50 protein-coding genes (2 of these 50 cut by a window edge) are annotated in these 56,418 nt (G+C 70.9%); 20 read left to right on the forward strand and 30 right to left on the reverse strand.

Going from position 1 to position 56,418, the window contains the following annotated elements; all coding sequences use genetic code 11:
- A protein-coding gene (locus FHY03_RS11495) for an LL-diaminopimelate aminotransferase (RefSeq protein ID WP_183922152.1) crosses the window boundary here: on the reverse strand, positions 1-454 show its beginning. Its footprint begins 755 nt before the window's first position; only the first 454 of its 1,209 coding nucleotides appear in the window; it begins with the start codon at positions 452-454; its stop codon lies beyond the left edge, outside the window.
- A 138-nt stretch (positions 455-592) separates the two neighbouring features.
- Here FHY03_RS11495 and FHY03_RS11500 point away from each other — a divergent pair, with 138 nt between their 5' ends.
- A complete protein-coding gene (locus tag FHY03_RS11500; RefSeq protein ID WP_311721401.1) occupies positions 593-2,272 on the forward strand; it encodes a class I poly(R)-hydroxyalkanoic acid synthase in 1,680 nt (559 codons plus the stop codon).
- A gap of 33 nt (positions 2,273-2,305) precedes the next feature.
- Here the strand turns inward: FHY03_RS11500 and FHY03_RS11505 are convergent, their stop codons facing one another.
- Positions 2,306-3,607: a PQQ-dependent sugar dehydrogenase gene (locus FHY03_RS11505; RefSeq protein WP_183930861.1), complete on the reverse strand. Its 1,302-nt coding sequence runs from the start codon at positions 3,605-3,607 to the stop codon at positions 2,306-2,308.
- Between the two features lie 120 nt (positions 3,608-3,727).
- Here FHY03_RS11505 and FHY03_RS11510 point away from each other — a divergent pair, with 120 nt between their 5' ends.
- Complete coding sequence (locus FHY03_RS11510) at positions 3,728-5,233, forward strand: PAS domain-containing protein (protein ID WP_183930863.1); 1,506 nt, start codon at positions 3,728-3,730, stop codon at positions 5,231-5,233.
- A gap of 239 nt (positions 5,234-5,472) precedes the next feature.
- Here the strand turns inward: FHY03_RS11510 and FHY03_RS11515 are convergent, their stop codons facing one another.
- The 5 genes from FHY03_RS11515 to coxB all read right to left on the reverse strand — a co-directional run bounded on the left by FHY03_RS11515 (position 5,473) and on the right by coxB (position 11,427).
- On the reverse strand, positions 5,473-6,363 hold the full coding sequence (locus tag FHY03_RS11515; protein WP_183922145.1) for a PEP-CTERM sorting domain-containing protein: 891 nt from the start codon (positions 6,361-6,363) through the stop codon (positions 5,473-5,475).
- A 91-nt stretch (positions 6,364-6,454) separates the two neighbouring features.
- Entirely contained in the window at positions 6,455-7,756 is a 1,302-nt protein-coding gene (locus FHY03_RS11520) for a UDP-glucose/GDP-mannose dehydrogenase family protein (protein ID WP_183922143.1), read from the reverse strand.
- Positions 7,757-7,863: 107 nt separating this feature from the next.
- Complete coding sequence (locus FHY03_RS11525; RefSeq protein ID WP_183930865.1) at positions 7,864-8,232, reverse strand: hypothetical protein; 369 nt, start codon at positions 8,230-8,232, stop codon at positions 7,864-7,866.
- Positions 8,233-8,516: 284 nt separating this feature from the next.
- Positions 8,517-10,184, reverse strand: coding sequence for a cytochrome c oxidase subunit I (ctaD, locus tag FHY03_RS11530; protein ID WP_183922139.1), 1,668 nt, complete (start codon positions 10,182-10,184; stop codon positions 8,517-8,519).
- 4 nt (positions 10,185-10,188) lie between these two features.
- On the reverse strand, positions 10,189-11,427 hold the full coding sequence (gene coxB / locus FHY03_RS11535; RefSeq protein WP_260158883.1) for a cytochrome c oxidase subunit II: 1,239 nt from the start codon (positions 11,425-11,427) through the stop codon (positions 10,189-10,191).
- A 196-nt stretch (positions 11,428-11,623) separates the two neighbouring features.
- Here coxB and pyrE point away from each other — a divergent pair, with 196 nt between their 5' ends.
- The 8 genes from pyrE (at position 11,624) to FHY03_RS11575 (ending at position 18,433) form a co-directional block, all read left to right on the forward strand.
- Positions 11,624-12,208 carry an orotate phosphoribosyltransferase gene (gene pyrE, locus FHY03_RS11540; RefSeq protein ID WP_183922137.1) on the forward strand — a complete coding sequence of 195 codons (585 nt, stop codon included), beginning with the start codon at positions 11,624-11,626 and terminating at the stop codon, positions 12,206-12,208.
- The gene (locus tag FHY03_RS11545; protein ID WP_183930867.1) at positions 12,208-12,942 is read left to right on the forward strand and encodes a pyridoxine 5'-phosphate synthase; all 735 of its coding nucleotides are present in this window, start codon (positions 12,208-12,210) and stop codon (positions 12,940-12,942) included. The genes pyrE and FHY03_RS11545 overlap by 1 nt, the downstream gene beginning before the upstream one ends.
- Before the next feature lie 229 nt (positions 12,943-13,171).
- Positions 13,172-13,591, forward strand: coding sequence for a holo-ACP synthase (acpS, locus tag FHY03_RS11550; RefSeq protein ID WP_183930869.1), 420 nt, complete (start codon positions 13,172-13,174; stop codon positions 13,589-13,591).
- 4 nt (positions 13,592-13,595) lie between these two features.
- The gene (gene lepB / locus FHY03_RS11555) at positions 13,596-14,534 is read left to right on the forward strand and encodes a signal peptidase I (RefSeq protein WP_183930871.1); all 939 of its coding nucleotides are present in this window, start codon (positions 13,596-13,598) and stop codon (positions 14,532-14,534) included.
- 38 nt (positions 14,535-14,572) lie between these two features.
- Complete coding sequence (locus FHY03_RS11560; RefSeq protein ID WP_311721635.1) at positions 14,573-15,634, forward strand: AI-2E family transporter; 1,062 nt, start codon at positions 14,573-14,575, stop codon at positions 15,632-15,634.
- A 121-nt stretch (positions 15,635-15,755) separates the two neighbouring features.
- The gene (locus tag FHY03_RS11565; protein WP_260158885.1) at positions 15,756-16,733 is read left to right on the forward strand and encodes a hypothetical protein; all 978 of its coding nucleotides are present in this window, start codon (positions 15,756-15,758) and stop codon (positions 16,731-16,733) included.
- Entirely contained in the window at positions 16,709-17,236 is a 528-nt protein-coding gene (locus FHY03_RS11570; protein WP_183930873.1) for a DUF2141 domain-containing protein, read from the forward strand. Before FHY03_RS11565 ends, FHY03_RS11570 begins: the two co-directional genes overlap by 25 nt.
- Before the next feature lie 12 nt (positions 17,237-17,248).
- Positions 17,249-18,433, forward strand: a complete 1,185-nt coding sequence (locus FHY03_RS11575) for a glycosyltransferase (protein WP_183922127.1) — start codon at positions 17,249-17,251, stop codon at positions 18,431-18,433.
- An 89-nt stretch (positions 18,434-18,522) separates the two neighbouring features.
- Here the strand turns inward: FHY03_RS11575 and FHY03_RS11580 are convergent, their stop codons facing one another.
- The gene (locus FHY03_RS11580; protein WP_183922125.1) at positions 18,523-18,792 is read right to left on the reverse strand and encodes a hypothetical protein; all 270 of its coding nucleotides are present in this window, start codon (positions 18,790-18,792) and stop codon (positions 18,523-18,525) included.
- A 148-nt stretch (positions 18,793-18,940) separates the two neighbouring features.
- Positions 18,941-21,238 carry an EAL domain-containing protein gene (locus FHY03_RS11585; protein ID WP_183930875.1) on the reverse strand — a complete coding sequence of 766 codons (2,298 nt, stop codon included), beginning with the start codon at positions 21,236-21,238 and terminating at the stop codon, positions 18,941-18,943.
- Between the two features lie 194 nt (positions 21,239-21,432).
- Between FHY03_RS11585 and FHY03_RS11590 the strand changes: the two genes are divergently transcribed.
- Positions 21,433-22,200 (forward strand): DUF1206 domain-containing protein, encoded by a 768-nt coding sequence (locus FHY03_RS11590; RefSeq protein ID WP_183930877.1) that lies wholly within the window; start codon positions 21,433-21,435, stop codon positions 22,198-22,200.
- A 31-nt stretch (positions 22,201-22,231) separates the two neighbouring features.
- On the opposite strand, the gene FHY03_RS11595 is transcribed toward FHY03_RS11590, so the two are convergent.
- Positions 22,232-22,423, reverse strand: coding sequence for a hypothetical protein (locus FHY03_RS11595; RefSeq protein ID WP_183930879.1), 192 nt, complete (start codon positions 22,421-22,423; stop codon positions 22,232-22,234).
- Between the two features lie 192 nt (positions 22,424-22,615).
- Between FHY03_RS11595 and FHY03_RS11600 the strand changes: the two genes are divergently transcribed.
- Entirely contained in the window at positions 22,616-24,226 is a 1,611-nt protein-coding gene (locus FHY03_RS11600) for a cyclic nucleotide-binding domain-containing thioredoxin-disulfide reductase (protein ID WP_183922116.1), read from the forward strand.
- Between the two features lie 148 nt (positions 24,227-24,374).
- On the opposite strand, the gene FHY03_RS11605 is transcribed toward FHY03_RS11600, so the two are convergent.
- The 3 genes from FHY03_RS11605 to FHY03_RS21340 all read right to left on the reverse strand — a co-directional run bounded on the left by FHY03_RS11605 (position 24,375) and on the right by FHY03_RS21340 (position 28,405).
- Positions 24,375-24,986: a hypothetical protein gene (locus FHY03_RS11605; RefSeq protein ID WP_183930881.1), complete on the reverse strand. Its 612-nt coding sequence runs from the start codon at positions 24,984-24,986 to the stop codon at positions 24,375-24,377.
- Positions 24,987-25,029: 43 nt separating this feature from the next.
- Entirely contained in the window at positions 25,030-26,037 is a 1,008-nt protein-coding gene (locus FHY03_RS11610; protein ID WP_183922112.1) for an NAD-dependent epimerase/dehydratase family protein, read from the reverse strand.
- Positions 26,038-26,173: 136 nt separating this feature from the next.
- Positions 26,174-28,405 (reverse strand): glycosyl hydrolase, encoded by a 2,232-nt coding sequence (locus FHY03_RS21340; RefSeq protein ID WP_183930883.1) that lies wholly within the window; start codon positions 28,403-28,405, stop codon positions 26,174-26,176.
- A gap of 315 nt (positions 28,406-28,720) precedes the next feature.
- Here FHY03_RS21340 and FHY03_RS11620 point away from each other — a divergent pair, with 315 nt between their 5' ends.
- Genes FHY03_RS11620 through FHY03_RS11640 form a run of 5 tightly spaced genes read left to right on the forward strand, consistent with a single transcriptional unit; the run spans position 28,721 to position 32,853 of the window.
- Complete coding sequence (locus tag FHY03_RS11620; protein WP_183930885.1) at positions 28,721-29,632, forward strand: RimK family alpha-L-glutamate ligase; 912 nt, start codon at positions 28,721-28,723, stop codon at positions 29,630-29,632.
- Positions 29,629-30,645 (forward strand): LLM class flavin-dependent oxidoreductase, encoded by a 1,017-nt coding sequence (locus FHY03_RS11625; RefSeq protein WP_183930887.1) that lies wholly within the window; start codon positions 29,629-29,631, stop codon positions 30,643-30,645. Before FHY03_RS11620 ends, FHY03_RS11625 begins: the two co-directional genes overlap by 4 nt.
- Positions 30,642-31,370, forward strand: coding sequence for an ATP-binding cassette domain-containing protein (locus tag FHY03_RS11630; protein WP_183930889.1), 729 nt, complete (start codon positions 30,642-30,644; stop codon positions 31,368-31,370). The genes FHY03_RS11625 and FHY03_RS11630 overlap by 4 nt, the downstream gene beginning before the upstream one ends.
- The gene (locus FHY03_RS11635; protein ID WP_183922091.1) at positions 31,367-32,032 is read left to right on the forward strand and encodes a methionine ABC transporter permease; all 666 of its coding nucleotides are present in this window, start codon (positions 31,367-31,369) and stop codon (positions 32,030-32,032) included. The genes FHY03_RS11630 and FHY03_RS11635 overlap by 4 nt, the downstream gene beginning before the upstream one ends.
- Before the next feature lie 8 nt (positions 32,033-32,040).
- Positions 32,041-32,853 carry a MetQ/NlpA family ABC transporter substrate-binding protein gene (locus FHY03_RS11640; RefSeq protein WP_183930891.1) on the forward strand — a complete coding sequence of 271 codons (813 nt, stop codon included), beginning with the start codon at positions 32,041-32,043 and terminating at the stop codon, positions 32,851-32,853.
- A 155-nt stretch (positions 32,854-33,008) separates the two neighbouring features.
- Here FHY03_RS11640 and FHY03_RS11645 read toward each other — a convergent pair whose 3' ends face one another.
- Complete coding sequence (locus FHY03_RS11645) at positions 33,009-34,301, reverse strand: aspartyl/asparaginyl beta-hydroxylase domain-containing protein (protein ID WP_183924022.1); 1,293 nt, start codon at positions 34,299-34,301, stop codon at positions 33,009-33,011.
- Positions 34,302-34,308: 7 nt separating this feature from the next.
- Here FHY03_RS11645 and FHY03_RS11650 point away from each other — a divergent pair, with 7 nt between their 5' ends.
- Positions 34,309-35,391, forward strand: a complete 1,083-nt coding sequence (locus tag FHY03_RS11650; RefSeq protein WP_311721417.1) for a hypothetical protein — start codon at positions 34,309-34,311, stop codon at positions 35,389-35,391.
- A 13-nt stretch (positions 35,392-35,404) separates the two neighbouring features.
- Here FHY03_RS11650 and FHY03_RS11655 read toward each other — a convergent pair whose 3' ends face one another.
- Together FHY03_RS11655 and FHY03_RS11660 are read right to left on the reverse strand one after the other, a co-directional pair.
- Positions 35,405-35,659, reverse strand: a complete 255-nt coding sequence (locus FHY03_RS11655; protein ID WP_183924020.1) for a hypothetical protein — start codon at positions 35,657-35,659, stop codon at positions 35,405-35,407.
- A gap of 82 nt (positions 35,660-35,741) precedes the next feature.
- The gene (locus tag FHY03_RS11660; RefSeq protein WP_183924018.1) at positions 35,742-36,005 is read right to left on the reverse strand and encodes a hypothetical protein; all 264 of its coding nucleotides are present in this window, start codon (positions 36,003-36,005) and stop codon (positions 35,742-35,744) included.
- 55 nt (positions 36,006-36,060) lie between these two features.
- Between FHY03_RS11660 and FHY03_RS11665 the strand changes: the two genes are divergently transcribed.
- A complete protein-coding gene (locus FHY03_RS11665; RefSeq protein ID WP_183930893.1) occupies positions 36,061-37,701 on the forward strand; it encodes a sulfotransferase in 1,641 nt (546 codons plus the stop codon).
- A 24-nt stretch (positions 37,702-37,725) separates the two neighbouring features.
- On the opposite strand, the gene FHY03_RS11670 is transcribed toward FHY03_RS11665, so the two are convergent.
- Positions 37,726-38,133 (reverse strand): cupin domain-containing protein, encoded by a 408-nt coding sequence (locus FHY03_RS11670; RefSeq protein WP_183930895.1) that lies wholly within the window; start codon positions 38,131-38,133, stop codon positions 37,726-37,728.
- A 123-nt stretch (positions 38,134-38,256) separates the two neighbouring features.
- Between FHY03_RS11670 and FHY03_RS11675 the strand changes: the two genes are divergently transcribed.
- Complete coding sequence (locus FHY03_RS11675; protein WP_183930897.1) at positions 38,257-39,639, forward strand: methyl-accepting chemotaxis protein; 1,383 nt, start codon at positions 38,257-38,259, stop codon at positions 39,637-39,639.
- Between the two features lie 457 nt (positions 39,640-40,096).
- Here the strand turns inward: FHY03_RS11675 and FHY03_RS11680 are convergent, their stop codons facing one another.
- From FHY03_RS11680 to FHY03_RS11740, 13 genes are all read right to left on the reverse strand, one after another.
- Positions 40,097-41,176, reverse strand: coding sequence for a GGDEF domain-containing protein (locus tag FHY03_RS11680; protein ID WP_183930899.1), 1,080 nt, complete (start codon positions 41,174-41,176; stop codon positions 40,097-40,099).
- Positions 41,177-41,180: 4 nt separating this feature from the next.
- Positions 41,181-42,440, reverse strand: a complete 1,260-nt coding sequence (locus tag FHY03_RS11685; protein WP_183930901.1) for an HD-GYP domain-containing protein — start codon at positions 42,438-42,440, stop codon at positions 41,181-41,183.
- A gap of 281 nt (positions 42,441-42,721) precedes the next feature.
- A complete protein-coding gene (locus FHY03_RS11690) occupies positions 42,722-43,114 on the reverse strand; it encodes a thioesterase family protein (protein ID WP_183924010.1) in 393 nt (130 codons plus the stop codon).
- Positions 43,111-43,710: a DedA family protein gene (locus FHY03_RS11695; RefSeq protein ID WP_311721423.1), complete on the reverse strand. Its 600-nt coding sequence runs from the start codon at positions 43,708-43,710 to the stop codon at positions 43,111-43,113. The genes FHY03_RS11690 and FHY03_RS11695 overlap by 4 nt, the downstream gene beginning before the upstream one ends.
- Positions 43,697-45,754 carry a S9 family peptidase gene (locus FHY03_RS11700; RefSeq protein WP_183930903.1) on the reverse strand — a complete coding sequence of 686 codons (2,058 nt, stop codon included), beginning with the start codon at positions 45,752-45,754 and terminating at the stop codon, positions 43,697-43,699. The genes FHY03_RS11695 and FHY03_RS11700 overlap by 14 nt, the downstream gene beginning before the upstream one ends.
- A gap of 99 nt (positions 45,755-45,853) precedes the next feature.
- Positions 45,854-46,612 (reverse strand): metallophosphoesterase family protein, encoded by a 759-nt coding sequence (locus FHY03_RS11705; protein ID WP_183930905.1) that lies wholly within the window; start codon positions 46,610-46,612, stop codon positions 45,854-45,856.
- A 112-nt stretch (positions 46,613-46,724) separates the two neighbouring features.
- Complete coding sequence (locus FHY03_RS11710) at positions 46,725-48,137, reverse strand: hypothetical protein (RefSeq protein WP_183930907.1); 1,413 nt, start codon at positions 48,135-48,137, stop codon at positions 46,725-46,727.
- A 95-nt stretch (positions 48,138-48,232) separates the two neighbouring features.
- A complete protein-coding gene (locus FHY03_RS11715; RefSeq protein WP_183930909.1) occupies positions 48,233-49,546 on the reverse strand; it encodes a Gfo/Idh/MocA family protein in 1,314 nt (437 codons plus the stop codon).
- Complete coding sequence (locus FHY03_RS11720) at positions 49,543-50,376, reverse strand: aldo/keto reductase (RefSeq protein ID WP_183930911.1); 834 nt, start codon at positions 50,374-50,376, stop codon at positions 49,543-49,545. Before FHY03_RS11720 ends, FHY03_RS11715 begins: the two co-directional genes overlap by 4 nt.
- A 178-nt stretch (positions 50,377-50,554) precedes the next feature.
- Positions 50,555-51,451 (reverse strand): glycosyltransferase family 2 protein, encoded by an 897-nt coding sequence (locus tag FHY03_RS11725; RefSeq protein ID WP_183930913.1) that lies wholly within the window; start codon positions 51,449-51,451, stop codon positions 50,555-50,557.
- Entirely contained in the window at positions 51,448-52,737 is a 1,290-nt protein-coding gene (locus FHY03_RS11730; protein WP_183930915.1) for a hypothetical protein, read from the reverse strand. Before FHY03_RS11730 ends, FHY03_RS11725 begins: the two co-directional genes overlap by 4 nt.
- Before the next feature lie 229 nt (positions 52,738-52,966).
- Positions 52,967-55,081, reverse strand: coding sequence for a GNVR domain-containing protein (locus FHY03_RS11735; protein WP_183930917.1), 2,115 nt, complete (start codon positions 55,079-55,081; stop codon positions 52,967-52,969).
- A 43-nt stretch (positions 55,082-55,124) separates the two neighbouring features.
- Positions 55,125-56,418 carry the 3' portion of an outer membrane beta-barrel protein gene (locus FHY03_RS11740; protein WP_183930919.1) on the reverse strand. The gene runs 14 nt beyond the window's last position, so 1,294 of the gene's 1,308 nt are visible here — the last part of the coding sequence; the start codon falls outside the window, past its right edge; the stop codon is at positions 55,125-55,127.

The following is a 56,418-nucleotide window of genomic DNA, read 5'->3' on the forward strand; positions in this document are numbered from 1 at the left end:
AATGTTCGTCGGGCGTGGTCGGCACCGCGCGGATCGTCGCCCCGGCGATGATGAACCCGAAGGTGTGGATCGGGTAGCTTGGGTTGGGTGCCAGCACCACGTCGCCGGGCGCGGTGATCGCGGTGGCGAGGCTGGCGAGCCCCTCCTTCGATCCCATCGTGACGACGACCTCGGTCTCGGGGTCGACCTCCACCCCGAAGCGCCGGCCGTAGTAATTGGCCTGGGCGCGGCGTAGCCCGGGGATGCCGCGCGACTGCGAGTAGCCGTGCGCGCTCGGCTTCTGTGCCACCTCGACCAGCTTGGCGATGACGTGATCGGGCGGCGGCAGGTCGGGGTTGCCCATGCCGAGGTCGATGATGTCCTCCCCGCCCGCGCGCGCCTGTGCCCGCATCGCGTTGACCTCGGCGATGACATAGGGCGGCAGGCGCTTCATGCGGTAGAATTCGTCGGACACGGGCGGGCACTCCTTTCGGTTCACCTATATAGCCATTCGCCCCGCGCGGCACCCGCCCGACAGAAAAAGCGTGGCGGGCTGCTTCGCCGCGCAACGAGCTTGCGCTATGCCGGTCGTGCCAACGAGGAGCGACGAGCCGTGAGCGCGACGACCAAGCCGCCGATCCCCGATCTCGCCGAGCTCCAGCACTGGACGTGGGTGGCGGGACGCGCCCAGCAGATGCTGATGGAGGCGGGGGTGCCGCTCGCGGCGCCGGAGAAAGCGGCGGCGCAGGTCCAGGACTTCTGGAGCGACTATCTCGCCCTGTGGCAGCGCTTCGCCGCGCCCGACGCCGGCGCCGCCGCCACGCCCGAGAAGGATCGCCGCTTCGCCGCCGCGGCGTGGCGCGACCACCCGCTGTTCGATTGGATCCGGCAGAGCTACGCGTTGGTGGCCGACCACCTGCTGCGCGGCGTCGACCAGCTCGACGGCGTCGACGAGCGCACCCGCGCGCAGCTGCGCTTCGCCGCGCGCGGCTTCGTCGACGCGATGAGCCCGTCCAACTTCGCGCTGACCAACCCCGAGGTGATCGAGCGCACGATCGCGACCCGCGGCGAGAATCTGCTCGCGGGATTGCAGCACCTGCTCGACGACCTCCGGCGCGGCCAGGTGACGCACAGCAGGGAGGGCGCCTTCACGCTCGGCGAGGACCTCGCCACCACGCCCGGGCAGGTGGTCAAGCGCACGCCCTTCTACGAGCTGATCCAGTACGATCCCGCGACCGAGCGGGTGCTGGCCGCGCCGCTGGTGATCTTCCCGCCCTGGATCAACCGCTTCTACATCCTCGACCTGACGCGCGAGAAGAGCTTCATCCGCTGGGCGGTGGAGCAGGGTGTCACCGTCTTCGTCGTCTCGTGGCGCTCGGCCGACGCGACGATGGCGGACGTGACCTGGGACGATTACGTCGCCGCGCAGCTCGACGCGATCGACACGGTGCGCGCGCTGCTCGACGTGCCCGCGGTCCATACCGTCGGCTATTGCGTCGCGGGGACGACGCTGGCGGCGACGCTGGCGCTGCTCGCCGCGCGTGGCGAGGAGGGGCGCGTCGCGAGCGCCACCTTCCTCACCGCGCAGGTGGACTTCAGCCGCGCCGGCGACCTGCTCCACTTCGTCGACGACGAACAACTCAAGGTCATGGCGGCGCTCAGCCCGCAGGGCTTCCTCGACGGCCGCTATCTCGCCGCAACCTTCAACCTGCTGCGCGGGCGCGACCTGATCTGGAACTATGTCACGCAGAACTATCTGCTCGGCAAGGATCACGTGCCGTTCGACCTGCTCCACTGGAACGGCGATGTCACCAACCTGCCGGCCAAGTGGCACCTCGCCTATCTCACCGACCTGTACCGCGACAACCGGCTGGCCAAGGGGGAGATGAGCGTGGCCGGCGTGCCGATCGACCTCGCCCGCGTGACCACGCCGAGCTACGTTCAGGCCGGGCGCGAGGATCATATCGCGCCGGCCGAGAGCGTGTGGAAGCTCACCGAGCATTTCCGCGGGCCGCTGCGCTTCGTGCTGGCCGGCTCGGGCCATATCGCGGGCGTGGTCAATCCGCCGGCGGCGGGCAAGTACCAGCATTGGGTCAACGAGGCGGGGGCCGCATCGCTGGAGGAGTTCGTCGCGGGCGCGCGCGAGGTGAAGGGCAGCTGGTGGCCCGACTGGGCGGCGTGGCTGCGCGCGCTCGCGCCCGACGAGGTGCCCGCCACCGGCGCGCGCGTGCCGGGCGCGGGCGCGCTGGCCGCGATCGAGCCGGCGCCGGGCAGCTACGTGCGCGCGCGCTGACGCCCTCTCCCCGCGGGGAGAGGGCGCGCAGGCTCAGCCCGCCTTCTTCGGGGTGAGCCGCAGCAGCTTGGCCTCGGCGCCGTCCTCGAGCAGCCAGAGCGCACCGTCGGGGCCGCTCACCACCGCGCGGATGCGGTTGCCCATGTCCCAGCGCTCCGCCTCGCGCGCCCTGGTGCCGTCGAAGGCGATGCGCACCAGCGCGGTCGCTGCCAGCCCGCCTACGAAGGCCGAGCCGCGCCAGTCGGGAAACAACGTACCGTCGTAGAAGGTCAGCCCGGCCGGCGCGATGACCGGGTTCCAGTAGAGCGCTGGCTCGGCCAAGTCGGGCCGGGTCGTCGGGCTGGGGATCGGCACGTCGTCGTAGTTCGCGCCATAGGACACCAGAGGCCAGCCGTAGTTCTTGCCGGGCTCGATCAGGTTGAGCTCGTCCCCGCCCTTCGGCCCCATCTCGACCGACCACAGCCGACCCTGCGAGTCGAAGGCGAGGCCATAGGGATTGCGGTGCCCGCTGCTCCACGTCTCCGCCGGCGTGAGGTTCGGCGCCGGCACGGTGACCTGCCGGCCCTTGGCCTTGGCCGCCGCCACGGTGTCCTCGGGCGGGTCGATCAGCGACACCGTGGTCGCGCCGGTCTTTCCTTCCCCGGGGTTGCCGGGAGCGGGCTTGCCGTCGAGCGTCAGCCGCAGGATCTTGCCGACGGGCTGGTCGGGGTCCTGCGCCGGCGTCATGCGCTGGCGGTCGCCCGCGGCGAGGAACAGGTGCTGGCCGTCGGGCGCGAAGGCGATATAGGCGCCGAACTGACCGCCCTGGCCGCGCGGCAGCTGGCGCCAGATCACCTTGAGCCCCGTCAACGCGGGTGCCGCCGCGGCGGGATCGATCGTCGCGCGCGCCAGCGCGAGCGAGTCGCCGCCGTTACCGGGCTCGCTGTAGCTGATGTACACCGCGTGATCGCTGGCGAAGCGCGGCGACACGGCGACGTCGAGCAGGCCGCCCTGGCCCTCGTCGTGGACCTTGGGCACGCCGTTTACCTCGGTCTTCTTGCCGTTAGTGGTGACGAGCCAGATCCGTCCCGGCTTTTCGGTCACCAGCATGCGCCGGTCGGGCAGGAAGGCGAGCGCCCAGGGCTGGTCGAAGGTCGTCACGGTGGCGGTATCGAACGGCTTCGTCGCGGCCGGCTTGGCGTCGCCGTAGTTCACCGGCGCGGCCGCGGCGGTGGGCGCGCCACCGCTCGGGGCGGCGGCGCTCGGCTGCTGCTGGTTGCCGGCCGGGGAGGTCGTGCCGCCGCACCCCGCCAGGGCCGCGGAAATCGTCGTGAAGGCCAATAGATTCCGCAGCATAGATCCTCTCTCTTACCCGGCGAACGCGCGACCTTAGTGGCGCCGCCGGCGCTCGCCTAGGCGGCATCGCGCTGCCGCAGGGCAGGGCGCGGCGAGTTGCCGTTGCGCAGGGACTAATCTATGCTAGCCAGCATCTTGGACGATCCTTCCCGCGCCTCCCCACCGCTGCTCCCGCGCGAGCCAGACGCCGCGGTCCGCGCGGCGGTGGCCGCATTCGCCGCGCGCCTGGCGCAAGGTGATCCCTGGGTCGCGGCGTTCGACGAGTCGATCACGCCGATGGCGATCAGCGACCCGACGCTCCCCGACAACCCGCTGCTCTACGTCAACCGCGCGTTCGAGGCGCTGACTGGCTTCACCGCGGCCGAGTTGGTGGGTCGTAATTGTCGCTTCATGCAGGGTCCGCTCACCGACCCCGCCGAGGTGACTCGGCTGCGCGAGGCGATCACGCGGCACGAGCGCGTCGAGGTCGACCTGCTCAACCACCGCCGCGACGGCGCGCCCTTCTGGAACCGGCTGACCGTCGCCCCGGTGCACGATGCCCTCGGATCGCTGCGGTACTTCGTGTCGTCGCAGCTCGACGTGACCCTCGAGCGCCATCGGCTCGCGCGATTGCAGGCGGATCGCGCGCAGCTCGCCCTTGAGGTGGCCGAGCGCGACGCCGCCATCGCCGAGCGCGAGGAGCGGCTGACCCTGGCGATGAAGGCGGGCGGGCTCGGCACCTTCTCGGTCGATCCGAACACGCGCGAGCTGGTTGCATCGGCCAGCTGCAAGGTGAACTGCGGCCGCGCGCCGGACGAACCGTTGACGCTGGAGGAACTGTTCGGTTCGATCCACCCTGGTGACCGCGCGCGCGCCGACGCTGCCATGGCGGCGACACTCGAGCGCGGCGAGCCGTACGATATCGAATATCGCCTGCTGACGCCGGCGGGTGAGCAGCGCTGGGTGGCGGTCCGCGCCGAGATGCAGTACCGCGCCGATGGCACGCCGCTGGCGATGGTGGGCTTCACCACTAACATCTCCGACCGCAAGTTCGCCGAAGAGCATCGCGCCGTGCTCGCACGCGAGCTGACGCATCGCGTGAAGAACATCCTCGCCACGGTCGGCGCGGTGGTGAGCCAGACGCTGCGCGACGCCCCCTCGCTGCCCGCGGCGCGCGGCGCGGTGGCGGGGCGGATCGCCAGCCTCGGTGCGGCGCACGAGCTGCTGGTCCACGACGAGGTCGAGGGCGCGGCGATCGGCGACATCGTCGAGCGCGTGCTCGCCCCCTTCGCCGACCGCGACGGGCGCCGCTTCGACGCCGCGGGACCCTCGATCCGGCTCAGCCCCGAGATCACGCTGGCGCTGTCGATGGCGCTGCACGAGCTCGCCACCAACGCGATCAAATATGGCGCGCTATCGGTGCCCGAGGGCCGCGTGACGATCCGCTGGGCGCTGGCGGGTGATGACCGCGCGCGCCGCTTCCGTTTTTCCTGGGTCGAGCAGGGCGGTCCCGCGGTGACCCCGCCGACGCGCGTCGGCTTCGGCTCACGCATGATCGAGCGGGTGCTGGCGCCGCACGTCAGCGGGCCGGTGGCGGTGGCCTATCCGCCCGCGGGCGCGCGGTTCGAGGTCGAGGCGCCGGTGTAGGGGCGGGGAGCCTCGATGCACACGGACGCACTCGATGAGGGCGCTCACTGCCGCGACACCGCCCCGCAACTTCCGTCATCCCCGCGCAGGCGGGGATCCATGCACGCTGCCGCTGCGGCTCCTTCGCAGGTCCGCTCGTCTGGATCCCCGCCTCCGCGGGGATGACGGGTCTGGGCTGGCGTCAGGATGCGACCTCGGGCGGCAGGGCAGCCGGGCCGTTCCCGCCAGCCTAGCCCCCGCTACCCCCGCATTCTCACCCCAGGCCCCCGCGCGCGCAGCTCGTCGCTGGCAATGGCGCGCAGTCGCGTGGCGACGCGCGGGTCCAGCCCGAGGTCGTCGGCGGCGCGCTCGCGCCCATCGAGCCGGCGCGGGTCGGTGCCGGTCAGCGTGCCGAAGGTCATCAGCGCCTCGAGATAATAGCCCTCCGCGCTGGCGTGATACTGGTCCCAGCTCCACAGGCTGACCTGGCCGAACGCGATCCCGTCATAGGGGTCGGGGTCGGCGAGCCCGTCCCGGATCGCGCGGTTCCACGCGCTGCCCACCGCCACTGCGGCGGTGAGGCCGTTGCCGTCGGCGACGGCGCGGTCGGTCGCCGCGGCGAGCTCGTCCGCCATCGCGACGATCGGCTGGCCCGACCAGCGCGCGCCCGGCCGATAGGTCAGGTCGGCGCGCGACCAGGTGGCGACGAGATCGACGATCACCGCGGGGTTGCGCGCGCGGAACAGCGCGGCGAGGTCGCGCGCCGCGGCGACGTGGCGCGTCGGGTCTCCGGGTCGCGCCGGATCGAGCGTGCTATAGCCCTGCAGCACCACCGCGTCCCACGGCCGGTCGATCAGCGCGCGCCGGTTCTGAAGGTGCCAGGCGAGCTCCTTGCCGGGCGAGGTCTCGAGGCTGACCTGCCAGTCGAGCCCAGCCTCGTCGGCGAAGGTCTTGAACAGTGCGGGCACGCCGCCGATCCCCTCGCTGTTGAGATCGGTGACGCGATCGGGTCGGTAGCGCTGCACCGGCGAGTTGGCGCCGAAGGTGAAGCTGTTGCCGATGAAGAGGACGGTGCGCGCGGCGGCGGCCTGGGGCAGCGCGGCGGTGAGCAGCAGCGCGGCGGCGAGCGCGCGGGGGAGGAGGCGGGTCATGCCACTTAGACAGCAGACCCGCGCACTCCTGCCAAGCGCGAAGCGCGGCGCCGCTCCTCCCGCTGCGGGGGAGAAGCGGCGCCGTCGCGGCTCAGCGGCCGATGCTGGTGTAGTGGAAGCCCGCCGCGGCGATCTCGTCGGGCGTGTAGATGTTGCGCAGGTCGATCAGCACCGGCGTCTTGAGCAGCGATTTGACGCGATCGAGGTCGAGCGCGCGGAACTGGTCCCACTCGGTCACGATCGCGAGCGCGTCGGCGCCCTCGATCGCCTCGTATGGGCCCTTGCAATAGACCACGTCGCCGAGCAGCTTCTCGGCCTGCTCCATGCCCTCGGGGTCATAGGCCTTCACCGTCGCGCCGGCGTCCTGCAGCGTCTGGATCACCGCGATCGCGGGCGAGTCGCGCATGTCGTCGGTGTTCGGCTTGAAGGTGAGGCCCAGCACCGCCACCGTCTTGCCGCGGACGTCGTCGCCCATCGCATGGACGATCTTGCGCCCCATCGCGCGCTTGCGGTTGTCGTTCACGGCGACCACCGCCTCGACGATGCGCTGCGGCGCGTCATAGTCCTGGCTGGTCTTGAGCAGCGCCAGCGTATCCTTGGGAAAGCACGAGCCGCCGTAGCCCGGACCGGCGTGCAGGAACTTGGCGCCGATTCGATTGTCGAGCCCGATGCCGCGGCTGACATCCTTCACGTCCGCGCCCACCTTCTCGCACAGGTCGGCAATCTCGTTGATGAAGGTGATCTTCGTCGCGAGGAAGGCGTTGCCGGCGTACTTGATCAGCTCGGCGGTGCGACGGCGAGTGACCAGGATCGGCGCGGCGTTGAGGTACAACGGGCGGTACACCTGGCGCATCACGTCGGTGGCGCGCTCGTCCTCGGAGCCGATGACGATGCGGTCGGGCCGCTTGAAGTCGTCGATCGCGGCGCCCTCGCGCAGGAACTCGGGGTTGGAGACCACGCCGAAGTCCGCATCAGGGGCGGCCTCGCCGATGATCCGCTCGACCTCGTCGCCGGTGCCGACCGGCACGGTCGACTTGGTCACGATCACGGTATAGCCGGTGATCGCCTCGCCGATTTCCTTGGCGGCGGCGTAGACGTACGACAGATCGGCGTGGCCGTCACCGCGGCGCGACGGCGTGCCGACCGCGATGAAGACCGCGTCGGCGTCTTTGACGCCCTCCTTGAGATCGGTGGTGAAGCGCAGCCGCCCCGCCTGCACGTTGCGCGCGACGAGATCCTCGAGACCGGGCTCGTAGATCGGCATCTTGCCGGCGAGCAGTCGCTCGATCTTGCCCTGATCCTTGTCGACGCAGACGACGTCGTGGCCGAAGTCGGCAAAGCAGGTGCCCGATACCAGCCCGACATAGCCCGAGCCGATCATGGTGATGCGCAAGGTGGTCGCTCCTCGTTGATTGACGATGGGACGCGATCGGCCCCTCGCCCGGAGCGCTACCCGTTACGTTCGCGGTCTGGCAAGCCGCAAGCGGTGCAGTGCAGCATTCAACTGCTTGGATATGGGGCGGCTGGTACAGCGGGGCGGGGCCGGCGCGCGGCCGCGCGGCGCCAGCGCCGGCGGCGGTGCTGCGCCACCGCGGCGATGGCGACGGGCCACAGCATCGTCAGCGTGATGTCGCCGAGCGTGTCGCGGACGGACCAGCTCGGCGAACCGGCGAGCCAGTCGAGCGCCTCGTTGAGCATCTCGGCGGTGAACACGACGTGGAGCGCGGCCAGCGAGCCGCGCCGCTCGCGCAGGACGAGGCGGGCGAGCAGATAGATGGCGAGCCCGGCGTGGACGTGGAGCAGCGGCGCCGGTCCGGCGGTCGCGACGATCTGGTCGATCAGCTGCTTGTAGGCGCGCGCGAGTTCCATCGCGCGGCGGTGTAGCGAGGGAGGGGTTACGGAATCGCTATGTTGAAGGGCGGCGGCTGCCTGCCCCATCGCCCTCACCGTCATCCCCGCGAAGGCGGGGATCCATATACGCTGACGTTCCGACTCGATCGAAGGTCCGCGCGTCTGGATCCCCGCCTCCGCGGGGATGACGAAGAAAGGGAGGAATGAAGGAGGTCCTCACGCCCGCTTCTCAGCCCCAAACGCCAACCGGCGCCGCGTCGGTTGACGCGGCGCCGGCCGGTGTCTCACGAGGGAGCACCCGGTCAGTCGATCTTGGGCAGCGTCTCGAACTGGTGGAACGGCGGGGGGCTCGACAGCGTCCACTCCAGCGTGGTCGCGCCCGCGCCCCAGGGATTGTCGGGGGCCTTCTTGCCCGCCAGCATCGACCAGACGACATTGACGAAGAAGATCGCCATTCCCATCGCCATGATCATGTAGCCGACCGTCGCGACCTGGTTCCAGTGCGCGAAGGCGTCGGGATAGTCCGGGTAGCGCCGCGGCATGCCCTGCAGGCCGAGGAAGTGCATCGGGAAGAACATCACGTTCACGCCGACGAAGAACACCCAGAAGTGCAGCTGGCCGAGCAGCTCCGAGTACATCCGCCCGGTCATCTTCGGGAACCAATAGTAGAAGCCGGCGAACAGCGAGAACACCGCGCCGAGGCTCAGCACGTAGTGGAAGTGCGCCACCACGTAATAGGTGTCCTGCATGTAATCGTCCACGCCACCGTTGGCGAGCACCACGCCGGTCACGCCGCCGACGGTGAACATGAAGATGAAGCCGATCGCCCAGACCATCGGCGTGGGGAAGCGCAGCGAGCCGCCCCACATCGTCGCGATCCAGGAGAAGATCTTGATGCCGGTCGGCACCGCGATCACCATCGTCGCCGCAGTGAAGTACATCTTCACGTTGACGCTCATGCCAGTGGTGAACATGTGGTGCGCCCACACCACGAAGCCGACCACGCCGATCGCGACCATGGCATAGGCCATGCCGAGATAGCCGAACACGGGCTTGCGGCTGAAGGTGGCGACGATGTGGCTGATGATGCCGAAGCCCGGCAGGATCATGATGTAAACTTCGGGGTGGCCGAAGAACCAGAACAGATGCTGGTACAGCACCGGGTCGCCGCCGCCCGCGGGATCGTAGAAGGTGGTGCCGAAGTTGCGGTCGGTCAGCAGCATCGTGATGGCCGCGGCGAGCACCGGCAGCGCCAGCAGCAGCAGGAAGGCCGTGACCAGCACCGACCAGGCGAACAGCGGCATCTTGTGCAACGTCATGCCCGGCGCGCGCATGTTGAAGATGGTGGTGATGAAGTTGATCGCGCCGAGGATCGAGCTGACGCCGGCGAGGTGGAGCGACAGGATCGCCATGTCGACCGACGGCCCCGGCTCGCCATAGGTGGAGAGCGGCGCGTAGACCGTCCAGCCGGTGCCCGCGCCGCCGAAGAAGGGCGAGGCCAGCAGCAGGGTGAAGGCCGGGATCAGCAGCCAGAAGCTGATGTTGTTCATCCGCGGGAACGCCATGTCGGGCGCGCCGATCATGATCGGCACGAACCAGTTGCCGAAGCCGCCGATCATCGCCGGCATCACCATAAAGAAGACCATGATGAGGCCGTGCGCGGTGACCAGCACGTTCCACAGGTGGAGCGCCTGGTCGAAGCTCTGCTCGGTGCCGCCGTGGAGCATCGCCACCCACTTGGGCAGATACTGGATGCCCGGGTGCATCAGCTCGGCGCGCATCAGCCCCGAGATCGCGCCGCCGATGATCCCCGCGCAGATCGCGAAGATCAGGTAGAGCGTTCCGATGTCCTTGTGGTTGGTGGACATGAACCAGCGCGCGAAGAAGCCGGGCTTGTGGTCGGCATGCGCGTCATGGTGGCCGTGATCGTGCGCCTGGAAGGCGGACGGGTGGAGCGCGGTGTCGGTCATCGTCTTAGCGTCCGGCTTCGCCGACGCCACCGGGGTTGCCGGTCGCGCCCTGCGGGGAAGGGATGGGAGTGTCGGTGCCGTTCTCGGTCGGACCGGTCAGCGCGTTGCTCATCGCGGCCTCGTCCATGACCGCGGCCGAGCCGTCGGCGCCGGGCTGCGGGATCACCTTGTCGGAGGGCTTGCCCGCGGCCGGCATCGAGCCGCCCTTGGCGCGCACCCAGGCGGCGAACTGCGCCGGCGGCACCGCTTCCACCGCGATCGGCATGAAGGCGTGGCGCGCGCCGCACAGCTCCGAGCACTGGCCGAAGTAGAGGCCCGGCTTGTCGATGGTGAAGCTGGTCTCGTTGAGGCGACCCGGGATCGCGTCGAGCTTGATCCAGAAGGCCGGGACCGCCCAGCTGTGGATCACGTCGTTGGCGGTGGTGATCAGCCGGATCGGCACGCCGACCGGCAGCACGACTCGGTTGTCGGTGGCGAGCAGCCGCGGTCCGTCGGCGTCGCTGCGCGCGCGCTCGCCCGCGGCGACCTGGCTGCCTTCCTTGAGCATGTTGGCGGTGATCTCGATCCCGCCGTGGTCCGGGTACTGATAGCTCCAGAACCACTGGTTGCCGATCGCCTTGAGCGTCACCGCGCCCGCCGGGGCGGGGCGGAACTGCGCCTGCAGCAGCCCGATCGAGGGCACCGCGATGGCGACCAGGATCAGCACCGGCGCCAGCGTCCACACCACCTCGATCGCGGTGTTGTGGCTCGTCTTGGACGGGGTGGGGTTGGCGCTGGCGCGGAAGCGGATCACCACGAACACCAGCAGCGCCAGCACGAACAGCGAGATGATCGTGATCAGCGGGAACAGGATGCGATCGTGAAACCAGTGCGCGCGCAGGCCATTCTTGGTGACCTGCGGCTGGATGTGGATCACGCCGTCGACCGGCTGGCCGATCTTGGGGCCGGTGCTGACGACCCGCGCGTCCATCGCAGGGGCGCCGTCCATCGCCAGCGCGGGGGCGGCGGGCGCGGCGTCGGCCTTCTGCACGGTGCCGCCGGCCTGGCCCTGGTTGGCGTCCGCGGGGCGCAGCCCGCTCGGCGCCGCGGTGGCGCTCGTCGCGGGGCCGGCGCTCGGCGCGGCGGCCTGCGCGGAGGCCCCGCCGGCGACGCCCGCCAGCGCGAGCCCGGCCGCGAGCATCAATCCTGTCAGCGCGCCCCGGCGACCCGCCCCGAAACCTGCCTTGAACCCGGTTGTCAGCATGTTGTGTTCTAAACCCCTCTCTGGCGCACGCGTCAGCGGGCCGGGCAAACCTGCCCCTCCTGCTTAGGCGTATAGCAGACCGACCCCTCGCCTCAAGGCCCTGCGCGCGACGCCGGTTTTCGAAGGCCGGCGCGTTGCGCGCGGGCGCGCCCGCTCCTATGCCGCGCGGGTGGCCGTGGAGGAGCGTGACGCGACGATGACCGACGACGAGGTGCTGGCCGAGTTCCGCGCCGCCGACGCGCTGCTCGAGGGACATTTCATCCTCTCCTCCGGGCTGCGCAGCCCGCGCTATCTCCAGTGCGCGCGCGTGCTGATGGACCCGCGCCGCGGCGCCCGGCTGGCCGAGGCGCTGGCCGCGCGCATCCCCGGCGAGCTGCGGCAGCGGATCAGCGCGGTGGTCTCGCCCGCGATGGGCGGGGTCATCGCGGGGCAGGAGATGGCGCGCGCGCTCGGCGTCGAGGCGATGTTCGTCGAGCGGCCGACCGGCACGTTCGAGCTGCGCCGCGGCTTCCGACTCGCCCCCGGGCAGGAGGTGCTGATGATGGAGGACGTCGTCACCACCGGCCTCTCCAGCCGAGAGGCGATCGCCGCGATCACGGCGGCGGGCGGGCGAGTCGTCGCCGGCGCCGCGCTGGTCGACCGCTCGAACGGCCAGGCCGATATCGGCGTGCCCTTCTTCCCGCTGATCCGGCTGGACGTGCCGACCTACGCGGCCGACTCGCTGCCGCCCGAGCTCGCCGCGATCCCGGCGATCAAGCCGGGCAGCCGGGCGGCCGCGTGATGGCGCCCTCGTCGCCGCTGCGGCTCGGGGTCAACATCGATCACGTCGCGACCGTGCGCAACGCGCGGGGCGGTGTTTTCCCCGACCCGGTCCGCGCCGCGCTGCTGGCGGCCGAGGCGGGCGCGGACGGGATCACCGCGCACCTGCGGGAGGATCGCCGCCACATCACCGACGACGATATCGCGCGGCTGTCCGCGGGCTTGGCGATCCCGCTCAACCTCGAGATGGCGGCGACCCCCGAGATGCTCGCGATCGCGCTGCGCCACCGCCCGCACGCCGCCTGCATCGTCCCCGAGAAGCGCGAGGAGCGCACCACCGAGGGCGGGCTCGACGCCGCGGGGCAGCGCGCCGCGCTGGCGCCGATCGTCGCCGCGCTGCGGGAGGCCGAAGTGCGCGTGTCGCTGTTCATCGAGCCTGACCCGCGCCAGATCGAGGCCGCGCTCCAGCTCGGTGCGCCGGTCGTGGAGCTACACACCGGCCGCTACGCCGAGCTCGAGGGGGCGGCGCGCGCGGGCGAGCTGCGCCGGCTGGCGGACGCCGCGGCGCTGGCGGCGAAGAACGGGATCGAGGTCCACGCGGGCCACGGGCTGACCTACGACAATGTCGCGCCAGTGGCGGCGATCCCGCAGGTGCGCGAGCTCAACATCGGGCACTTCCTGATCGGGGAGGCGATCTTCGTCGGCCTGGACGCGAGCGTCCGCCGCATGCGCGACGCGATGGAGAGCGCGCGATGAGGTGGACGCTAAATCCTCCCCTGCAACGGGAGGGGGACCGCCGCGAAGCGGTGGTGGAGGGGGGGCTCCGCGAGCGAGGCGCTGTATGGCATCCGCAACGGCCGCAAGCACAGCGCCGATACCTTCGCCGACGCTGCGCGATGCCGCGCCCCCCCTCCACCACCCGGCTGCGCCGGGCGGTCCCCCTCCCCGTGCCGGGGAGGATCTTGCCCTTTGTCAGGACCGCATCATGATCGTCGGCCTCGGCTCGGACCTGTGCAACATCGAGCGGATCCAGGCCTCGCTCGACCGCTTCGGCGCGCGGTTCGAGGCGCGCGTGTTCACCGAGGTCGAACGCGCCAAGGCCACCCGGCGCCCGCTCACCCGCGCGGGCACCTATGCCAAGCGCTTCGCCGCCAAGGAGGCCTTCTCCAAGGCGGTCGGCACCGGCTTCAAGGCGGGCGTGTTCATGAAGGACATCGGCGTCGTCAACGCGCGCTCGGGCGCGCCGACGCTGGCGCTGACCGGCGGCGCCAAGGAACGGCTTGACGCGATGATACCCGAGGGCCACGTCGCCCGCGTCCATCTGACGCTGACCGACGATCACCCCTGGGCGCAGGCCTTCGTGATCATCGAGGCGGTGCCGGTCGAGAGCAAGGGAGCGGCGTGACGCCATGGCCGATGAGATCAGCTTGAGCGGCGAGCCCCCGCTGGAGCGCCGCGCCGAGGCGCCGCGCGCGCGCTTCGACTGGTGGGGCGAGGTGAAGGGGCTGGTCGGACTGGTGCTCGCCGTGCTCGGCTTCCACAGCTTCATCGCCAAGCCCTTCTATATCCCGAGCGAGTCGATGCTGCCCGGGCTGATGGTGGGCGACCGGCTGGTCGTCTCCAAATATGCCTATGGCTGGTCGTTCGTCTCGCCGACGATCCCCAACCCGGTCGCGATCGTCGAGGACCTCGTCTTCCACCGCCCGGTCGACGGCTGGTCGGTGCAGCTGCCCTTCCTGCACGGGCGCGTCTGGGGCAAGCTGCCCGAGCGCGGCGACGTCGTCATCGTCACCCCGCCCGGCCAGAGCAGCGACTATATCAAGCGCGTGATCGGCTTGCCCGGCGACACGCTGGCGGTGCGCGGCGGCGTCGTCTTCCTCAACGGCGTGGCGGTGCAGCGCGGCGAGAAACACTATCGCGAGCTGCCGGTCGACGCCAACGCCACCTGCGACCCGGCACAATATCCCGGCGCGCGCGTCGCCCGCGCCGACGGCACGATCGTGTGCCGCCTGCCGATCGTCACCGAGACGCTGCCCAACGGCCGCCGCTACGACACGGTCGATCTCGAGCCCGACAGCCCCGGCGACAATTACGGCCCGATCAAGATCCCGGCCAACCGCGTCTTCCTGATGGGCGACAACCGCGATCGCTCGGCCGACAGCCGCTTCGCGCTCGGCGGGTTCGAGCGCGGGCTGGGCGGCCCGGTGCCGTATGAGAATCTGGGCGGTCGCGCCGAGTTCATCACCTTCTCGGTCGACGGCGCGGCGACGTGGAACCCGCTGACCTGGCCGCACGCACTGCGCGCCGGCCGGGCGGGCACCTCGCTCCATCCCGAGCGCGTCCGTTGAGCGACGCCACCCCGCCGCTCGACCGCCGCGGCGAGCGGGTGAAGGTGACACCAGGCGCGAGCCCGCACGAGGTGCGCGACCCCGCGACGCGTGACGAGATCCGCCGCGCCGCGGTGTGGCTCGGCATGGCCTGCGCGATCGCTTTGGTGGTGCTGCTGGTCCAGCCGCTGCTGATCATCTTCGCTGGCCTGGTCTTCGCCGCTTTGCTCGACGGCGGCGTGCGGCTGCTCGGGCGCGTGCTGCCGATCGGGCGCGGCTGGCGGCTGCTGATCGTCTGCCTGCTGACGATCGCCTTCCTGCTCGGCACCTTCTATCTCGCCGGCGTGCAGATCAGCGAGCAGGTGATGCAGCTGCGCAGCACGGTCGAGACACAGGCGGTGCGGGTCACGAGCTGGCTCAGCGCGCAGGGGCTGATGCCCGGCGCCTCCGACCTGAGCGGCCTGTCGCGCCAGGCGCTCTCCTCGGTCGGACGCGTGACGAGCTGGGTCGGCACCGCGGTGGGGGCGCTCACCACGCTCTTCATGATCATGGTGATCGGGCTGTTCGTGGCGATGGACCCGCGCGTGTACGACCGCGGGCTGCAATGGATGGTGCCCGAGGCGGATCGCACGGAGTTCGCGCTGACCGTCAATCGCATGGGGCAGACGCTGCGGCGGCTGCTGGCAGGGCGGCTGCTCGGCATGGCGTTCGAGGGAGTGCTCACCGCGATCGCGCTGTGGATCGTCGGCGTGCCGATGGCGCTGATCCTCGGCATCCTCACCGGGCTGCTCGCCTTCATCCCCAATATCGGGGCGTTCATCTCGGGCGCGCTGATGGTGGCGGTGGGCTTCTCGGCGGGCGCGCATGTCGGCGTGCTGGCGATCGTCGTCTATGTCGTGGTGCAGACCTTCGACGGCTATGTCGTGATCCCGATGGTGGCGAAGCGCACCGTCGACTTGCCGCCCGCGCTGACGCTGGGCACGCAGATCCTGGCGAGCGCGCTGTTCGGCATCCTCGGGCTCGCGCTGGCCGACCCGATGACCGCGATGGTGAAGACCGCGATGGAGCGCCGCTCCGAGCGGCTCGACGACGATCGTGACGGGGCGCGCGACTCGGCCTGAGCCGCGCCGAGGGCGTCTGATCGCGCGCGGGACAGCGCGGCCGCGGCGCTCGCTGGCGAATGGCTCGACGCGCTGCTAGACGCCGTCGATCCCCGCCAGCGCGCGGGACAGGACCAGAAGATTGCGCGCCGACGAGCCCCTTACCGAGCGAGCCTCCGCCAGCACCGCCGACCGCGCCGCACCCGCGGACGCGCCGCTGGTCGCGCTTCGCCCGGTGCAGACGCTGCGGCGGCGCTGGCCCGCCCTGCTGGGCGCCGCGGTGACGGTGGCGATGATGGTCGGGCTGCTGCACGAGCTGCTCGATCACGGCCTCGCCGGGCTGCGCCGCACCGTGCCCGAGGCGCCCGGTTTCTACGTTTACTTCCTGCTCTCCTATCTCGCGCTGCCGGTGTGCGACTTCGTCATCTTCCGCCGCTTGTGGGGCGTCCCGCCCGGCGCCTTCCTCGCGCTCAACAAGAAGCGGATCGCGAACGACATCCTGATCGGCTACTCGGGCGACGCCTATTTTTATGCCTGGGCGCGCGCGCGGTTGAAGATGGTGGCGGCGCCGTTCGGCGCGGTGAAGGACGTCAGCATCGTCTCGGGCATCGTCGGCAATCTCACCGCGATCCTGCTCGGCGCTGTGGCGCTGCCGCTCGGCTATGAGCTGATCGACCCCGAGCTGGTGCGCACCATGCTGTGGTCGCTCGGTATCGCGCTCGCCGTGCCGGTGGTGGTGGTCGCCTTCTCCAGCCGCGTCTTCTCGCTCTCGCGCGGCGATTTGTGGTTCATCTTCGGCATCGACTGGCTGCGCATCACGCTGACCTGCGTGACCATCGCACTCGCCTGGTCCTATGCCATGCCGAGCGTGTCGATCGGCATGTGGCTGTTCCTGGTGGCGGGGCGCCAGCTGGTCTCGCGTCTGCCGCTCGTGCCCAACAAAGACCTGCTTTTCGCCAATTTCGCGATCCTGGTGATCGGGCATGACCGCACGCTGTCGGACCTCATGGCGTTCACGGGCGCGTCAACCTTGGTGATGCATCTGCTGCTGACGCTTCTATTTGGGGTCGTGTACGTGTGGGAAAGGACGCAGCGATGGCGACATACCGGCGGGGCGTGATGCTCGCCGCGGCGGGAGCGGCATTGGCCGCGACCCCGGGCGCGGCACAGGTGCTCGGCCAGGACGCCGCCGCCTGCGCGCCCGGCGCGCCCGGCCCAGCGATCCTCGCCAGCGTGTCAGGGATCAAGGACCGCAAGGGCACGCTCAAGCTCGAGCTGTATCCCGCCACCGAGGAAGATTTCCTCGCCGGTGACAAGAAGCTGCTGGAGGCGGGCAAGACCTTCCGCCGGATCGACGTGGCGCCGCCCGCGAGCCTCGCGGGGGAGATCTGCATCCGAGTGCCCCGCCCGGGGCGCTACGCTTTGTTCCTCGGCCATGACCGCGACGGCAAGCGCAAGTTCAACTTCTGGAGCGACGGCGCGGGCTTCCCGAGCAACCACAAGATCGGCCGCGCCAAGCCCAAGCTGGTCGACTCGCTGATCGACGTCGGACCCGGCGTCACCCGCGCCACGATCCGGATGCAGTATCTGCGCGGGCTCGGCGGCTTCGGCTTCGCTGACTGAGGGAGGCGCGCGATGCGGATCGTCGACGTCAACGAATTCTACTCGCCCAACGGCGGCGGGGTGCGCTCGTACCTCGACCGCAAGATGGCGATCATGTCCGAACTGGGGCACCAGCAGATCGTGATCGCGCCCGGCAAGGAGGATCGCGTCGAGGAGCGGCCCGGCGGGGCGCTGCTCTATTACGTCAAGTCGCCCGCCATGCCCTTCGACTCCAACTACGGGCTGTTCTGGGACGCGGCGCCGGTGCACGCGCTGCTCGACCAGCTCCAGCCCGACGTGATCGAGAATTGCTCGCCGTGGCGCTCGGCCGCGATCGTCACCTCGTGGCAGGGGCCGGCGATCCGCGCCTGGTTCATGCACAACGACAATATGGAGGCCTATCCCAAGCGCTGGTTCGCCAAGGTCGCCTCCGAGGGCGCGATCGAGCGCGTGTTCGGCTGGTACGACCGCTATATGGCGCGCTGCCTCGCGCCCTTCGACACGGTGGTGACCAACGGCCCGGTGCTGACCGAGCGGCTGCGCGCGCGCGGGCTGCGCGTCGACGCGACGATGACGCTGGGGATCGAGCGCGAGCATTTCTCGCCCGAGCTGCGCAGCCCGGCGCTGCGCGCCGCGATGCTGGCGCAATGCGACCTGCCCGAGGACGCGCACCTGCTGATCGGGATCGGGCGCCACCACGCCGAGAAGCGCTGGCCGATGGTGATCGACGCGGCGCGCCGCGCGGGGACCAAGATCCCGGTCGGGATGATGCTCCTCGGGCTCGGCCCCGACACGCGCACGCTAGAGCGCCATATCGCCGAGAGCCCGCATGTGCGCATGTTCCAGCCGATCTACCACCGCGGCCAGCTCGCCTCGATCATGGCGAGCGCGGATGCCTTCATCCACGGCGGCGACAGCGAGCCGTTCGGCATGGTCGCGTCCGAGGCGCTGGCATCCGGCCTGCCGATGATCGTGCCCGATCGCGGCGGCTCTTCCGCGGTGGCGCGGCCCGCCTTCGCCGAGACCTATCGCAGCGGCGACGCTTATGCCTGCGCCAAGGCGATCGTCGCGCTGTTCACGCGCGACCAGCCGCTGGTGCGTCGCGCCGCCGAGGTCGCGTCCCGCACTGTGCTCAGCGACCGCGAGCATGCGGTGGCGCTGGTCGAGCATTATCGCGGCGTGATCGAGCGCCAGCGCGGTGTCCGGCGGGCCGGATGACTAAGCTACCCGCCTGAATGCGGCGAGGGGCGCCCGGTCACCCGGGAAGCCCCCCGCGCTACTCGGCCGGCGCCGCGCCGACCGCGGGATCAGATCCCGTTGGAAAGATTGGTGTCGGCGTCGTGGGTGCGCATGTCGTCGGCCTTGTTCTCGCCGGTCGCACGCACCGCGTCGGCCTTATTCTCGAGCGCGTCCTCGGCGTTGTCGGTGGTGGCGTTGTCCGCCATCTCCTCGAGATTGTCCGCGACCGCCTCGGCATTGGCCTCGATATTGTCGGCGGCCTGCTCGCGCGGGCTGGAGTTGCACGCGGCGAGCGACACCAGCCCGAAGGCGGCGACGGCGGTGACGAGCTTCTTCATGGCATTCCCCTCTGGTCGATCCGAAGTCGCGGAAAATAATCTCCGACGATTCGGATTGTTCCACTGCCGCACCGGTCGGCCGCCAGCGCGCGGCGGCGTTACTCCCTCTGCGCCGGTCTTTCGCCCCGCGCACGAGGAGCGAGGCCGCCTATGCCGCCGCCTCCACGCGCCCGCCGAGCAGCGCCGCGAGCGCACCCGGCGGCACGGCGGCGGAGAACAGGAAGCCTTGCAGCTCGTTGCAACCGGCATGTTCGAGGAAGGCGCGCTGCTCGCGCGTCTCCACGCCTTCGGCGCTGACCGCCAGCCCCATCGCCTGGCCCAGCCGCACCACCGCCTGGATGATCGCGGCGGCATCGGCGCTCTCGCCCAAGCGCCGGGTGAAGCTCTGGTCGATCTTGATCTTGTCGACCTCGAACTTGCTGAGGTAGCCGAGGCTGGAATAGCCCGTGCCGAAATCGTCGAGCGCGATGCGGAAGCCGGCGTGGCGCAGCGCCGCCAGGGCGTCGCGTACCGCGTCGTCGTCGTCGAGGAGGATGCTCTCGGTCACCTCCAGCTCGATCTGCTGCGGGCGCGCGCCGGCATGGCGCACGATCTCGATCAGTTCCGCCGCGATGCCGCGCGCGCGGCACTGGACCGGTGAGAGGTTGACCGCGATCGACAGCGATGGCCAGGCGCGCGCCACCGCGCACGCGTCGCGCAGCACCCAGGCGCCGAGATCACGGATCAGCCCGGTCTCCTCCGCGATCGGGATGAAGGCGTCGGGCGCGAGCAGGCCGCGCTCCGGGTGGTGCCAGCGCACCAGCGCCTCCAGCCCGATCACGCGGCTCCCGCCGGCGTTCATGCGCGGCTGGTAGTGGACGATCAGCTCGCGCCGCGTCGCGATCGCGCGGCGCAGGTCGTGCTCGATCGCGCGGCGCATCTTGACGCTCTCGTCCATGTCCTCGGTGAAGAAGCGGTGGCCGTCGCGGCCCTCCGCCTTGGCGCGGTACATCGCGATATCGGCCATGCGCATCAGCTCGGAGCGATCACCGCTGCAGCGCGGGTGGCAGGCGATCCCGATGCTGGCGCCGATGAACACGTGCGTGCCGAGGACGGTGAACGGCTCGCGCAGTGCCGCCACCATCACCCCCGCGAGCGCGCCGACGGCGGTCTCGTCGGCGCGCGCGCTGACCAGCACCGCGAACTCGTCGCCGCCGAGCCGCGCCACCAGGTCGCCCGCGTCGACCAGCGCCTGAAGCCGCGCCGCGACCAGCTGGATCAACTGGTCACCGCCGAGATGCCCGAGCGTGTCGTTGACCTGTTTGAAGCGGTCGAGATCGATCAGCAGCACCGCGTGCACCCCCTCGCCGGGCGCGTGCGCGAGCAGCTGGTCGCCCGCGTGATTGAAGGCGGCGCGGTTGGGCAGGCCGGTCAACGTGTCGTGATAGGCGAGGTGGTGCGCCTGCGCCTCCTTGGCCTGGAGCGCGAGATGCGCCGCGTTGAGCTTTGCGAGCGAGCGCGCATCGCTACGCACCAGCTTGAAGACGCTGGCGATCAGCGCGGCGAGCGTGGCCAGCAAGGCGACCAGCGCGGCGAGCGCGCTCGGCGCCATGGTGCGCCATACCGCGGCGCCGGGCCGGTCGGGTCGCCACAGCAGATAGCCGACGCGCTGGCCTCGGCTCGATACCAGAGTCAGCGCCTGCTCGCCTGGCGCGTGGCGCGGCGATCCGCTCAGCCGCGCGCCGGCGACGAGCTGGATGCGCGCCAGTCGCTGGACGAAACTGGTGTCGAGGAAGCGCGCGCTCACTAGCAGCGGGGCGCCGCCACGCGGCGCGGGCGAGCCGGGGTCCTCGGTGATGATCCGCATCACGCTCATGATCGCGGGACGGCCGCCGATCGCGACCAGGTCGGTGGCGTGGACCGCGCGGGGCGAGGTGCGCACGGTCGAGCCGGCGGGCAGCGCGCGCCCGGGTAGCCGCTCGTGCGGATTGGGCGAGGCGCGCGCCTCGCCGCGCACCGCGCGGACCAGCGGCGTAGCGGCGCCGGCAAGCGCGGCATAGTCGGCGGAGGCGCGGCGCACGCCGTCGCGCATCAGATAGACCGGGTGTCCGTCGCCGGCGAGGATCGCGTCGGCATCGTGCGCGAAGACATAGCTGAGCCACACGCCGACATTCTCGTCGACCCAGGTCCAGTCGGGCGCGGCCTTGCACAGCTCGAGCACCAGCGGCGTCCAGATCCCGACCCCGGACTGGCTCTGCGCCAGCTCGTCGAGCGCGGCGTCGACCGCGAGCCGCACCTCGCGCTCCTGCCGCTCGATCGAGACGCGATCCGCCTGCGCCGCGGCCGAGCGCAACGCCGACACGGCGAAGCCGGTGAGGCCGAGCGCGAGCAGCAACACGGGCGCGACCACCGCGGCGATGAAGCGCGGACCGAATCGAGCGGACGAGGGACGATCGCGTGAAGGCACTGCGCAACTCCTCGCCGTCTCTTACGGCTCGGCCCTCGACAAACCGTTAACGCATGTCAGGGGGTCAGGACTAAGAAGCTGGTTTTTCGACCAGTTTGACGTGCTCGGCGTGAGTATGACGGGCGGGAACGGTGCGGTGTTTCGGCTGGTTGAAAAAGAATAGCGGGGGAACACGAATGAACACGGGCGCGCGGTTGACGACACTCACTCGGCTGGGCTTCGCGGTGCGCGGTGCGCTGTACATCGTCATCGCGCTGCTGATCCTGCGGACCGGTCGCGCGGAGGATCCCGCCGGCGCTTTGGCCTATCTGGGTGAAGGAGGCGGGCGGCTGTTGCTCGTCCTGATGGCGGCCGGGCTGCTCGGCTACGGCATCTGGCGCCTCGCCGACGCGGTGCTCGACATCGAGCGGCATGGCAGCGATCGCAAGGGCGCGCTCGAGCGGGTCGGCGCGGCGGCGAGCGGCGCGGTTCACCTGTTCCTCACCTGGCAGGCGGCACGGCTGATCCAGGGTGTCGCGCGCGCGGGCGACGGGGCCGAGCAGGGCGCGCGCACCGCGCTGGCGCTGCCCGGGGGCGGCGCGCTGGTGATATTGGGTGGTGCGCTGCTCGCCGCGGTCGGCGCGGTGCAGCTGGCGAAGGCGGTCAAGGGGAGCTTCCTGCGCTACCTCGATCCCGCGGTGGCGTCGAAGCCCTGGGCGCGCTGGAGCGGGCGTGCGGGCTATGCCGCGCGCGGTGCGGTATTCCTGATCAGCGCCTGGTTCCTCGTGCGCGCCGGCATCGAGGCACGCGCCAGCGCGGCGGCCGGGATGGGGGAGGTGCTCGCCTGGCTCGAGCAGCCGTTCGACGTGGTGGTGGCGCTCGGGCTATTCGCCTTCGGGCTGTTCGGCCTCATCGAGGCGCGCTTCCGCCGCCTCCACGACGTGCCCGTCGACGGGCTGATGCGCCGCGCCACGGCGCGGTGAGCCGCCCTCGATCGTGCGCGCGCCGGGGCGCTCAGCCCAGCGTGCGCAGCGTCGCGTCGAGCAGGTCGACGCCGCGCCGCGCACGCGCCAGCTGGGCCTCCAGCTCGCGCTCATAGGCGGCGAGCTCGGCGATCGAGCGGCGGTCGTGCAGCATGGTCGCGACGCGGCGGACGCGGCGCAGCTCGCGGTCCAGCAGCGCGCCGGCCGCGAACGCGTCAATCATGGAAGAGGCGGGGGCAAGCGCGGGCACGTCGGTCTCTCGCATCGGGGAGCGTCAGCCCTACCCTGCGGATGATGCATGCGGATGGCGCTTTGTTGCAGCTTTGTCGCGCGATTGTCGCAGCCGACCCGTTGCGGCGATCCGCGGCGCCCGCCATCATGCGCATCACGGGGCTGGGGCGGCGGAGGTCAGACGATGGAGACGATCGGGCGCGACCTGCGCGAGATGCAGCGCGTGCCGCTCCACCCCGAGCATGTCGCCGCTATCCGCTCCGCCGGGGCCGAGCGCCACTACGCCGCGGGTGCCTACCTGGTCCAGCCCGGCGACCCGGTCGAGCGCTTCGTCTACGTCGAGGACGGCGAGATCGAGGTGGTCAACAGCTTCACGGGTGAGCGCCACCTGCCCTCCACGCTGGGGCCGACCCAGTTCATGGCCGAGATCTCCTTCCTCAGCGGCGGCAGCTGGTCGATGGCGATGCGCGCCGCGCGCGACACGCGCGTGGTGGAGGTGCCGCGCGCGCGCATGCTCGAGCTGATGGCACACGTGCCCGAGATGTCGGACATCATCATCACCGTGCTGGCGGCGCGGCGCCGGCGCCAGCTCGAGTCGCATGACAGTTCGCTGGTGCTGCTCGGCGAGGAGCAGGATCGCGGCGTGCGCCGCGTCGCCGACTTCGCCGCGCGCAACCGCATCCCCTACACCAGCCACGCGCTCGGCACCGCGGACGCGGCGACGGTGGCGACGAGCTGCGCGGTCGACGCGAATCGCCCGGCGGTGATCTTCGGGCGCGACCGCGTGGTGGCGGATCCCACGCCCGAGAAGGTGGCCAAACTGCTCGGGCTCAGCCGCGAGTTCGTCGACGACGAGGCGGTCGACGTGCTGGTGGTCGGCGCGGGGCCGGCCGGCACCGCGGCGGGAGTCTATGCCGGCGCCGAGGGGCTGGGCGCCTTGGTGGTCGAGGACACCGCGATCGGCGGGCAGGCGGGGACGTCGAGCCGGATCGAAAATTACATGGGCTTTCCCACCGGAATCTCGGGCGCGGACCTGGTGTGGCGCGGCGAGGTGCAGGCGATGAAGTTCGGCACGCGCTTCGCCATGCCGCTCCGCGTCGCCGCGCTCGACCGGCTCGACGACGGCCAGTTCTGTGCCACCTTCGACAACGGTCAGCGCGTCCGCGCGCGCGCGGTGGTGGTGGCGACCGGGGTGCAATACCGTCGGCTGCCGATCGAGCGGCTCGGCGACTTCGAGGGCAGCGGCATCTATTATGCGGCCACTGAGAACGAGGCGCGCTTCTGCCGCGACGCCGAGGCGATCGTGATCGGTGGGGGTAATTCGGCGGGGCAGGCGGCGATGTACCTCAGCCGCGTCGCGCGGCACGTGCGGCTGCTGGTGCGCGGGCGCTCGCTCGCCACCTCCATGTCCAACTATCTCACCAGCCGGCTCGAAGCGGACCCCGCGATCTCGATCGACTATGGCGCCGAGCTGGTTGCGGTCCACGGCGGCGATGCGCTGGAAGCCGTGACGATCCGGCAGGACGGCGCCGAGCGCATGGTCGACACCTGTGCCACCTTCGTGATGGTGGGCGCGGCGCCCAACACCGGATGGCTCGAGAATCTGGTCGCGCTCGACGACAAGGGATTCGTGCTGACCGGGCGCGCGGCGGGAGGCGCGAGCTCCTACGCCACCTCCTGCCCCGGCGTTTATGCGGTGGGAGACGTGCGCGCGGGATCGGTCAAGCGCGTCGCGTCCTCGGTGGGGGAAGGGTCAGTGGTGATCTCGCAACTGTGGTCGTATCTCAACGAGTGAGAGAGCGCGGTGCTCGCGAGCTTGTGCCCCGGCGACGGCCGGGGCCCACGTGGGAAGGTTTTCGTGAAACTCACTGTCATCGCCCCCTGGGCCCCGGCCTACGCCGGGGCCCAGGAGGTGGGGCCATCGCGCTATGACACCAACCCACTCACCCCGCGGCGCCTTCGCCCGGCAGGCAGGCGCGGAGCTGCTCGACGTGGTCGCCGCCGTCACTCCGGGTGAGCACCGAGAGCGCGCGGCAGGTGCGCGCGCCGTCGGGCTCGGCCGCCCCCGCGACGACGAAGCCGTGCGCGCCGCCGGGCTGTTGCCAATCGGTCATCTCACCGCTGCGCAGCGCCGCTGCCACCGCCGCGGCGCGCGAGCTTGCGCCGTCCGGCGGCACCTCGGCCGCCGGTGCCGCGGCGGCGGGCGCGCTCGACGTCGGCGCGGGTGAGGCTCGGTCGGCGGTGCGGGCGACCGATATCGCGCGCGGCGCCGCCGCGACGACGCGCTCGGGCACCGGCACGCTCACCGAATAACTCGCGCGCGGCGGGAGCTTCGTCGCGGCGACCGCGAGCCCGCCGACGCTGGTCGCGGCCGCGGCGGCGAGCAGCGCCGGCCATAGCCGTCGGCGCGGTCGGGCCAACGCGGGAAGCGTAGTCGGCAGCCTCGTCAGCGCGACCTCGCGCGTGATGCGCAGCGGTCCCAGCTCGATCGTGGTGCGCCGTACCAGCCCGAGCATCGTCGTCGGCGCGGTTCGCCTGTCTGTCTCGCGTGCCATCGCACCACCATCGCGCGCGCGCGATGCGCTGGCAAGCCGCGGCTCAGCCGCGCCGCGCGCGATAGCCCTTGTACCACTCGACCCACTTGGGGATGCCGACCGCGATCGGCGTGGTGGGGCGGAAGCCGAGGTCGTCGCGGATCGCGGTCAGATCGGCGTAGGTCGCGGGTACGTCGCCGGGCTGCATGCCCTTGTCGACCCGGATCGCCTTCTGCCCGCACGCCGCCTCGATCAGCGTGATCAAGGTCTCGAGCTCCTCGGCCTTGTTGTTGCCGATGTTGTAGAGGCGGTGCGGCGAGACGCTGCCGCCCGCTTTCACCTGGCCGTCGTCGGCGGGCGGGTGGTCCAGCGCGGCGACGATCCCGGTGACGATGTCGTCGATATAGGTGAAGTCACGCCGCATGTTGCCGCCGTTATAGACCTCGATCGGCTGGCCGGAGAGGATCTTGTCGGTGAAGCCCCACACCGCCATGTCGGGCCGGCCCCACGGCCCGTAGACGGTGAAGAAGCGCAGCCCGGTCTGCGGGATGCGGTACAGATGCGCGTAGGTCTCGCTCATCAGCTCGTCCGCCTTCTTGGTGGCGGCGTAGAGCGAGATCGGGAAGTCGACGCGTTGCTCGACGCGGAACGGCAGGTCGGGGCTGGTGCCGTAGACCGAGGAGGAGGAAGCGTAGACCATCTGCTCGACGCGCCGCGCGCGCGCCAGCTCGAGCATGTTGACGTGACCGGCGAGGTTGGACGCGACATAGGCGCGCGGGTTGCTCAGCGAGTAGCGCACGCCCGCCTGCGCGCCGAGATGGACGATGCGCTCGATCGCGGTGCCGCCGAGCGCGGCGTCGATCGCTTCATGGTCGCTGAAGTCGAGCTGGTGGAAGGTGAAGCGCTCGGCGCCGCCGTCCGCGGTGATCGCCTCGAGCCGGTCGCGCTTGAGCTGCACCGGGTTGTAGTCGTTGAGATTGTCGATCCCGACCACGGTGTCGCCGCGCGCGAGCAGCCGGCGCGTGACATGGCTGCCGATGAAGCCGGCGACGCCGGTGACCAGAACCTGCATGATCGTCCCCCAAACCCTGTAGACGCTTTTCCCGATAATCGGGCGGGGAGCAACTGCTCGGGAGGGGAGCGCAAAAGGGAGGACCGGACCGGCGCGCGCCGACCCGGTCCTCCCTTCCCGCCTCGGCCGGGCCGGCTCACACGAAGTGGAAACCGGTGTCGGTCCTGAGCAGGTGCGCCATGTCGAGCCCCTCGAGCAGGACCGAGCTGCCCGAGTCGATGGTCACGAGCACGCCGTCGTGATCCTGCGCCACCGTCGCGACCTTGCCGCCCTTCAGCAGCCCGGCGAGATCGAGCGTGTCGCCCGCGCCGAAGTCGGTGATCGTGGCATGACCGGCCTTGGTGAAGACGAATTTGTCGTTGCCGCCGCCGCCGGTGAGGATGTCGTCGCCGCCCATGCCGTTGAGCACGTTGTTGCCGCTGTTGCCGATCAGCGTGTTGGCCTGGCTGTTGCCGGTGGCGTTGATGTTGGCGGTGCCGGTCAGCGCCAGCGTCTCGACGAAGGTGCCCGCGAGATTGTAGCTCACCGAGGCGTAGACGGTGTCGTTGCCCTGCGCCTTGCCCTGCAACTCCACCACCTTGTCGCCGACATTGTCGACATAATAGATGTCGTCACCGGCGCCGCCGGTCATCACGTCGGCACCACCGCGACCGTCCAGCACGTTGTTGCCGGCGTTGCCGAACAGCGAGTCGGCGCCGTCGCTGCCGAAGCCCGAGAGATCGGCCTTGCCGGTGAGGCGCAGCGTCTCGACGTTGGTGCCGGCGAGGTCGAAATTGACCGAGGCGTAGACGGTGTCGTTCCCCTCGCCGGCATTCTCGACGACCTGGTCGCCGACGTGATCGACGTAGTAGGTGTCGTTGCCGAGCCCGCCGACCATCAGGTCGGCGCCCGCCTTGCCGTCGAGCACGTTATTGCCCGCGTTGCCGTACAGGGCATTGTCCTGGCTGTTGCCGGTGGCGGTGAGGTCGGCGATGCCGGTGAGGTGGAGCGACTCGACGAAGGTGCCGGCGAGATTGTAGCTCACCGAGGCGTAGATCGTGTCGTCGCCCTCGTACTGCGCCTCGATCACCTTGTCGCCGACGTTGTCGACGTAATAGGTGTCGTTGCCGAGCCCGCCCGCCATCGTGTCGGCGCCGGCGCGGCCGTCGATCACGTTGTTCCCGTCATTGCCCGTGATCTTGTCGACGCCCGCGCTGCCATAGGCCTTCAGGTCGGCGGTGCCGGTGAGGCGCAGCGCCTCGACGTTGAGCCCCGCCATGTCGAAGTCGATCGACGCCTCGACGGTGTCATAGCCCTCGCCGGCTTTCTCGATCACCTTGTCGCCGACATTGTCGACGCGGTAGGTGTCATCCCCGGTGCCGCCGGTCATCTTGTCGGCGCCGGTGCCGCCGTCGAGCAGGTCGTTGCCCGCGCCGCCGTTGAGCACGTCATCGCCGGCGCGGCCGTGCAGGAAATCGTTGCCCGCGCCGCCCGAGAGCGTGTCGTTGCCGGCATGGCCGATCAGCATGTCGACGCCGCTGCCGCCGCTGCGGTTCACCACCGTCGTGTCGTTGGCGAAGGGGTCGATGCCCTGGCCGAAGATCGCCTGGAACACCTTGCCCGCGTTCGGATACTGGCCGTCGGAGAGGCGGCCCTTGAAGTCGGCGTTCGAGTTCCAGTAATTCTGGTAGGTGATGTTGTGGTCCTCGAACCACTGTGCCGCCATCTCGATGAAGGCGCCCGACGTGTCCGAGTTGACGCCCCACTCGCCGATCGCGGTGGGCTTGCCGTGTGCGTCGGCGAAATCCTGCTGCCACTGCAGGCCGTAGGGCTGATTGACGAAATAGTTGAACGCCGCGACCGGGTCCTTGGGATCCCACTGCGTGTTATAGTAGAAGTCGAGTCCGATCACGTCGACGTACTTGTCGCCCGGGTAGACCGAAGCGACGTCCATGCCCTGGCTGCCGATGTTGGGCGTCCACTCGAACACGAACTTGTCCGAGACCGAGCGGAAGGTGTCGACGAACTGCTGGAACGCGCCGACATAGGCCTTCTCGTGGCCGTTGGCGGACCAGGGGAACCAGCCGTTGCCGTTCATTTCCCAGCCCAGCCGGATATGGATCTTGTCGTCGTCGGCGCCGATCGCCGCCATATCCTTGGCGAGCGTGCGATAATTGTTGTTGTACTGGCCCTTCGCCGCATTCTCCAGGGTCGCGCCCCAAGGGATGAGGCCGATCGACCATTTGATATCGACGTCGGCCCCGGCGACCTGCTGCGCGATCCACTTCGGCGACTCGTTGAAGTCCCACCAGCTGCCGAAGCCGCCGACCAGCTGGATCGCGTCGAGATGGCTGTTCAGCCAGGCCGCGTTCTGCGTGACCGAGTTCATGCTATTGTCGATGTAAACGGAGTTCTGCATTGTCGTCGCCCAATCCAGAGGTGATCTGATGGAGCGGCTATTACGGGACGAGCATGGAAAGCTTCGTCACCGAACGAGGTTAAATGGAATTTACTAGTGAACGAACGTCAATCTTTTTCGGCTCTGCTTCGTGACATGAGCGCAATGGTGCGTGCTGATCCAGGTGGTGGATGCCCCGCCCAGCGAAGCTGCTGCCCAAGCCGAGCTACCGCGCCGGCAAGCCGATCTATGCCGCCAGCGCTCACCCCGCGCGCTAGCCCTCGCCGCTCGCGTGACCAGGACCGTATGACCGATCTCACCATCCTCTACGAGCACCCGCAGTGGTTCCGCCCGCTGTTCGCCGCGCTCGATCGTCGCGGCATCGGCTATGACGCGGTCCACGCCGACGGCCTCGCCTTCGACCCCGCCGGCGCGGCGCCCTCGCCGCTGGTGTTCAACCGGATCGCGATGTCGAGCTTCCTGCGCGCGGCCGAGCATCCGATCTTCCACGCCGCGGCGGCGCTGGCGCACTGGGAGTCGCGCGGCGCGCGCGTGCTCAACGGCGCCGGCGCGCTGGCGATCGACTCGTCCAAGGCGCGCCAACTCTCGCTGATCGCCGGGCTGGGGCTTGCCATTCCCGCCACGCGTGTCGTGCACCGCGCCGCCGACCTGCCGGCCGCCGCGGCGGATCTGCGCTTCCCGATCGTGGTCAAAGCGAACATCGGCGGCTCCGGCGCCGGGATCGCGCGCTACGACGATGCCGAAGCGCTCGCCGCCGCGGTGGCGGAGGGCAGTGTGCCCGACAGCATCGACCGGGTGCTGCTCGCGCAGGAATATGCGCCGTTGCGCGGCGGCACGATCACGCGCGTCGAGACGCTCGGCGGGCGCTATCTCTACGCCATCGCGGTCGACGGCGGCGGCGGCTTCGACCTGTGCCCCGCGGACGCCTGCGCGGTTCCCGGCCGCCCGAGCGTGACGATGACGCGCGTCGAGCCCGACGCCGCCACGATCGCCGCGGCCGAGGCGATCGTACAGCGTGCGGGCATCGACGTCGGCGGGGTCGAGCTGCTGGTCGACGACCGCGACGGGACGTCGCGCTTCTACGACATCAACGCGCTCTCCAACTTCGTCGCCGACCCGCTCACCGTGCTGGGCTGGGACCCGCACGAGCGGCTGGTCGACTGGCTGGCCGAGCGGCTGCTAGAGGCACGCGCGTGAGATACGGTTATTGGACTCCCGTCTTCGGCGGCTGGCTGCGCAACGTACCCGACGAGGATATGGCCGCGACCTGGGAATATACGCGCGATCTCACCCGGAACGCCGAGCGCTGGGGCTATGACCTCACCTTGATCGCCGAGCTCAACCTCAACGACATCAAGGGCATCGACCAGCCCGCGCTCGACGCCTGGTCGACCGCCGCGGCGCTGGCGGCGCTGACCGAGACGATCGAGCTGATGGTCGCGGTCCGCCCCAACTTCCATCACCCGGCGCTGTTCGCGAAAGCGGCGGCGAACATCGACCGGATCGCGGGCGGGCGGCTCGCGCTCAACGTCGTGTCGAGCTGGTGGGCCGACGAGGCGCGGCAGTACGGCCTCCAGTTCGACCAGCACGACGACCGCTACGCGCGCACCAGCGAGTGGCTGCGCGTGGTCGACGGGCTGTGGACCGAGGAGCGCTTCAGCTTTGCGGGCGACTTCTACCGCACCGAGGAGGCGATCTGCGCGCCCAAGCCGCTCAAGCGCCCGATCGTCTATGCCGGCGGCGAGAGCGAGAAGGCCAAGGCAATGATCGCGGCGCAGTGCGACGCCTATGTCATGCACGGCGACCCCGCCGCCGCGATCGCGCCCAAGATCGCGGACATGCGCGCGCGCCGCGCGGCCGCGGGCGGCCCGCCGATGCAGTACGGCATGGCGGCCTATGCGATCGTGCGCGACAGCGAGGCCGAGGCCAAGCGCGAGCTGGAGCGGATCACCAACGTCGCCGAGCTGCCCGCGGGCTACGCCAATTTCGACCAGTGGCTGTCGGGCACGCAGCTGGAACGCGAGCTCAAGCTGCAGGAATATGCGGTATCCAACCGCGGTTTGCGCCCTAACTTGGTCGGCACGCCCGAGCAGCTCAAGGAGCGGATCGCCGAATATGAGGCGGCCGGGCTCGACCTGCTGCTGCTCCAGATGAGCCCGCAGGCGGAGGAGATGGAGCGTTTCGCCGCGCAGGTGATGGGCACCGCATGATCGCGCTGGAGCGTGTCTCCAAGACCTTCCCCGACGGCACGCTCGCGCTCGACGAGGTGACGCTGGAGGTGCCGCGCGGCTCGGTGTTCGGCGTGATCGGTCGCTCGGGCGCGGGCAAGTCGACGCTCCTGCGGCTGCTCAACGGGCTGGAGCGCGCGAGCGCGGGCGAGGTGCGCGTCGACGGCGCGGCTCTGTCGACGCTCGACGCCGCCGGGCTGCGCGCATTGCGGCGGCGCGTCGGCATGATCTTCCAGTCGTTCGGGCTGCTCGCCAACCGCACCGTCGCGGGCAACGTCGCGCTCCCGCTCGCGCTCGCCGGCGTGCCCCGTGCCGAGCAGGACGGGCGTGTCGCCGCGCTGCTCGCGCGCGTCGGGCTGGCGGACAAGGCCGGCGTCTATCCGGCGCGGCTCTCGGGCGGGCAGCGCCAGCGCGTCGGCATCGCGCGCGCGCTCGCCACCCGGCCCGACATCCTGCTGTGCGACGAGGCGACCAGCGCGCTCGATCCCGAGACGACACGCTCGGTGCTGGCGCTGCTGGGCGAGCTCAACCGCGAGCTCGGGCTGACGATCGTGCTGATCACGCACGAGCTCTCGGTGGTGCGCGCGATCTGCGACCATGTTGCGGTGATCGACCGCGGTCGCGTGGTGGAGAGCGGCGCGACCGAGGCGGTGCTCGGCGACGCGCGCCACGCCGCCACGCTGGCGCTGCTGGGCGAGGCGGCGTGAGCGGCTGGTTCGGCAACGTGGTGTGGGGCGACATCGCGGTCGCGACGCGTGACACGCTGGTGATGCTCGGCGCCTCGCTCGCGCTGACGATCGTGCTTGGCGTGCCGCTCGGCGTGCTGCTGTTCCTCACCGATCGCGGCCAGCTGGCCGAGCGGCGCTGGCTCAACCGCGCCGCCGGCGTGGTGGTCAACGTGCTGCGCTCGATCCCCTTCGTGATCCTGCTGATCGTGATGATCCCGCTGACCTTGCTGCTGGTCGGCACCTCGCTCGGCGTCGCCGGCGCGATCCCGCCGCTGGTGGTCGGCGCGGCGCCCTTCTACGCGCGGCTGGTCGAGCAGGCGCTGCGCGACATCCCGCGCGCCACCATCGAGGCGGCGCAGGCGATGGGGGCGACGCGCTGGCAGATCGTCACGCGCGCGCTGCTGCCCGAGGCGCTGCCCGGGCTCGTCTCGGGCGCGACCGTCACCGCGGTGGCGCTGGTCTCGTTCACCGCGATGGCGGGGGTGGTCGGCGCCGGCGGGCTCGGCGATCTCGCGATCCGCTACGGCTATCAGCGCTTCCAGACCGACGTGATGCTCGTCACCGTCGCGCTGCTGGTGGCGCTGGTGCAGCTTCTCCAATGGGGCGGCGACGCGCTGGCGCGCCGGCTCGACCACCGCTGAGGACCGACATGATCCACCGCCGCTTGCTGCTCTCCACGCTTCCCGCGCTGCTGCTCGCCGCCTGCGGCGGGGGCGGAAGCGGGAATGGGGGCAAGGGCGACGGCGCGACGCTCACCGTCGCCGCGACCGCGGTGCCGCATGCCGAGATCCTCGCGCAGGTGAAGCCGGTGCTGGCGAAGGAAGGCGTCGACCTCGATGTGCGGGTGTTCAACGACTATGTCCAGCCGAACCTCCAGGTCGACCAGGGGCAGATCGACGTCAATTACTTCGAGACCAAGCCGTATCTCGACCAGTTCAACCGCGAGCGCGGGACCAAGCTGGTGCCGATCGCGGGCGTGCATGTCGAGCCGCTCGGCGCTTATTCGCGTCGCTGGAAGACGCTGGCGCAGTTGCCGCAGGGCGCCAGCGTGGCGATCCCCAACGAGCCGAGCAACGGCGGACGCGCGCTCCAGCTGCTCCAGAAGGCGGGACTGATCCGGTTGAGGAACCCCGCCGACCCGCTCGCCACGATCCGCGACGTCGCGAGCAATCCCAAGGCGCTGCAGTTCCGCGAGCTGGAGGCGGCGACGCTGCCGCGCGTGCTGGGCGAGGTGGACCTGGCGATGATCAACACCAATTACGCGCTCGACGCCAAGCTCAACCCGGTGCGCGACGCGCTCGCGATCGAGGACAAGGACTCGCCCTACGTCAATTACCTCGTCGGCCGCCCCGGCAGCGCCGACGACCCGCGCGTACGCAAGCTGGTGGCGGCGCTCCGCAGCCCGGCGACGAAGGCGTTCATCGAGACGACCTACAAAGGCGCGGTGCTGCCGGCGTTCTGAGCGGGTCAGTTCTTTCCGTCACTTCACCGTCGACCCCGCCCCCGCGGGGATGACGGTGGGGCAAAGGTGAGGGGCGGGGATGACGTCTGCCGAAGCGGTGCCGCGCACTCACCTCCTGGTTCCCCTAGACCCGCCACCAACGCCCACGCGCACCCTCACTCCCCGACGCGCAGCCGTGCCAGCTCGCGCTCGGGCGCACCGGCGGAGGCGGCGAAGAACTGGCGCAGCAGCGCGCGCTCATCCACGGTGAGATGCGGGTTCCAGGCGTCGAGGATCAGGATCGCGCGGGGCCGGTCGGAGCGGTTCCACGCCTCGTGCTCGATCGTGTCGTCGAACGCCCAGGCGCGGCCTTCCGCCCACTGGCGCGTTTCGCCGCCGACACGGAAGCCGCAGTCGGGCGGCACCACCAGCGGCAGATGGACGATCGCGCGCGCGTTGCTCACCCCGGTGTGCGCGGGCAGATGCGCGCCCGGCGCGAGGATGGAGAAGAACACCGTCGGCGTCCGCCCCGGCAGATCGGAGAGCGGCAGCGCCTCCACCACCGCGGCGGTGCGCGGCACACGCGCGCAGACCGCGTCGTCGCGCCGGCCGTCGCGCCACAGATGGAGCGCGCCCCAGGCGAGCGAGCCGTCGAGCGCTGACCATTTGTTGCGCGGCGTCCCCGGCTTCATCGCGACATAGGGGCGCAGCGCGTCGGCATCCTCGGCCAGCACGCGCAGCAGCTCGTCGCGGATCGTCGCGGTCTCGGCCTCGAGCCGGTCGAACCACGGGAACAGCTCGCGCGCGAAGAACTCGTCGGCGGGGAGGAAGGGGACGTGCAGCCCGGCGCAGTGGTTGGCGTAGATCTGGCGCCGGCCCAGCGCATGGTCGACGCAGGCGTCGACGCGGCGCCGCGCGGCCGGCGCGAGCGCGGCGCGGGCCGGCGCCAGCGCGGCGTCGATCGCGGCCGCGAAGCCGGCGCGCTGCGTCGCGACATAGTCGCGCGCGTGCTCGAGCATCGCCTCGATCGCGGGCGAGCGCTCGTCGAGCAGCGCCGCCATCGTCAGCACGTTGCCCCAGCGCTCCGCCGCCTCGTCCCGCTCGCCTGCGCGCTCGTGCCACTCGGCCAGCCTGACGAGCGCCATGAAGTGGCGCTGGTCGATCGCCAGCGCGCCCTCCAGCGCGGCGCGCTCGGCCACGGCGTCGTCGCGCGAGCGATGCGCGCGCGCCAGATTCATCCACAGTTCCGGCGCGGCCGGATCGGCGGCGATCGCGCGCGTGAACCAGTCCGCCGCCGCCGCGAAGGCGCCGCGCGCGAGCGAGTCGACGCCGATCGCGTTGAGCGCCAGCGGATGCTCGGCCCCGTCCGCGACCGCGGCGTGGAACAGCCGCACCGCCTCGTCGCGGCGGCCGGCGTCGCGCGCCGCGAGCGCGGCGGCGAGATGCTGCTGGGATCGGGCCGAGTTCATAACATGGATGATAACCGATCACGCGGACTGGACAATCGCGCGCGTGCCGGCGCACAGCGCGGCGATGGCGGCGGCTCCTCTCCCTCTGCTCGACGCGACGTGGCTGGCGCATCGCTACGATCCGGGTCACGATGCCTTTCACTTCCGGCGCGTGCCGCGCGAGACGCACCGCGCCGCCACCTTCCTCACCGACGAGTATCTGCCGCAGGACAGCGCGGCGCCGCTGGTGGTACGCCGCGCCGACGCCCGCGCCGCCGCGCCGGCCCCCGCGCCGCTGCACTGGATCTTCCACTCCGCCTTCTGCTGCTCGACGCTGCTGGCGCGCGCGGTCGATCATCCCGGCGCGGCGATGGGGCTGAAGGAGCCGGTGGTGCTCAACGACCTGATCGGCTGGCGCCGCCGCGGCGAGCCCGGTCCCGATCTCGCCGCGGTGCTTGACGACACGCTCGCGCTGCTGGCCCGCCCGTTCGCGCCGGGCGAGGCGGTAATCGTCAAGCCTTCGACCATCGCCAACGGCTTCGCGCCCGCTTTGCTGACGCTGCGGTCCGACAGCACCGCGCTGCTGCTCCACGCGCCGCTGCCGACCTATCTCGGCTCGGTGGCGAAGAAGGAGCTGGAGGGGCGGCTGTGGGTGCGCACCCTGCTCGCGGGCATGCTCGACGACGGGCTGGCGCGCTTCGGCCATGACGCGCGCGCGTTGTTCGCGCTGACCGACCTGCAGGTCGCCGCGCTCGGCTGGCTCGGCCAGCACGCGCTCTTCGCCGAGCTGGTCGAGCGCTTCGGCGCGACGCGGGTGCGCACGCTCGACAGCGCGACGCTGATGGCGCGCCCGCGCGAGGCGCTGGCCGCGCTGGCGGCGCTCTACCGGCTACGCCTCGACGATGCCGCGCTCGACGCGATCGTCGCAGGGCCGGCGTTCACGCGTCACTCGAAGTTCGGCAACGCCTTCGACGCGACCGCACGCGCGGCCGAGCATCGCGACGCCGCGGCGCTGCACGCGCGCGAGATAGAGCTGGTGGTGCGATGGGCCGAGCAGGTCGCGGCGACCTTCGGCATCGCGCTGACACCGCCGGCACCGCTGCTCCGCTAGCCGACGTGCGCGCTCACTGCTGCTCGCCGGGCATCCGGCCGCCCATGCGGCTCTGGTTGATCGAGCGCAGCTCGTCGCGGTCGCGCTGCCACTCGGCCTTGGTCTTGCACACGCGCTCGCTGTCGACCAGCGACCCGGTCTTGGTGAAGCGCTTGCAGATCACCTTGTCGGCCGCATCCACCGCTTTCTCCGGCGCGTCCTTGGTCTTGGCCTGCGCCGCGGGTGAGGCGACGGCGAGCAGGAGGGCGAGGGCGGTGAACCGGTGCATGATCGGGCCTTGTTCGTCGGAGGCGATGCGGCGAGGCTAAGCCGCGCCGCCGGGGCCTGTCAAACCGCCCCGCGCGGCCCGTTCAACAGCCGTTGAGCGTCGGCTGACCGCATGCGCCAGAGGAGGCGGAATTGCGCAGATTGTCGCGGTCGCGCTGCCACTCGCCTTTCGTCTTGCACACGCGCACGCTGTCGACGAGCGAGCCCGTCTTGGTGAAGCGCTTGCAGATCATCTTGTCTGCCCGGTCCGCCGCCTTCTCGGCGGCGTCGCGCGGCTTGGCTTGTTCAGCCGCGGCCGACCCGGCGACGGTGGCCAGGGTGAGGGCGAGCGCGGCGATGCTGTGCATGGGAGAGCCCCTGTCGTATGCGGCTGGTCCAGAGGCTAAGACGGAGCGCCGAGCCATGTCAAACCGAGTCGTGCGGCGGCGCACCAGAGCGGGTCGCGGTGACGCCGCGACGAACCGCGCGGCGATCGAGCGCGCGCTCGCCGCGGGTGACGTGCCGCGCGCGGCCGCGCTGGCCGACGCCGCCCTCGCCGCCGGCGCGAGCGACCCGATGATCCTCAACCTCGCGGCGTGGCGGCGGGAGGAGGCGGGCGACTATGCCGGCGCGCACGCGCTGCTGCGCCGCGCGCTCGCGCTGGCACCGGGCGACGTGCTGATCGCGGGCTCGATCGGCGCGGTGCTGCGCAAGGAGGGGCGGTATGACGAAGCGCTAGCGGTGCTCGACCGCGTCGTCGCCGCCGAGCCGCGCCACGCCGCCGCCTGGCTGGAGCGCGGCTACACGCTCGACTCGCTCAAGCGCGAGGAGGAGGCGGGCGAGAGCTACCGCCGCGCACTCGCGCTCGACTCGACCCTGGCGCCCGCCTACGGCCGCCTGGCCGACACCGCCGCGCGCCGCGGCCGCGCCGAGGAGGCACGCGACCAGGCCGCGCGCGCGCTCGCGCTCGACCCGCACGAGCCCGCCGCGTGCGCCGCGCTGGCCACCGTCGCGATCGAGGCGCGCGACGGCGCCGCGGCCGAGGCGCTGCTGCGGCCGCTGGTCGAGCGCGTCCGCGGCGACGATCGCACGCGCACGCTGACGCTGCTGGGCGACGCGCTCGATCGCCAGGACCGCACCGAGGCGGCATTCGACTGCTACCGCGGCGCGCAGGCCAACTTCCGCGAGGTCTATCGTGCCGCGCTCGAGCCCGGGCCGGAGCGTCCGTCGCACCGCGCCTTCATCGAGCGGATCGCGGCGCAGCTCGATTCGCCGCGCGCGCCGGCGTCCGCCGATGACGCGCCCGGCGCCGCCGCGACCCATGTCTTCCTGCTCGGCTATCCGCGCTCGGGCACGACGCTGGTCGAGAACGTGCTGGCGAGCGCGCCCGGGGTAACCGCGCTGGAGGAGCGCGAGACGCTCGCCGGCACCGATGGCGTGCTGGTGCGGAACGACGGGGCGATGCCGGACCTCGCCGCGCTTGATCCCGCGCTGCGCGACCGGCTGCGCGCCGATTACTGGCGGCGCGTGGCGGCGATGGGCGCGGCGACGGCCGGCACGTTCGTCGACATGAACCCGCTCAACGGCGCCAAGCTGCCGATCATCGCCGCGCTGTTCCCGCAGGCTCGCGTGCTGGTGATGCGGCGCGACCCCCGCGACGTGGTGCTGAGCTGCTACCGCATCAACTTTACCCCCAGTCCGGCGGCCTGGTGCTTCAGCGACCTGGAAGAGACGGCGTGCCACTATGACGCGCTGATGACACTGACCGAGCGCGCGCGCGCGACGCTGCCGCTGGCCTTCCACGAGGTGCGCTATGATCGGCTGGTGACCGACTTCGCGCCGACGGTACGCGCGATGGCGGATTTCATCGGCCTGCCCTGGACCGACGACTTCGCGCGCTTCGACCGCACCGCGCAGGCCCGCGGGGTGCGTACCGCGAGCGCCACCCAGGTCCGCCGCGGCCTATTCGACGGGCGCGGCCAGTGGCGCCGCTACGCCGACCAGCTCGCCCCGGTGCTGCCGATCCTGCAGCCCTGGGTGGAACGGTTCGGTTTCGCTGACTAGCCGCGCGCTCACGGCCGCCGCAGCTCAGCCGCGCGGCTGCCAGTCCGGCGGAGCGAGCTCGAAACCGGCGAAGTCGAAGCCGGGCGCCACGACGCAGCTCACCAGCGCCCAGCCCTGCTCCGCCCACGCGGCCTGCCACGCGTCGGCGGGCACCAGCGCCTGCGGCCGCTCGCCCGCGGTGACATTGGCGCCGAGCCGCAGCGGCGGCTCGTCAGCGATCGCCAGCGTGAGCGGCGCACCCGCGTGCCACAGCCACAGCTCGGCGGCGTCGACGCGGTGCCAGTGCGAGCGTTCGCCCGGGCCGAGCAGGAACAGGATGGCGGTCATGCGCGAGCGCCCGTCTGAGCCGGGCGGCAGTCGCAGCGTCTCGCGATAATGGCCGCCTTCCGGGTGCGGGCGGAGGTCGAGCTGGCGGATCAGGTCCTGCATCATCGCTGAATGCAGCGGAGCGCGGCGCCGCGGTCAAGCGGGCCGACCACGCCGCCATAAGGATTCCAGTAGAAACCCGTTAACCCCAACCTGTTAGCCCATGAAGAGGGTAAGGGGACTAACGCGTTGACGCTGGATCAGACGATTGCCGAGGCGGCCCGCCGGTCGGGCGAGCTGGGATTGCGCACGCTCGACCTGCAGGCCGATATCGCCGAGCTCTCCACCCGCGTCACCGCCCAGGCCGGCACGATCGAGCAGATCGGGCGGCAGACCGGCCGGCTCGCCGACGACGTCGACGAGGTCGCCGCCGCGGCGCGCAGCGCGCGCGAGCATACCGCGGGCGCGCACGCGGTCTTGGCCGACTCGCACGTCCAGGTCGAGGCGGCGACCAGCGACGTGGTCGAGCTGATCACCCAGGTCAGCCGTATTCACGAGAGCATCGGCGGCTTCACCGCGGCGCTGGAGGAGGTCGCGCGCGTCACCGCGACGATCGACGCGATCGCCAAGCAGACCAACCTGCTCGCGCTCAACGCCACGATCGAGGCGGCGCGCGCGGGCGAGGCGGGGCGCGGCTTCGCGGTGGTGGCGGGCGAGGTCAAGAAGCTCGCCTCCGAGACCGCGGTGGCGACGGCGCGGATCACCGGCTCGATCGACACGCTCACCACCCAGGCCGACGCGATGCTGGGCAAGGTCGACGCGGGCGTCGCCACCGCGCGCTCGGCGCACCGCGGCACCCGCGACATCGAGGCGCTGGTGGCGCGGCTACGCGGGCTGATGGACGGGCTGACCCGTTCGAGCGAGGGCGTCGCCGATCGGATCGGCTCGATGGTCCACGCGGTCGGCGAGGTTGAGGGCGGGCTCGGCGAGCTGGCGCGCACCTCGTCGGACAATGCGCAGGGGCTGCAACGCCTCTCCGAGCGCATCACCAGCGTGAGCGACGACACCAACGACCTGCTCCAGCGGCTCGCCGAGAGCGATGCCGACATGCCCGACCGGCCCTATATCCGCTTCGCGCTGGAGGCCGCGCGCCAGGTCTCGGCGGGGCTCGCGCGCGCCGCCAGCTCGGGCGAGATCAGCCGCGAAGCGATCCTGAGCGAGCGCTACGCCCCCGTGCCGGACACCGATCCCGCGCTGTTCACGCATCCGGCGATGGCGCTGATCACCTCGCTGGCGCGGCCGCACCAGGAATCGGCGCGCGCGCTGCCCGGCTTCTTCGGGATGAGCTTCACCGATCGCAACTGCTTCGGCGCGGTGGCGATGCCTGAGCGCTCGCTGCCGCAGCGGCCGGGCGATCCCAAGTGGAACAGCGAGTTCTCGCGCGCGGGCGTGTTCTTCCACTTCCCCGAGACAGCGGTTCAGGTGAAGATCACCCAGCCCTTCTGCCTCAAGGCCTATCGCCGCCCGCTCGCCGGCGGCGGGGTGGTGCTGCTCAAGCAGGTGATCGCCTCGATCAGCGTCAATGGCGCACACTGGGGTGTACTCCAGCTGGCGTATGAGAACCAGGGGTGAGCGGTTCGGCGCGTGGGCGATAGGGCCCTTCTCGGCCGGATATCGCCTGACTCTTTCCGGCGGCGCATCGTCGTGATCACGACGCTGTGCGACCGCCGTAGGGCAGCCCGGCCCCTTTGACACCGCCAGTGGCGTCGCTCTCTATTTCCAAAGCCAGTGATAGCTGATCCGGACCTAGACACATACATCGGCAGGCAGCGGCTCGCCCTTCCTCATCATCCCGGCCTAGAGCCGGGATCCATCCTTCCGCGAGAGCAACGCCGGCCACTCACGCGGACCATGGATCGAGGGTCGAGCCGGGGATGACGGCTGGGCGAGCCGCTGCAGCGTCAATGAACGTCCTGCGTCCAGATCAATGGATGAATAGCGGCTCGTGCCCATGCTGCCGGCGCTCTCGCGACGATGCTCTCGCGGGGGAGCCACCCGGGCGCCCGCCGCACCCCGGACTGCTGTCCCGCTACCCCGCACACACCCGGTTCTTCCCCGCATGCTTCGCCGCGTAGAGCGCGAGATCGGCCTCGGCCAGCGCCGCCGCGCCGCCGTCCTCGCCCAGCGGCGCCACGCCCGCCGAGAAGGTGACCCGGTCGAACGCCAGCCCGGTCTCCTGGTTGACCAGCGAGCGCGCCGACAGCCGCTCGCGCGCGGTGTCGAGCCGCGCCATCGCGGCGCGCGAGTCGGCGCGGCGGAACAGGCAGGCGAACTCCTCGCCGCCGTGGCGCGCCACCAGCACGTCACCGCCCAGCTCGCGCTCAAGGAAGCCGGCGACGAAGCGCAGCACGCGGTCGCCCGCGGCATGGCCGAAGCGGTCGTTGACCTGCTTGAAATCGTCGATGTCGCACAATGCCACCGTCGCCGGCGTGTCGCCGGCGTCGAGCGCGCGCAGCGCCGCCTCCAGTGCGCGGCGGTTGGGAAGGCCGGTGAGATGGTCGCGCTCGGCGGCGCGGCGTGCCTGGCGCAGGTCGCGGCGCAGCGAGTCGGCCTCGCGGCGCGTGCGCTCGAGCTGCACCTCAGCCAGCCGTGTCGCGGTGACCGCGTCGCGGGTCAGCGCGGCGATGCGCGCGATCGTCGCCGCCGGGTCCTCGGCGAGCCGCGCCGCCTCGCCCTCGATCGCACTGCCGAACTGCTCGGCGGTGCGGCGCGACTGGCCGGCGGCGCCGAGGCACTCGCCGATGCGCGCCTCCAGCGTCTCCGCGATCCGCGCGAGCGTGTCGGGGCCGAGCTCGGTCGTCTCCTGCCCGTCGGCGATCCGCGCCGCCGCGGCCTCGCTCAGCGTCCCTGTGGCGCGCAGCGCCTCGGCCACCGCGACGCTGGTGGCGACGTCCTCGCCCGACAGATAGGAGTGGACCAGCCCGTAGTTGCGCGGCGAAGGCGCGAGCCGGCTGGCGAACAGCAGCTCGCCGATCGAGTCGAACAGCCGGCGCCGCGCGGCGAGCCGCTCGTCGAGGCGCTGCGCCCGGCGCGCGGGCGAGAGCCAGTCGAGCATGCGGCGCAGCGGAGCGGGCGTGGGCGCCGGGGCGGGATGAGGGCGGGCGGCCATGGCCTCAGGCCCCGACCGCGCGCGGGGACGGCGCCGCGTCGGTGCCGTTGGCGGTGAGCACCGCGGTGCGCATCCGATCCCACGCCAGACCGAACCAATAGGCGCCGCGCTCGCCGCCCAGGATCGGGTCGCCCGTCGCGTCCGTCGCGACCTCGGTCAGCGGCAGCCGCGACTGTGTCGGGATGTCGAAGAAGGCGCGCACCGGCGGCGCGGTCGGGTCGTCGGCGTCGGTGCCGAGCACCAGCGCGAGCCGGTTCGAGCGCAGCCGCACCAGCGCGCCGGGCGGGTGGATGCCGATATGATCGATGAACGCGCCGAGCAGCTCCTGGTCGAAATGGCCGTGCCACGACTGCATCCGCGCCAGCGCGTCGCCCGGCGCCCAAGGGCGCTTGTACGGGCGCAGCGACGTGACCGCGTCGTACACGTCACACACCGCGCTCATCCGTGCCGCGAGGCTGAGCCGGTCGCCGGCGAGGCCGAAGGGATAGCCGCGCCCGTCGACGCGCTCGTGGTGATGCAGGCAGACGTCGCGCACCACCTCGGGCACGTCGCCGCCGAGCAGAAGCGCATGGCCCTTCTCGGGATGGTGGCGCACCACCGCCAGCTCGGCGGGATCGAGGCTGCCGGTCTTCTCCAGCACCGCGCTCGGCACCGCCATCTTGCCGATGTCGTGCAGCAGCCCGGCGAGGCCGAGGTCGCTCGCCTCATCCTCGGGCAGGCCGAGATGGCGCGCGAAGCCGATCAGCAGCGCGCCGACCGCGACCGAGTGGAGCCAGGTATATTCGTCCTTGCTGCGCAGTCGCGTGACGGTGAGCAGCGCGCGCTGGTCACGCGCGACCGACTCGGTGATCGAATCGACCAAGGGGGCGAGCGCGCGATGGTCGATCGCGTGCCCCATGCGCGCGTCGGCGAACATGCGCAGCATCGCCGCGCGCGACTGCTCCACCACCGCGCGGGCGCGGTCGAGCTCGCTGGCGGCACGGCGGCGCGTGCGGGGCGGCGGCGCGGTCGACGTCACCGTCACAGCCGGGGCGGCAGTCTCGACCGCTGCCGCGACGGAGAGCGGCGCCGACGCCGGCGCGAGCGGGCCGACGCCCTTGTCGGTGTCGATCACGATCTCGCCGATGCCGGCCTCGACCAGCTTGGCGACGTCGCGCGCGCTGGCGAGCACGAGGTGCTTGCGCCAGAACGGGCTCGCCATCCAGCCGCCCTCGACCGCGTGGACGTACATCCCGGGCCGCGCAGCGCTCGTCTTGATCGTCACCAGCACCGCCCGACCAGCCCCCCTGTTCCCGGCGAATCCGTTGATCAGGGTATGACGGCGCGGCGTTAATTTGGGTTTAGCGGGGGAGAAGATCCTCCTCTTAAAGGGGAGGTGGCAGGCCGCAGGCCTGACGGAGGGGTGTCGCGGCCGGCGAGCATCGGTGGACTCACCAGCGCCGACACCCCTCCGACGCGCTGCGCGCCAGTGCGGGCGAGTTGGTGCCCTCCAGGCACCATCTTGGCTTGCCGGGGGCGAGCCAAAGCAGGGAGGATTGTCTTCGCTCACCCCACGAAGGGCGCGGCGATCTCGGGCCGGATGCGGAGCAGCCGCCCGGTCGCGCGGTCGAGCAGCGCCCAGGTCGTCACACCCTCGACGCGGACGCGGCCGTCGCTGCCGAGGAAGCGGAAGTGGCGGTCGAAGCGCGCCCCGCGCGGTGCGCCGGGCACCCAGGTCTCGGCCGTCACCGTCTCGCCCGCGACGACGTTGCCGCGATAGTCGATCTCGTGGCGGGTCACGACCCACACGTGCGCCGCCTGCTGGTCCGGCGGCGCCACCGCGGCCCAATGCGCCACGGCCAGCTCCTGGATCCAGCGCACCCACACCGCATTGTTGACGTGGCCGAGCTCATCGATGTCCTCGGGCTGGGCGGTGACCTCACGACGGAACGGCGTCATGTCCGACGACTCCTGATGCGGTGAATCAGCGCGATCGCGATGCCCGCGGCGACCACGCTGCCGGCCAGCCACCATAGACGCGAGTCGTGCCGCAGGCGCCCAACCGCCGCCTCGAACGTGTCGCCGAACACGAAGCCGATCGTGGTGAAGCAGATCGCCCACAGGATCGCCGACACCGCGTTGACCGCGGCGTACAGCCGCGGGCGGATCCCGGCGGTGCCGATGGCGATCGGGCTGATCGTGCGCAGCCCGTAGAGGAAGCGGAACACGAAGATGAACCCGATCGGGTGGCGCTCCAGCGCCGCCATCGCCTTGGCGAAGGCGGGGCGCTCGCGCGCGGCGGCGACCCAGCGATGGTCGCGGAAGCGTCGGCCGGCATAGAAATAGGCCTGGTCGGCGGTGAACGAGCCCGCCGCCGCCGCGGCCATCGCGCCGGCGAGCGGGAACATGTCCTGATGCGCCAGCAGCCCGCCCGCGATCACCGCGGCCTCGCCCTCCAGCGCGGCGCCGGCGAACACCGCCGCCAGCCCATATTGCTCGACGATCGCCTCGATCGTCACGAGGCGCGGTGCCGGTCGCGCCTCATGACTCGACACCCAGCTGCCACAGCACGAAGGCATGTTCCTCGGCCGCCTCGCGCAGGCTCTCGAACCGTCCCGACTTGCCGCCGTGGCCCGCGCCCATGTTGGTCTTGAGCAGCAGCAGATTGTCGTCGGTCTTGGTGGCGCGCAGCTTGGCCGCCCACTTGGCGGGCTCCCAATAGGTCACGCGCGGGTCGTTGAGCCCGCCCGAGATGAACAGCGGCGGATAGGCCTGGGCGCGGACGTTGTCGTACGGGCTGTAGCCGCGGATCAGGTGGAAGGCGGCCGCGTCCTCGATCGGGTTGCCCCATTCGGGCCACTCGCCCGGGGTGAGCGGCAGCGTCTCGTCGAGCATGGTGTTGAGCACGTCGACGAAGGGCACGTCGGCGATCACCGCGCCCCACAGCTCGGGGTCGGAGTTGACCACCGCGCCCATCAGCTCGCCGCCGGCCGAGCGCCCCGCCACCGCGATCCGACCTTCGCTGGTCCACCCGCCCGCGATCAGCCCGCGCGCGACGTCGACGAAGTCGGTGAAGGTGTTGGCGCGCTTCTCGAGCTTGCCGTCATGGTACCATTGCTGGCCGAGATCGTCGCCGCCGCGGATATGCGCGATGGCGTAGGCGAAGCCGCGGTCGAGCAGCGACAGCCGCCCGGTCGAGAAGCCCGGCGGGATGGCGTGGCCGTAGGCGCCATAGGCGTAGAGGAACAGCGGGCGCGAGCCGTCGCGCGGGAAGTCGCGCGGGTAGACGATCGAGACCGGCACCTCCGTGCCGTCGCGCGCGACGATCTTGAGCCGCTCGGTGGCGTAGCGTTCGCCGTCATAGCCCGAGGGGATCTCCTGCACCTTGAGCACGGTCAGCGCGCCGCTCGCGACGTCATAGTCGTAGACCGTGCCGGGCGTGACCATCGACTCATAGCCGAGCCGCAGCACCTGCGTGTCATACTCGGGATTGTCGCCGATCCCGGCGGTGTAGCTCGCCTCGGGGAAGGCGATGCGGCGCGGCGCGGCGGCGGGGTCGTAGGAATGGATCTCGATCTGGTCGAGCCCGTCCTCGCGACCCTCGACGACGAGATAGTCGCGGAAACAGTCCACCCCGGTCATGTAGAAATGCGGGCTCGGCGCGATCCGCTCGGTCCACTCGCCCGGCGCGATGATCGACGCGGTGACGAGGCGCCACATCGGGTCGGTGTCGTTGGTGTGGATGAAGAGCGTGTCGCCGTGCGTGTCGACGTCATACTCGCGTCCTTCCTGCCGCGGCGCGACCAGGATCGGCGCCGCGAACGGGTCGGCGGCGGGGAGCAGCCGCACCTCGCTGGTGACATGGTCGCCGGTCGAGATCACGATCCAGCGACGGTCGCTCGTCTCGCCCACCGCGACGCGATAGCCCTCGTCGTCCTCGTGGTAGAGCTCGATGTCCTCGCTCGGGTCGGTGCCGAGCCGGTGGAAGCGCGCGTTGTCGGTGCGCCACTCCTTGTTGGCGAGCCCGTAGAGGAAGCCGCTGTCGTCGGCGCTCCACACGATGTCGGAGAGCATGCCGGGGATCGTGTCGGGCAGCAGCGCGTTGCTGGTCAGATCCTTGACGTGGATCGTGAACCGCTCCGAGCCATTGTCGTCGATGGCATAGGCGAGCTTCGTCGCGTCGTTCGAGATGGCGAAGGCGCCGAGGCGGAAATATTCCTTGCCCTCGGCCAGCGCGGGCTCGTCGAGCAGCAGCTCGTCCGCGCCGCCGGCGACGGGCTTGCGCCACCATTGGCGATACTGGCCGCCGGTCTCGAACGCGGTCCAGTAGACATAATCGCCGTCCTTCTGCGGAACGCTCGACTCGTCCTCCTTGATGCGTGCCTTCATCTCCTCGTAGAGGCGGTCGACCAGCGCCCGGTGCGGCGCCATCTGCGCTTCAAAATAAGCGTTCTCGGCCTCGAGATAGGCGAGCACGTCGGGGTCGGTGACCTCCGGATAGCTCGGATCCTTGAGCCAGGCATACGGGTCCTCGACGGTGACGCCGTGGCGCGTGAAGGAATGCGCGCGCGTCGCGGCGACCGGTGGAGTGAGCGTCATCCCGCGTTACGTAGGGTGTGCGCGGGAGAGCGGCAACAAGGGTGATGCACGATCCGCTCGGGGCGCGACGCACGCGCCGAGGCGCCCGCCCCGCCGTGCTCAGTCTGCCAGCGATACGGTCAGCGGACGCGGCGCGCGGCCGTGCGTCTCGATCAGCGTCACGCCGGTGTCGTCGAACGCCGCCGCGGTGAGCCGGCCGCTCAGATAGCTGCCGCTGTCGAGGCACAGCCGGCCCGGGCCGGCATAGGCCTCCTCCTTGGGCGTATGGCCGTGCACCACCAGCCAGCGATCGTCGCGCTCGGCCTGGAGGAACTCGCTGCGGATCCACAGCAGGTCGCGCTTCTCCTGCTGCTCCAGTGCTACCCCGGGGCGGATCCCGGCATGAACGAAGAGCAGGCGGCCCTGCACCACCGCCAGCTCGCATCGCTCAAGGAAGGCGCGGTGCGTCGCCGGCACCGCGGCGCGGAAGGCGTCGCGCCGCGCCGCCCAGGCGGTACGCGATTCCTCGCGGGGCGGCTCGACGCCGTAGGAGCGCAAGGTGGTGTCACCGCCGTGCTTGGCCCAGCCCAGCCCGCTGATGCGCCCGTCGAGATAGTCGAGCATCGCGTCCTCGTGGTTGCCCAGCAGGAATCGGCTCTCGAACGCGGGATCGTCGGCGAAGGCGAGTAGCTGATCGATCACCTCGCGCGAGCGCGGGCCGCGGTCGATATAGTCGCCGAGGAAGACGATCAGCGCGCGCCCCGGTGCCGCGCGCGCGGCGCGGTCGGCGCGCACCAGGTCGAGCAGCCGCGTGAGCAGGTCGGCGCGGCCGTGGATGTCGCCCACGGCATAGGTCAGGCGGTCGGTCAGCGGCGGCATCGCTGCGCCCCGTACGCCCCATCGCGCACGCTGTCGCCGACTAAGTCACTCGCGTGGCCGCATCTTCCTAGACGCGGCCCTGCGAACGCCGGTGTACGCGCCGCGATGCGCGTCACGCCGCAGCCGGCACTGCGGCGCCCGCCGCTCCGCCACGCGTCCGGCGCGGTGCCGCGTCGCGCACGAGGAACATCGCCGACAGCATCACCAGCGCGATCGGGTTGAGCGGGGTCAGCAGCGTGCCCTCGAATGAATACCACAGGATCAGGATGACCGAGAATTGGCGGCTCGGCGTGCGATCGAACATCGCGTAGATCAGGAAGCCGTAGAACAGCAGGCCCTGCAACAGGCCGTATTCCACCACCGCTTTCACCAGCGGCCACCAGAAGATGTTGCCGCCCTGTTCGATCTGCCCCGAGCCGATCCCGGCATAGACCGCCGACGGCTCGCGCAATGCGGCGCGCACGCGATCGAGCGGCTCGATGAAACGCGAGCTGCCACTCGTTCCCTGCTTGTCGAACTCGCCCAGCCGATTGGCGACGAGATCGAACCAGTTGAGCTGAAGCGCCACGAACAGCGCCACGAAGGCGCTCGCCAGCACCGTGACGAAGGTGCGGACGTTGAGACGTGTGAACACGATCGGCAGCGAGACGACGAGCAGGAGCAGGCCGGTGCCGGCGAAGGTGGCGAACAAGGTTGCCCCGAAAAAGGCCGCACGCAGCAGGCGTTGCAGGAAGAGAAGCTCGATGATCAGCGCCAGCGTGATGAACTGCGAAATGAAGGACACCTCGAGAAAGGTGATCCCCGACGGCTTCATCAGCTGCATGCCATATTGGATCGGCTGGATGTAGAGAAATTCCGGAACGAGATAGGCGCTCGGCACCAGCTTGTCCAAGTCTGGCCAATATTGCCAGCCGACGCTGAACTGGATGGCATGCTGGATCCACACCACCGCGGCGAAGAACAGCATCAGGTTGCTGAACAGCGCCATGCACTTGCGGAAAGTCTCCTGGGTCGTCTCGAAGGCCACCAGGAAGGGCAGGTACAGGACGAAGTAGAAGGAGACGCTGCTAAAGGTGAAATGCTTCGCGAACAGCACGTTGCTCAGCGCGGAGGTGATCACGACGGCGAGGTACAGGATCGCGCGGACCGGGCGGAACACCGGGCGCGCGAAGAGGATGCCCGCGATCAGCGCGGCGTAGGCGATCGGCACGATCACCGGAATCACGGTGCCCCCCGCGGGCAGGCCGATCTTCTGCAACACCGTGATGCCGATCAGCATCGCCGCGAACACGCCCACCACGACCCGCTGCTGCAGTGCGTCGCGGTCCGGCGCCTCCGCGACACTGTCACGGCGCCGCTCCACGGTGTTCGTGTCGATCGCGGCCGCGGTCGACGAAGTCCCGCCGGTGCTGCCGCTGCTGCGCCGCACGCGCCGCCGTGCCGACGCCTCGCCGCCCTTGATCGGCATGCCGAATTGGTCGAGCGCCGGTGGCGCGCGGCGGCCGTCGTCGGATCCCTCACTCACCGCCAAACTCTCCCTCACCGGCTAAGCGCATCGATACACGGAAGCCTTCGACCGTGTCCATCGGCGCCCCGCCGCGCAGACTGTCCCGCCACGGCTCAGCGGCGGTGCATCCGCTCGACCGCGCTCGCCGCGGTGCGCTCGGCGAGCCGCGCGCGGTAGCCGGCGCGATAGTCGGGCGCGTCGGCGAGCTCGGCGGGCAGCGCGAGCGGGGCGAAGCTGGTGGTCGGCACCACGGTCGCGCCGCGCGCGCCCGCGTCCTGCACCAGCATCGTCAGCTCGTTGAGGTGCATCAGGAAGTCCGGTCCCATCAGCTGCGGGCGCCCTTCCGCCAGCGCCTTGCCCATCTCGGCGATGCCGAGGATCTTGTCCTGCGCGTACACCTCGCGACGCCGCAGCCAGCTGACCAGCTTGTGCTTGGGCGAGTTGCCGACGCCGCGCTCGGCCTCGACCGCGTGCGACTTCCAGCGCCGCACCAGTGAGAGGCGGCGGCCCTTGATGCCGAAGCGACGCCCGATCGCGGGCTGGCTGCGCGCGCTATACGCCTTGCGCGCGCTGAGGCTGACGCGCGAGAATCGCTCGAGGAACACCGGCGACTGGTCGTGGAAGACGTTGTCGACGCTGATCTCGCCCGCCTCGCCGATGACCCGCATCTGATGGTCGCGCGGCGCCACCCAGCTGCACGTCACCCGCGCGGCGACGCCGCCATCGAAGGCGAGGCACGCCACCGACAGATCGGGCGTGGTCGCGGGATGGAGCGGCTCGGGCGTGTTCTTGTCGGGCACCAGGCAGGTCGAGAAGGCGGTCACCGCGCGCACCGGGCCGAACAAAGCGCACAGCCAGGCGAGGTGGTAGCCGATGTGCTCGACCGTGCAGCCCTCCTGCAGCTCCTCGGCATAGGGGAAGGGCGCGCCGGTCGGGCTCGTCACCGTATCGAGCCGCATCAGGTGCGCGGGATTGTCGTCGAGCTCGGCATAGACCAGCACGGGGCGGCCGATCGCGCCGTCGGCGATCGCTTTCCACAGCGTCATCACCGCGTCCGAGTAGAGGTTGCACGGCGCGGCGGCGAGCACGCGGCCCTTGGCCTCGGCCAGTTCGAACAGGGCGCGGGTGCGCGCCGGCTCGGTGGTGATCGGCTTCTCGGTGTAGACGTGCTTGCCCGCCTCGAGCGCGCGGCGGGTCACCTCCTCGTGCGAGGCGATGCTGGTGAGATTGATCACCACCTCGACACGCGCGTCCGCCAGCAGCGCGTCGAGCGAGGGGTAGAGCGCGAAGCCATAGTGATCGTGCACCACCTGCGCGCGCGCGGCGTCGCGGTCGTAGACGCCGCAGATCTCGATCTCGGGATAGGCCCAGCGCGTCCGCATGTAGATGTCGAACACATAGCCGCAGCCGACGAACGCGATCTTCATGCTCTGTCCCCCTGAGAATGGTCGCCGATCGCCGCGGCGAGCACGCGGACGCGCTCGGGCTGGCGCGAGCCGATCAGCGTGGTGGTGACCAGCGGCGACGCGTGCGCGCGCCGCACCGCCGCCGCGGCGTCGATGCCGGGCTGGAAGCGCAGCACCTCGCGCGCGATCACCGGGATGCCACGCGCGCGGATCGCCGCGCCGCGCGTGTCGTCGGCGATCCCCGCGATCACGTCCCACGGCAGTTCGAGCACCTCGGTCACCTCGCTCGCCAGCGCCGCGTCGAGGCTGGCGGTGTCGTCGCAGGCGATCCCGACGAGCCGCGCGCGGCCCGACCTCTTCGCCTCGGCGAGCGCGCCCAGCGCCTCGCCGCGCGCGATCGTCGCGGCGTCGGGGCTGTGGAGCAGGAAGGCGTCGACATGATCGCTGCGCAGCCGACCCAGCGAGCCGTCGAGCTCGCGCAGCAGCCCGGCCCGGCTCCAGTCGGTGCGCATCGCGCCGGCACGCTGCGCGGTCACCGCCGCGCCCATCTGCCGCCGCGCCAGCACCGCGCGGATCAGCGGCTTGAGCGGGCGCATCAGCCGCATCTTGGCGGAGAAGGCGTTGCCCGCCTTGGTGACGACCTGCACGCGGTGGCGCTGGCCGCGCAGCGCGCGCCCGATCGCGCGCTCGCTGTCGCCCTGGCCGTAGATGTTGGCGGTGTCGAGCAAGGTCACGCCGAGGTCGAGCGCGAGCTGGATCAGCGCGACGCTGTCGGCGAGCGTGCTGGGATTGTTGAACGACCCCATCTTGGCGCAACCGAGGCCGAGCGGCGGGAACGCGGGCGCGGTCATCGGCGGGTCTCCGGGTAGGTGAGGTAAACTCCTCCCCAGCATGGGGAGGGGGACCGCCCGGCGGAGCCGGGTGGTGGAGGGGGAGCGCCACGCACACACCGGGTCGTATGCGGATTCCCCCCTCCGTCAGCGCTGCGCGCTGCCACCTCCCCGTGCCGCGGAGGATTGAGGATGTTCCTCACCGCCACAGGTGCCCCCCACAGTCGCGGATGTAGCGCTGCGCCGCTTTGCCGATCGGCGCGCGCGCGGGCCGGTCGCGGCGGCGCAGCCACGTCACGAACTGGCGCATCGCGCGCACCACGTCCATCTCGCCGCGCGCGAAGGCATAGGCGTAGGGCGGGAAGGCGATCAGGTTCAGCCACACATAGGGCGAGGGCATGCGCAGATAGCTGATGATGAACTTGTTGGTCAGCCGGTCCGACTGCACCAGCCTTTTGGGCTTGCGCCCGGCGGGATGCTCCAGCTCCTCGCAGACGATGTCGGGCTGGTAGCGGATCGTCCATGCGCGATCGATGATGCGGTAGGAGAGCTCGATCTCCTCCAGCCCGTAGAAGAAGTCGGGCAGGAAGCCGCCGGTCTCCGCGATCGTCGCGGCGCGGAAGGCGACGCAGCCGCCGACGAAGCGGAAGGTGTCGAACGGCTTGGTCAGGTCGATCGACTTGTCGGTGTGCGGGATCAAATCGGGGCGGGGGCGGGTCTCGCCGCGGACGTGCTTGCGGATCGTCACCGCGCCGAGCCGCGGCGTGGCGTCGAACAGCGCGCCGAAGCGGTCGAGGAAGTCGGGGGACTCGACGAATACGTCGTCGTCGAGCAGCACGACGACCTCGCCGCGCGCGCGCTCGAACGCGAGGTTGCGCGCGGCCACGCCCTTGTTGGCGCCGTCCCACAGGTGGACCGCGTGCGCGAACGGGGCGAGCTGCGCGGCGCGATCGATGCGCTCGACATTGTTGTCGATCACGATCAGCTCGTAATCGGCGCGCCCGGCGAGATGCTGGGCGAGCCGCTCGATCACCTCGGCGAGGATCGGCTCGCGCGCGTAGGTGAGGATCGCGATCGAGTAGCGGATGTCGGTCATGCGGTGGTCTCTCGCGCGTGGCGCGCCTCGGCGGCGCGCAGCAGCAGCAGGTTGATCGCCTGGGTCACGGCGAAGGCGATCGCCATGCCGGCGACGCCGTGGCGCCCGCCGAGCCACAGGCCGAGGATGGTCAGCGCCGCGGTGACGCAGCGGATCGCCAGCATCGTCCGCCCGGCGCGACGCACGATCAGCAACGTCTCCGACGGCAGGTTGAGACCGAACAGGAAGAAGCCGAGCGCCAGCAGCCGCACGTTGGCCGCCGATCCGTCATATTGCCCGTGGAACACCAGAGCGACGACCGGCGCGGCGAACACCGCGACCAGCGCGAGGTAGAGGCCCGTCGCGACCGCGATGGTGAGCCGCGAGCGACGCACCACGCGCGCCAGCCCCGGCAGCCCCTCGGCGGCGAAGGCGCGCGCGGCGCGCGGCTTGTCGATCGAGTCGACCGCCGAGACGATGCTCATCGCCGGGTTGGTCAGCGTGCGCGCCGCGGTGAACAGCGCCGCCGCGACGGGGCCGACCAGCACGCCGATCACCACCACGATCGAGGCGGTGCTGTAGACCGAATAGGGCAGGTTGGTCGCGGCGAGCCAGCTCGACTCGGCACGGTGGCGTCGCACCAGCGCGTGCATCCCGGCGCGGTCGGCACGCGCGGGGGCGAGTCCCGGCAGCGCCAGTGCAAGCGCGGCGAGGCTGGCGAGCACCCAGGCGAGCGCGCCGCCGGGCGCGCCCAGGCCAAGCCGGCCCGCCATCAGCGCGGCGAGCGCGAGCACGAGGAAATAGGCGGTGGCGCACAGCGCCACCATGTCGGCGCGGTCGATCTTGTAGAGCCAGCGCCGCGCGAACTCCCACACCAGCATCGCGGGCGAGATCAAAGCGGTGAGCAGCAGCGGCTCGACCGCCCAGCCGCATTCGGGCCAGCGCCGCGCCGCCAGCGCGACGGCGCCGCCGACCAGCGCGGTCGCCGCCGAGAGCGCCAACGCGAGCACGAGCGCGATCCACCACCAGTCGCTGTTCTCGGCATGCGCCGCGCGCGGGTCGTGGTCGGCGCGATGGTCAGTGGTGAACGGCAGCACCGCGGCGGAGCGGTGGAAGCCGGCGATGACGTAGTGGAGCCCGATCATCATGCCGACCGAACCGAACTCGGTCACCGCCAGCGCGCGGCCGAGCAGCGCGAAGGCGATGATGTTGCCGAGCCCCGACGTGCCCTGGTCGACGAGTGCGTACAGCCGCGGCGCCGCGGCGGCCCCGACGCGCCGCTCGAGCGGCGCGGCCAACGTGCGCATCGCGCGTTCGAGGCGTTGCGCCGGGATGGTCGGTCCTCCTCGTCGAGGCAGTGGTGATGGGAAGGTCAGGGTGCTGGTGCGCGCGGCACGCACTCTCCGTCATCGTGAGCTTGTCTCGGGATCCGCCGCGCCGCGCACGCCAAGGCGGCGGCGCCTGCGGTACGGTGGATCCCGAAACGAGTTCGGGATGACGGCTGGCGGCGCCGGCTCACGCCGACGCGGCCTGCCGTCAGTTGCTGACGTAATATTCCTTCATGTCGGTGTAGTAGTAAGAGGCGTCGCCGTAGCCCGACTGCGCCTGGGTCTTGAGATTGACCATCGTCATCGCGACGCCCGCGACCGAGCCGCCGACCGTCTCGATCTGGTGGAGCGCGGCGCGCACCGCCTTCACCGGGGTGCGGCGCCAGTGCGTCAGCAGCGCGAGCGAGTCGAGCTGCGGGATCATCGTGCGCGTGTCCACCACCGCGAGCACCGGCGCGGTATCGATCAGGATCACCTCGAACTCGCGCCGCAGCGTCGCGATCATGTCCTTGAACGCCTCGGTCTCGAAGATGCGCTGGCTCTTCTCCGCGCCCGGCGTGATCGGCAGGATCACCGCGCCGGTCTGGTCGGTGATCATCACGTCGCGCAGCGTCGCCTCGCCGTTGAGCGCGTTGGTCCAGCCGATCGCGGCATCGGGGCACATCGCCTGGGTCACCGAGCGGCGCCGCAGGTCAGCGTCGATGATCGCCACCTTGGTCGAGGCCATCGCCAGTACCCGCGCCATCGAGGTGGTGGTGGTCGTCTTGCCTTCGCGCGGCAGCGCGGAGGTGACGCCGATCACGCGGCCGCCCTCGGTCTTGGCCTCACGGGCGTCGAAGATCAGCGTGGTGGCGAGACTGCGGAACGCCTCGGCGTAGGAGGACATCGGGTGCAGGATCACCGCCTCGGCCGGATCCTTGGTGCGCGGCTTGTCGATCGCCGACGTCAGCGTCGGGATCGAGTTGAGGAAGTCGACGCCGAGCAGGCGCTGGATGTCGTCGATCGTGTTGATCGTCTGCGACCAGCGCTCGCGCAGATAGGCCAGCGCCAGCGCGATCGCGGTACCCAGCGCGAAGCCGACCACCAGGTTGATCAGCAGCCGCGGCGACGAGGGGCGCAGCGGCGGGACGGCGGCCGAGACGACCTGCGCGTCGGGCTGGACGATCGCCACGCTGGTGGTCTGCTGACCGACGGTCGCGAGCAGGTTGGTGTAGAGCGCGCGCGCGGCGTCGGCCTTGCGCTGCAGCTCGGCCAGCTCGACGCTAGCGCGGACGTTGGAGGCGAGTTGCCCGCGCGTCTGCGCCAGGCTGCTCTCGATCGAGGCGGCCCGGGCGCGCGCCGCGTCCGACTCGGCGCGGACGCTGCGCGACACGCTGGCCATCTCGCGCGAGACCGATTTGTCGAGCTCGGCGACGCGCTGGCGCGCGTCGATCACCTGCGGGTTGCGATCGCCGTAGCGCGCGCTCAGCCCGGCGAGATCGCGTGCCGCCTCCGCGCGCTGCTGGCGCAGGCTGGACAGCGCCGAGGTATCGACGCCGCCTGATATCACCGTGCTGCCGCTCGCCGCGCCGCGCGCCGCGGCCTGCGCCGCCTCGCCGCGCGCGCCGGCCAGCTCGCTGTTGATCGTGTTGAGTGCGTCGCCCTGCGCGGTGGAGGCGGGATCGACCACGATGTTGTTGCGCAGGCGATAGGCCGCCACCGCCGCGTCGGCGTCACGCGCCTGCTGGGCGAGCAGCTTGAGCTGCTTGGTCGTGTCGGTCTGGCCGGTGTCCTCGCCGCCGGCCTTCTGCTGTGCCTGTACCACCAGGTAGGCGCGCGCGAAGGCATTGGCGATCCGCGCCGCGTCGAGCGGGTTCTCGTCGACGTAGCTGATCGTGAACAGCGGGGTCTGGCCGACACGCGTGGCCGAGACGTTGTTGAGCAGCGCCGACGCCAGAGCGTCGACCGACTGGCCGCTCGGGTCCATCGATTTCGCGACCTCGCGCAGATGCGCGTTATTGGCGATCGCCTTGTCGGTCAGCACCTGCTTGGCGACGGGCAGCGAGTTGATGATCTGGATCTGCGACCCGATCGCCGCCTCGCGCTCCTGGTCGCCGAGCGGCCGCGCGCCCTGGCCGGTGGCGCCGCGCGCCAGCGTCTCGTTCGGGGCATATTGCAGCTGCGCCGTCGCCGTGTAGGTCGGCGTCATCAGCTTGGTCGCGACGAAGGCGAGCACGAGCGTCGCCGCGATGATCGCGACGCTGATCGGCAGGTGCCGCTTCACGCGCGAGAACAGGCCGGCTAGGTCCTGCTGCCCAGGATCACGGATGGTCTCTTGATTCATTGCCTACCTGCGCTTGCTGGGACGGGAGCTGGCGAGCCCCGGGTCAAATTCTGAACTTGATGCTCGTGATGGCACGGAATTCGTTGATCTCCGGGCCACGCCGCTCGCCCGAGCTGAGGCGGGAGCGGTAATTGGCGTCGAGGTTCAGGACCCATCGCCGATTGGCCGTGTACTCGAACCCGCCACCCGCGCTGAAGCCATGGTCGCGCCGATCGACGTCCTTGAAACTGCCGGTGAAGTAGTCACCGCTCAGGTAAGGGATGAGGTTGCGCAGCAGCTCGTGGTCCAGCCGCAGGCCAGCCCTCGTCGCGAAATAGCCGGGTGAGCCGCGGACCGCCGCCTCCTCGAGCTGGCGCGAGATCACGCCGGAGATCGTCGTGAGCGGCGACAGATAATAATCGCCACGAACGTCGATCGCGAGACCCCCGACGCTGTCGAACAGCGGGTTCGAATAGCTGCGCCGAAAGTAACCGACCGCACCGGCGACGCGCACCAGACTGGACACATCGGCGATCGCGCCGAGGCTGCCGCGCCACTCGCCGCTGGTGCGATCGTCATCGGGAACGGTGGTGACGTAATCGGTGCGGCGGTAGGTCACCTGCGCGAACAACGAATTGTCCGGGCTGGTCTGGTATTCGGCGCGAACGGTGCCACGGTAGACGTCGCGATCGCGGAACGCCAGGTTGATCGTGGTGCCGGTCGTGCTGACCGTGTCGCCGTAGCGGAAGCTGTTGAAGTCGCCGCTGGCGGTCCAGCGCAGGCGGTTGGTCACGAGCGCCGCGCGCAGCATCCCGCGGGCCTGGTCGACCGCCACGCTGCCGCCGCCGTTGACCGGGAAGTTGGCTTCCTGCTGGTCCTCGTAGGTGCGGCGGTACGACGCCGACCCCGCGACGTCGCTCTCGCCGACGATGTCGAGCCGGCCGTCGACCTGACCGAGGAAGCCGTCCTGGTTCTTGGCCGAGGTCCAGCGATAACGCGCGCCGGTGTAGCTGAAGCGTCCCGACAGCGCGTGGCGGCCCCAGTCGCTGCTCACCAGCACCTGCGGTACAATGGTGGCGAACGAGTCCGAGCGTGCGTCGACCTCGGCACCGACCACATTGGTGGTGATGCCGACGCCGGCCGTGATGTCGGGATAGATGCGGAAGCTACCCAGTGGCAGGCCCACCGGGGCGAGCTCGGGCTTGGCCCGATCCTGCACGCCCTGATTGCGCCCGGTCTGGGTCGTCAGCGGGATCTCGGAGTCGAGTAGCGGGCCGAACACCTGCGCCGCGGCGCCGTTCGACCAGCTTGTACCGGCGACCAGAAGTGCCAGCGAGCCGGACCGACGCGCGCGCGAG

This window comes from Sphingomonas sp. BK345 (genome assembly GCF_014193845.1).
In the GTDB taxonomy this organism is placed as follows: domain Bacteria; phylum Pseudomonadota; class Alphaproteobacteria; order Sphingomonadales; family Sphingomonadaceae; genus Sphingomonas.

Bases quoted from the DNA above. Each gene is read 5' to 3' on its own strand.
- FHY03_RS11505 (WP_183930861.1), bottom strand. From the start codon at position 3,607: ATGCTGCGGAATCTATTGGCCTTCACGACGATTTCCGCGGCCCTGGCG.
- FHY03_RS11655 (WP_183924020.1), bottom strand. From the start codon at position 35,659: ATGCACCGGTTCACCGCCCTCGCCCTCCTGCTCGCCGTCGCCTCACCC.
- FHY03_RS11620 (WP_183930885.1), top strand. From the start codon at position 28,721: ATGACCGATCTCACCATCCTCTACGAGCACCCGCAGTGGTTCCGCCCG.
- acpS (WP_183930869.1), top strand. From the start codon at position 13,172: ATGATCGTCGGCCTCGGCTCGGACCTGTGCAACATCGAGCGGATCCAG.
- FHY03_RS11640 (WP_183930891.1), top strand. From the start codon at position 32,041: ATGATCCACCGCCGCTTGCTGCTCTCCACGCTTCCCGCGCTGCTGCTC.
- FHY03_RS11610 (WP_183922112.1), bottom strand. From the start codon at position 26,037: ATGCAGGTTCTGGTCACCGGCGTCGCCGGCTTCATCGGCAGCCATGTC.
- FHY03_RS11515 (WP_183922145.1), bottom strand. From the start codon at position 6,363: ATGACCCGCCTCCTCCCCCGCGCGCTCGCCGCCGCGCTGCTGCTCACC.
- FHY03_RS11660 (WP_183924018.1), bottom strand. From the start codon at position 36,005: ATGCACAGCATCGCCGCGCTCGCCCTCACCCTGGCCACCGTCGCCGGG.
- FHY03_RS11645 (WP_183924022.1), bottom strand. From the start codon at position 34,301: ATGAACTCGGCCCGATCCCAGCAGCATCTCGCCGCCGCGCTCGCGGCG.
- FHY03_RS11720 (WP_183930911.1), bottom strand. From the start codon at position 50,376: ATGACCGCGCCCGCGTTCCCGCCGCTCGGCCTCGGTTGCGCCAAGATG.
- ctaD (WP_183922139.1), bottom strand. From the start codon at position 10,184: ATGACCGACACCGCGCTCCACCCGTCCGCCTTCCAGGCGCACGATCAC.
- FHY03_RS11525 (WP_183930865.1), bottom strand. From the start codon at position 8,232: ATGGAACTCGCGCGCGCCTACAAGCAGCTGATCGACCAGATCGTCGCG.
- FHY03_RS11730 (WP_183930915.1), bottom strand. From the start codon at position 52,737: ATGCGCACGTTGGCCGCGCCGCTCGAGCGGCGCGTCGGGGCCGCCGCG.
- lepB (WP_183930871.1), top strand. From the start codon at position 13,596: ATGGCCGATGAGATCAGCTTGAGCGGCGAGCCCCCGCTGGAGCGCCGC.
- FHY03_RS11605 (WP_183930881.1), bottom strand. From the start codon at position 24,986: ATGGCACGCGAGACAGACAGGCGAACCGCGCCGACGACGATGCTCGGG.
- FHY03_RS11670 (WP_183930895.1), bottom strand. From the start codon at position 38,133: ATGATGCAGGACCTGATCCGCCAGCTCGACCTCCGCCCGCACCCGGAA.
- FHY03_RS11575 (WP_183922127.1), top strand. From the start codon at position 17,249: ATGCGGATCGTCGACGTCAACGAATTCTACTCGCCCAACGGCGGCGGG.
- FHY03_RS11715 (WP_183930909.1), bottom strand. From the start codon at position 49,546: ATGAAGATCGCGTTCGTCGGCTGCGGCTATGTGTTCGACATCTACATG.
- FHY03_RS11545 (WP_183930867.1), top strand. From the start codon at position 12,208: ATGGCGCCCTCGTCGCCGCTGCGGCTCGGGGTCAACATCGATCACGTC.
- FHY03_RS11665 (WP_183930893.1), top strand. From the start codon at position 36,061: ATGTCAAACCGAGTCGTGCGGCGGCGCACCAGAGCGGGTCGCGGTGAC.
- coxB (WP_260158883.1), bottom strand. From the start codon at position 11,427: ATGCTGACAACCGGGTTCAAGGCAGGTTTCGGGGCGGGTCGCCGGGGC.
- FHY03_RS11600 (WP_183922116.1), top strand. From the start codon at position 22,616: ATGGAGACGATCGGGCGCGACCTGCGCGAGATGCAGCGCGTGCCGCTC.
- FHY03_RS11650 (WP_311721417.1), top strand. From the start codon at position 34,309: ATGATAACCGATCACGCGGACTGGACAATCGCGCGCGTGCCGGCGCAC.
- FHY03_RS21340 (WP_183930883.1), bottom strand. From the start codon at position 28,405: ATGAACTCGGTCACGCAGAACGCGGCCTGGCTGAACAGCCATCTCGAC.
- FHY03_RS11595 (WP_183930879.1), bottom strand. From the start codon at position 22,423: ATGATTGACGCGTTCGCGGCCGGCGCGCTGCTGGACCGCGAGCTGCGC.
- FHY03_RS11725 (WP_183930913.1), bottom strand. From the start codon at position 51,451: ATGACCGACATCCGCTACTCGATCGCGATCCTCACCTACGCGCGCGAG.
- FHY03_RS11705 (WP_183930905.1), bottom strand. From the start codon at position 46,612: ATGCCGCCGCTGACCGACCGCCTGACCTATGCCGTGGGCGACATCCAC.
- FHY03_RS11630 (WP_183930889.1), top strand. From the start codon at position 30,642: ATGATCGCGCTGGAGCGTGTCTCCAAGACCTTCCCCGACGGCACGCTC.
- FHY03_RS11510 (WP_183930863.1), top strand. From the start codon at position 3,728: ATGCTAGCCAGCATCTTGGACGATCCTTCCCGCGCCTCCCCACCGCTG.
- pyrE (WP_183922137.1), top strand. From the start codon at position 11,624: ATGACCGACGACGAGGTGCTGGCCGAGTTCCGCGCCGCCGACGCGCTG.
- FHY03_RS11680 (WP_183930899.1), bottom strand. From the start codon at position 41,176: ATGGCCGCCCGCCCTCATCCCGCCCCGGCGCCCACGCCCGCTCCGCTG.
- FHY03_RS11580 (WP_183922125.1), bottom strand. From the start codon at position 18,792: ATGAAGAAGCTCGTCACCGCCGTCGCCGCCTTCGGGCTGGTGTCGCTC.
- FHY03_RS11690 (WP_183924010.1), bottom strand. From the start codon at position 43,114: ATGACGCCGTTCCGTCGTGAGGTCACCGCCCAGCCCGAGGACATCGAT.
- FHY03_RS11735 (WP_183930917.1), bottom strand. From the start codon at position 55,081: ATGAATCAAGAGACCATCCGTGATCCTGGGCAGCAGGACCTAGCCGGC.
- FHY03_RS11570 (WP_183930873.1), top strand. From the start codon at position 16,709: ATGGCGACATACCGGCGGGGCGTGATGCTCGCCGCGGCGGGAGCGGCA.
- FHY03_RS11700 (WP_183930903.1), bottom strand. From the start codon at position 45,754: ATGACGCTCACTCCACCGGTCGCCGCGACGCGCGCGCATTCCTTCACG.